The following is a 57,391-nucleotide window of genomic DNA, read 5'->3' as shown; positions in this document are numbered from 1 at the left end:
GTGCTTGGACTGCGCAAGCTCAACTGGGATTCGATGCGGGTCAATTTCTTTGTCCTGACTCCCCCCGCCGTTCTGGAAGCGTATCCGGCGAGCTGGATCACCAGCTTTTACCTGGCGCCCAACCAGGCCGACTTCGTCAATCGGCTGATTCGCGAGTTTCCAAACCTGACGGTCGTCGATGTGGCGGCGATAGTGCGGCAATTGCAGGCGATCATGGATCAGGTTGCGCAGGCGGTTCAGTTCGTTTTTCTATTTACTCTGGCGGCCGGAATCATCGTGCTCTACGCGGCGCTGGCCTCGGCTGCCGAAGAGCGGCACTACGAGCTGGCAGTGATGCGCGCGCTGGGCGCTCGCCGCGAGCAACTACGCCGTGTCCTGCTGGCCGAATTTGCGGCGATTGGTGGTCTGGCTGGGTTGATTGCGGCGTTTGGGGCGATTACCGTGGGCCAGTTTTTGGCGCGCCGGGTGTTTCAGTTCGAGGTAGAGATCGATTTTTGGCTGCCGCCTGCTGCGTTGCTCGGTGGCGCAGCGCTGGTAACCGCCGCCGGCTGGTTTGCCGCAGCACGCCTTCTGGGTGCGCCGCCGCTGGAAGCCTTGCGCGCTGGTAGATGATACTGGCGAAGCTTAAAGCAAATTCTAAACCATCAGACCTTGAACTGGGCCGCTGCCGTTTGCAGCCGTCCAGCCTGTTCGGCCAGATTCCGGGAGTCTTCGACGGCACGTTCGATGGCGTGATTGTTCTCATCTACCATGTGCACGATCTGTTCAATATTTTGAGTAACGCTATTGTTTGCTTGACTCTGCTCAGCGACTGCTACCGCGATTTCATCCATGCGCCGCGTGGATTGCTCGACCGCGATGCTTGCTTTCGACAAGGTGTTTTTAACAGAAGACATATGGGATTTGCTGCTTTTCAGAGCCGAGGCGCCTTGCTGTAGCGATTTGGAGACTCCTCCAGACTGCTGACCAAGGGAGAGCGTCACTGCGTCAATATCGTGCGCAGCCGAAGAGGAGCGTTCGGCAAGTTTTCTAACTTCGTCGGCCACTACAGCGAATCCTCGCCCCTGTTCTCCGGCACGCGCGGCCTCGATGGCAGCATTTAACGCGAGCAGATTGGTCTGCTCGGCCAAGTCTTGAATCTGCTTGGTCAGATTGACGATGCTCTCCGTACTCGTGACGAACTGACCGACAGAATTGTTGATGGCATTTACGGCCTGGTCGACGGAATCAAGTTCAGTGGAAAGTTCTTCCATTGCGGCAACCCCGGCTTTGGTGTGATCAAGACTTTGCCTCGCAGTTTCCTTGGCCCCTTGCGCATTGTCAGAGATCAAGGCGATTGCCACGGCGAGTTCCTGCATGCACGCAGCCACAGCCTGAGCCGCTTCTGATTGACGGCTGGACCCCTGCGCCACTGCGCTTGTAATTTCCGACAGCGACTGATTGGTATTGGACACGGCCTCGGCGCTGGTGACAACTCCGCGCAGCACCTTCTGGAAGGTTTCTATCAAGCTATTGAACGCTCCTGCGGTCTCACCGAGCTCATCCTTGCTGGGCACGACAACACGGTAGGTGAGATCGCCGTCGGTCAATTTGGTAGAGCCAAACCGAACGACCTCTACTTCTCCGAGAATGTTTTTGTGGACTAAAACCAAAACCAGCCCGGATAACACGAGGGAAATGGCGCTGATCGCTATGAGCAGTGTATTTGCCGCATTAGCGGATGCCTTTGCTTCTTCATAGGCCGCTTGTGACAGGCGGCTCTCTAACTCCACGAGGTCTGCAAACTGCTTCTGAAGCTTCTCGAATTCCGTGGTCGCGAGACTGACCATGGTGACACCCGCGGCGTAGTCGATTACCGCCATTTCAACCGCTTCCTTTGTCGTGCGTTTAAAAACAGCCAGGCGCTCCGGAATGCCTTTCAGCAGTTCACGCTCTTCAATGCTGAGCTTGTCAGATTTTCCCAGACGTTCAATTTCCTCGCCTGCGCTTCCAAGCATCTCTGAATGCTCGGCAAGCAGCCGTTTCTGGATTCTTTCCGGAACATCAGACGCACTAGAAGAGAGAATTTCGAACGTTCTTGCTTGAATGCGCTGAATTTCCGCTCCTGCCTGCATGGAGATCCGGCTATGGACCGCACGACGTATCACCATGTCTTCAAGCGTACTCGCTGCTTGCCGCAAACTGATATAAGAGGTGATTGCCACCAGAAGCAGGCAAAGCAAGGCAATGGCCGGCGAAAGAACCAGCTTGGTCCCAATTCGGAGATTCAAACTCATGATCTGTCCTGGCTATTCGGGTTACTTTTATTTGTAGATGCCTACGGCTACATATGCGTCTTGACCCGGAATAGCAGTTACGTAGGTCGACTTGGGCTCAACCTTCTTGGTCGTCGGATTCGACCAATAATAATCAACCCACCCCTTCTGTTTCGTCTTGGCAACCTCCGCCATCTCCCGAACGAAGGTCTTGCCATCGGCATCCTTCAACTCGTTAAGGTTCTTTCCGATTAGCCCTGCATTGGCTCCGTGGGCGATGATAGTCCCGTCGAATTTGCCAACAAACACATATAAATCGCGGTCACGCCACTTTGGGTCGCTAAAGGTTTTCGTCGAACTTTCAATGCCATTGGCTTTTACTTCGGCTAGTGCCTTGGCAACCATCGCCTCAGCTTCCTTCGCCGTTCCCTTGTCCGAAGCTAGGGCGCTCGTTGCGATACTGACAGCGATACCAAGTACCAGAAAAAATTTACCAAGATAAGACATATCTTCCTCCGCTATATTAAAGTTGATCACCAAATACGCAGGCCGCAAAATTAACACCATCAAGCACCACGCACCATGCGCAGAATACCGTGTTGATAAAAAAAATCAAACTGTCTGTCAGTCTTTCAGTCTTTTCCATATCGTGGTCCGTGCGCCTTTATGTTTCACTCACAAAGTCTCTGTTTTTCGTTGTGCTCGTCGTGTTCGTTGTGGTTATTTTTTTCGTATTTTCAAACCAGATCTTCGCGGCGCAGCATGAAGACATATTGGTCGCCAGCGCTGGTGTCGAGCCAGGTGAACGAGGTTTCCGGGAACGCCAGTTCCAGTTCGTTCTGATTGTTCCCGATTTCGACAATCAGTATGCCGTTCGGATTGAGGTGGCCGGGCGCTTCCCTCAGAATGATGCGCACGAAATCGAGACCATCTTCGCCGCTGGCCAGTGCGAGCCTCGGCTCGCGTCGATATTCCTCGGGCAGGGCAGCCATTGACTCGGCATTGACGTAGGGCGGATTGGAAATGATAAGGTCGTAGCGTTGCCCTGTTATTCCGCTAAAGGCGTCACACTCGATGAGCCGCAGGCGTGAGCCAAGCCGGTAGTCATCAACATTACGCTGGGCCACGGCGAGCGCGCCAGGCGAAAGGTCGACCGCATCGACCCTGGCTTCAGGGAAAGCGTTGGCGGCAAGAATGGCCAGGCAACCGGAGCCGGTGCAAAGATCCAGTACGCTGCCTACCGCCCAGGGGTCGTCAATCCATGGGCTGAGTTGTTCGCGCAACAGTTCGGCGATATGCGAGCGGGGAACAATGACCCGTTCATCGACATAGAAACGGCAATCGCCGAGCCAGGCCTCGTGGGTCAGGTAAGCCGCAGGTAGACGTTCGCTGATGCGTCGTTCGATCATTCTGAGTGCAGCAGCCCGCTCGTCGCTGGTCAGGCGAGCGTCCATGAAGGGCTCCAGACGATCGAGTGGCAAGTGCAGGGTGTGCAGCAGAAGATAGGCTGACTCGTCCCAGGCGTTGTCGGTGCCGTGGCCGAAGAACAGCCCGGCTTCGCAAAACCGGCTGACCGAAAACCGCATCAGATCGCGCAGCGTGGAGAGTTCGTTTTGGGCTTGTTCAAACATGTCAGGGCAAAAGCTTCTCAAGAATCCGGCGATAGACGGCGCAAAGCTTCGCCAGGGCAGCAATTTCAATGCATTCGTCGATCTTGTGGATGGTCGCGTTGACTGGGCCAATTTCAATGAGTTGTGGGCAAATGTCGGCGATGAAGCGGCCATCGGAGGTGCCGCCGCTGGTCGACAGTTCGGCCAGCAGCCCCGTTTCTTCGCGGATTGCCGCGCGCGAGGCATCAACCAGTGCACCACGGCCGGTCAGGAAAGGTTTGGCGCCCAGTGTCCACACCAGGTCGTAATCGAGTTCATGGCGCAGCAGGATTGCATTGACTTTGGCCTGTAAATCTTCAGGCGTGCTGGATGTGGCAAAGCGGAAGTTGAAGTGGATGTCCACCTGGCCCGGAATGACGTTGCCGGCGCCGGTGCCGCCGTGGATATTGGAAATCTGCCAGCTTGTTGGCGGGAAAAATTCGTTGCCCTGGTCCCATACGCAGTTGGCGAGTTCGGCAATGGCCGGCGCCGCCAGGTGAATCGGGTTCTTCGCCAGTTGCGGATAGGCAATGTGACCCTGAATGCCTTTGACGGTCAACTTGCCGGATAGCGAGCCGCGTCGGCCATTCTTGATGGTGTCGCCGAACTGACTGACTGCCGTGGGCTCGCCAATGATGCAGTAGTCGATGGTTTGGCCGCGCGCGGCAAGCGCCTCGATGACGGCAACGGTGCCGTCCACCGCGTCGCCTTCCTCATCGGAGGTGAGTAGGAAGGCAATTGATCCACTGTGTTGCGGATGATCAGCAACGAAGGCTTCACTAGCGGTAACAAAGGCCGCCAGCGAGCCTTTCATATCTGCCGCGCCGCGTCCGTAGAGCAGGCCGTCGCGCCGCGTCGGCTGGAAAGGGGCGCTCTGCCACTGTGCGGGCGGTCCAGCTGGCACCACGTCGGTATGTCCGGCAAAGCAGAAGAGCGGGCTCGCCGAACCGCGGCGCGCCCACAGGTTGGTGACGCCGGAACGATTGAAATACTCGCACTCGAAGCCCAGGCGCTGCAGACGGGCGCTGATGATGGTCATGCATCCATCATCGTCCGGAGTGAGCGAACGACAGGCCATCAACTGCTCGGTGAGGCTCAGTGTGGCGTCACTTGGCATAGTCGTCATCGAGGTTGAGCGTGAACTCCTTGAAGGAGGTTCCGCCGTAACTGGTTTCCCCGAAATCGATGGGGGTTTCATTATGCTCATCTTCTCGCTGTGAGCTGCTGGTGATTTCGGAATTGTTGATCAGCCAGGAGAGATTGGTTGGCGAGTCGGCATTGCTTAATGCTTCGTCAAGCGAGATGGTGTCTTCCCTATACAGGCGGAAAAGATCCTGCTCGAAGGTCTGCGATCCCGGGGCCAGACTTTGTTCCATGGCCTCCTTGACGGCCAGAATTTCGCCGCGCTCGATCAACTCCTGAATGTGACGGGTATTAAGCAAAACTTCAGTGGCCGGCGTTCGTTTGCCGTCATGTTTTCTGACCAGACGCTGCGAGATGACGGCTTTCAGGCTGGCTGAAAGATCGAGATAAAGCGAGGTTCGACTATCCAGCGGGAAGAAATTGATGATGCGGTTGAGCGCGTGATAGCTGTTGTTGGCGTGCAGCGTGGCCAGGCATAGATGGCCGGTCTGGGCATAGGCAATGGCCGCCTGCATGGTTTCCTTGTCGCGGATTTCACCGATCAGGATGCAGTCGGGTGCTTGACGCATGGCGTTTTTCAGCGCGGGTTCCCAGCCTAGGGTATCCATGCCCAGTTCGCGCTGGTTGACGATTGATTTTTTGTGTTTGAAGAGAAACTCGATGGGGTCTTCAATGGTCAGGATGTGGCCGCTGCGGTTGGCGTTGCGGTGATCGAGCATGGACGCAATGGTGGTCGATTTTCCCGAGCCGGTCGAACCCACAATCAGAATCAGACCGCGCTTTTCCATGATCAGACCAGCCAGCACCGGCGGCAGGTTAAGCGTCTCAAGTTCCGGGATATTGCCGAGGATATAGCGCACCACGATCGAGATTGACGAACGCTGGCGAAAGATGTTGACGCGGAAATTGCCGACGTTGGGAACGCTGAAGGAGAGGTTCATCTCCTTCGTCGCTTCAAAGATCGCGATCTGTTCAGGCGACATCATTTCGAAGGCAATTTTTTCGACCATCGCCGGATCCATCTTCTGCTGATTGACGGGAACCGTATTGCCCTGGATTTTGATGTTGATCGCTACGCCGGCGGAGATGAAAATGTCCGAAGCCTGTTTTTCTGCCATCAACAGGAAAAGTTTGTCCAGAATCATGTGGCCTCCGCCGGGGTCGGGAAGATGAGGAAAAAATCAGTCGCCGCGCAGCAGGTCGTTGATGCTGGTCTTGGCGCGCGTCTTGGCATCGACCTTCTTGACGATTACGGCACAATAGAGACTGTGACTGCCGTCTTGCGTCGGCAGATTGCCAGAAACAACGACCGAGCCTGGCGGGATGCGGCCATAGCTGACTTCGCCGGTTTGTCGGTCGTAGATTTTGGTCGATTGGCCGATATAGACGCCCATCGAAATCACCGAGCCTTCACCGACAATCACCCCTTCGACGACTTCCGAGCGGGCGCCGACGAAGCAGTTGTCTTCAATGATTGTTGGATTGGCCTGCAGGGGCTCGAGTACGCCACCGATGCCGACGCCGCCGGAAAGGTGAACGTTTTTTCCGATCTGGGCGCAGGAGCCGACGGTGGACCAGGTGTCAACCATCGTGCCTTCATCGACATAGGCGCCGATGTTGACGTAGGAGGGCATCAATACCACGTTCCTGGCGATGAAGGAGCCGCGTCGAACAGTGGCCGGCGGAACGACACGGAAGCCACCGCGAATGAATTTCTCGCTGTCGTAGTTGGCGAACTTGGTTGGCACCTTGTCGAAGAAGCGCATCGGGCCGCCGTCGAGCAACTGGTTGTCTTCAAGGCGGAAGGAAAGCAGAACGGCCTTCTTGAGCCACTGATGGGTGATCCATTCGCCGTTTATTTTTTCGGCGACACGCAACCGCCCTTCGTCAAGCTCGGCAAGAACGGTGCTGACGGCTTCACCCACTTTGGCGGGGGCGCTGCCAGCTTGCAACGAAGCACGGTTTTCCCAGGCTTCTTCGATGATCTGCTGGAATTGCTGCATAGTGTATTTCCTAGAGTTTTGAAACAAACTGATGAATTCGGTCCGCTGCGGCAAGGCATTGGGCAAGCGGCGGGACCAGCGCAATGCGCACGAAACCGGCGCCCGGGTTGATCCCTCTTGCCTCGCGTGCGAGAAAGCTGCCCGGCAGAACGACCACATTATAGTCGGCAGCCAGGGCACGGGCGAAATTGGTGTCGGACTGCGGCGTATCGGTCCCCGGAACTTTTGCCCACAGGTAGAAACTGGCATCGGGCATCGCCGTGCCCAGCACTGCAGACACCAGCGGCTCGACAGCGGCAAATTTTTCCTGATACTGGCGGCGGTTGGCGACGACGTGCGCTTCGTCCTTCCAGGCGGCGATGCTGGCGGCCTGCAAGGCCGGACTCATGGCGTTTCCGTGATAGGTGCGGTAGAGCAGAAAGGGCTTCATGATGGCCGCATCGCCGGCGACAAAACCGGAACGCATGCCCGGCACGTTGGAACGTTTCGACAGGCTGGAGAGCATGACCAGACGGTCAAAACTGCGGCCGAGCAGCTTCGCCGCCTGCATGCCGCCAAGCGGCGGTTTATCTTCGTCAAAGAAGATTTCCGAGTAGCACTCGTCGGAGGCGATGATGAAACCATATTTGTCCGAGAGCGCGAAAAGATTTTTCCAGTCGTCAAGATCAAGCACCTTGCCTGTCGGGTTGCCGGGTGAGCAGACGAAAAAGAGTTGAACCCGTCGCCATTCCTCGTCGGAGAGGCTGTCATAGTCAAAAGCAAAGTCGTTTTCAGGCAGCGTATTGAGAAAACGTAGATCGGCTCCGGCGAGATAGGCCGCGCCCTCGTAGATCTGGTAGAAGGGATTGGGGCTGACGACCAGCGGCTGGTAACCTCGTGACGGGTCGATCACCGCCTGCGTCAGGGCGAACAGGGCTTCGCGCGAGCCGTTGACCGGAATGATCTGTGTTTCCTGGTCGATTCCGGCCAGGTCGTAGCGTCGTGCCATCCAGTCAGCGATAGCGTGGCGCAGGGCGGGCACCCCCAGCGTGGTAGGATAGTTCGCTAGGCCGGGCAGGCCGGCGATCAGTGCCTCCTTGATGAACCCCGGCGTGGCGTGTTGCGGTTCGCCGATCGATAACTTGATCTCGGGCAGATTCGGATTCGGCGTGATGCCGATAAAAAGCTGGCGCAGTTTTTCGAATGGGTAGGGATGCAGTTTGCTGAGGGAGGGATTCACGATGTGCACACGAATTGAGATTGAACGGCCGATTATACGGGGCATCGCCTGATGGCGGAAAGTCAAGCAAGCCGCGCCAGCAGGCGAGAGACGCGTGCTGCCGTTTTTTCACTCCTTGTCGGTGCGCTGGTCTGGGGGCTGATCTGGTATCCCTACCGGATTTTGCGCGATGCCGGAGTCGACGGCGTTCTCGCTTCGACGGTGACCTACGCCGTGGCTTTTGTTCTCGGACTCTGGTTTTTTCGCCGTTCGCTTGCTGCATTTTCGTTGTCGTGGGGACTCCTTTGGCTGGGGCTGGCCTCGGCCGGCTGTAACCTCGGCTATGTCCTGGCGACCTTGAATGGCGAAGTGGTTCGCGTACTGCTGCTGTTCTATCTGGCGCCACTGTGGACCGTACTGCTCTCGCGGCTGCTGCTCGGTGAGCGGCTCAACCGGTTTGGCATTTTCGTCATTGCCCTGTCATTGGCCGGTGCGGCGACCATGCTCTGGCAGCCGCGGATCGGTCTGCCAGTGCCAAGGGATGTTGCCGACTGGTTCGGGCTGGGCGCCGGGTTCTCCTTTGCCCTGCTCAATGTGCTTTCCCGCCAGGCGCGGGGGGTAAGCATCGAAATCAAGGCGATGGTGGCTTTTGCCGGGGTGGTGCTGGTCGGCGGGGTGCTGCTGTTGAGTGGGATCGGGGATCCACAGATTCCAGCCGCACCCTCGGCCTGGCTGCTGATCGCCATGATCGGTGGTGTGCTGGTGGTAGTCAATCTTTTCGTCCAGTATGGCCTTGCCAGGATTGCCGCCAATCGGGCGATTGTCATCATGCTTTCCGAAGTCGGTTTTGCCGCCCTCTCGTCGTGGTTACTCGCCGACGAAGCACCGGGATTGCGCGAATGGGTGGGTGGCGCGATGATTGTCGCGGCCAGCGTGTTTTCAGCGAGGATGGAGATTGATGGCTAGTCAGAACCCGGGGGCAGGGCGGCCAGAGGGAAAATGGCATGACAATGCAGCCCCCTTTGAAAGTGATAAATTGGGACAGTCTCTATGTTCAGCATGTACAGTTCACATCGCACTGTTGCACTCGTTCCGCTCAGCGGGAAGGCCATGAAGTCTCATCGGAGCACGTAAGTTACCATTAACGGCGAGATGATTTTAATGAGCTGTACTGTTTTTCCGTGGCGCTCACTCAAGACGCGAGTGACTCTTTTCACGCTGCTCATCTTCATGGGGAGCTTGTGGGCGCTCTCGTATTATGCCAGCCAGGTTATGCGCAGGGCCGTGGAGTACCAGTTGGGCGAGCAACAGTTCTCGACGGTGACGATGGTGGCCGCTCAGCTGAATCGCGAGCTTGTGAGCCGGCTCGAGGCCCTGGCAACGGTTGCCGACCTATCTGCGAGCACACTTCAGCAAGGGCCGGCGGCCATGCAGGCACTGCTTGAGCAGCGGCTGGATCTGCATGTTCTGTTCAATGCAGGTGTTTATGCCGCCCGGCTCGATGGTATAGCCATTGCCGATTTTCCCCTGTCAGCAGGGCGGCTCGGTATCAATTATAGCGACAGGGATTACATCATCACTGCGCTTAAGGCGGGTAAGCCAGCAATTAGCCGACCGGTCATTGGCAGGCAATCGAAGGCCCCGGTTTTTGTCATGGCAGTTCCGATACGCAATGCGGCTGGCAAGGTGGTCGGTGCCTTGGCAGGAATAACCATTCTGAGTACGGCCAATTTCCTCGATCAAATCACCGAAGTCCGCTTCGGTATAACCGATGGGTATACGCTGATAGCCCCGCAGTACCGATTGATAGTTACCTCTTCAAATCGTAGTCGAATCATGAGAACGCTCCCCGAGCCTGGAGTTGTTCCGGCCATCGACCGCTTTGTCGAGGGCTATGAAGGTTCCGCCGTCTACGTCAATCAATATGGTGTTGAGGTCCTTGCCTCGGTCAAAGCCGTACCCGTGTCAGGTTGGTTAGTGTCAAGCTCGATGCATACCGACGATGCCTTTGCTCCGATCCAAGAGATGCGCCAACGCATGCTGATGGCCACGATCATGTTGACTCTGCTGGCAGGCATCCTGAGCTGGTGGATGTTGCGGCGACAGCTTTCCCCGATGCTTGCTGCGGTGAAAACGCTGGCCGCACTATCAGATACCAAGCAGCCCCTGCAACTCCTGCCCGTTGTCCGGAAGGATGAAATCGGCGAACTGATCGGTGGTTTCAATCGTTTGCTGGAAACCCTGGCACAACGGGAAGCTTTACTTAATCAAATCCTTGATACATCAAGCGTGGCCATTTTTTTGGTCGACCTGAACGGTCGCATCACTCAAGCCAACCAGCGCATGGCCGAGATGTTTGGATTGTCGGTCGACGCACTGGTGGGAGAAGAATACGTCGCTCTTATACACCCATCGGAGCGTGAACTCGGGCGCAAGAAAATGCAAGCCTTGATTGCTAGCGCAGTCCAATCGGTCGATCTGCATCGGCTGTACTGGCGCGCTGACCGGAGTGCGTTCTGGGGGCATCTGACGGGAAAGCGTTTCCATGACGCCAACGGTGAAAACCGTGGCCTGGTTGGTGTGATTGCTGACATCAACGAGCGCAAGTTGACTGAGCAGGCCTTGCTTGAAAGCGAGAGTCGTTTTCGCGAGATATTCAATACCGTCAACGATGCTATTATCATACACGATGCCGAAACCGGACATATCATCGATGTTAATCTGCGTATGTGCGAGATGTACGGATTTTCCCGTGCACAGGCTCTGGCCGTCGATGTTGGTGATCTGAGCCAGGGCTCGCCTCCCTATTCCTTAGCCGAAGCCAACGAAAAAATGCGCCTGGCGCGCAGCGAGGGGCCACAGATTTTTGACTGGCAGGCGCGCTCTAGCGACGGGCGCGTTTTTTGGGTCGAGGTCAGTCTTCGCTTCGCACAAATCGGCAGCCAGCAGTGGATTCTGTCCGTCGTGCGCGACATCGCCGAGCGCAAGCGGGCTGAGGACGAGATCAAGCAACTGGCTTTTTATGACCAGTTGACTGGTCTGCCCAACCGGCGGCTACTCATTGACCGGCTCGGGCAGGCGCTGGTCAGCCGCTCGCGTCATCCACGGCAAGGGGCGTTGCTGTTCATCGATCTTGATAACTTCAAGACGCTCAACGATACCCATGGTCATGACCAGGGTGACCTGCTCCTGCAACAGGTCGCCCAGCGTCTGACCGCTTGTGTCCGTGAGGGCGACACCGTGGCCCGCCTGGGCGGTGATGAATTCGTGGTGATGCTTGAGGACCTGAGTGAGCGCGCGCAGGAAGCCGCTAAGCAGGCTGAAATGGTTGGCGAAAAAATTCTCGCTACGCTCAGCCAGAGTGTTCAGCTCACCAGTTGTGCCTATCAAAGTACGGCGAGCATCGGCATTACCCTGTTTTCCGACAGTCAGGCGCTTGTTGAAGAACTGTTGCAGCGGGCAGATCTGGCGATGTACCAGGCCAAGTCAGCAGGGCGCAACGCTTTGCGATTCTTCGCCCCGAAAATGCAGAGCGTGGTCACGGCGCGCGCCGTGCTGGAAACCGGTTTGCGTGAAGCGGTTTTGAAAAACCAGTTTCACCTTTATTACCAGGCACAGCTTGATTCAGGTGGCCGTGTGATCGGTGCCGAAGCACTGATTCGCTGGCAGCATAAGGAACGCGGCCTGGTTTTACCCGACGAATTTATTCCCTTGAGCGAAGAAACCGGGCTGATTCTTCCCGTCGGTCAATGGGTTTTGCAAGCCGCCTGTGCTCAACTGGCAGCCTGGGCCACACGACCGGAGAAGGCCCATCTGACGTTGGCGGTGAATGTCAGCGCCCGCCAGCTCCACCAGATTGATTTTGTCGACCAGGTTCTGGCGGTGCTCGAACAGACTGGAGCTCCACCACAACGGCTCAAGCTCGAATTGACCGAGAGTATGCTGGTCGATGGCAAGGACGAGATCATCGCCAGAATGAACGCACTCAAAGCCAGGGGGGTCGGTTTCTCGCTCGATGATTTTGGTACGGGTTACTCCTCGCTTTCGTACTTGAAACGCATTCCACTCGATCAATTGAAAATCGACCGCAGTTTCGTTAAGGAGATACTCACCGACCCCAATGATGCCGCGATTGCAAAAATGGTCATTGTTCTCGCTGGGAGCCTGGGGCTTACAGTGATCGCCGAGGGGGTGGAAAGCGAGGCGCAAAGCGACTTTCTGGCGCGACAGGGTTGCCACGCCTATCAGGGGTATCTGTTCAGCCGGCCCTTGCCGCTGGACGAGTTCGAGGCTTTTATCGAGCGCGAATAAGCTGAAAACATCAGAGGGTCGCTAACTCGCCCCGCAGCACAGCTTGAACTTCTTGCCGCTGCCACAGGGGCAGGGGTCGTTGCGGCCGACCTTGGGTTCGTCGCGACGGATGGTCTGGGTGCCGCGCTTGGCCAGCCAGAAGCGATAAATGTCGGTCACCGCCTGCGGCAATTCTTCCTCGCAGTCGTTTTCCACCTGCTCGAGTTCCTTGCCTTCAGGCCATTCCTCGCCGTGCTCGCGGGCGGCGCCTTCGGCTTCGCCGGTGAGCACCATCAACGGAAAGAGGCGTTCATCCAGGTAACTGATTTCTTCGCGGATATCTTCACTTTCTTCGTCGCCGCCGTTTTCGGTTTCGCCAAGAAACTCAAACCAGTCGTCTTCGGCGGCGTCGACGCCAGCCAGATAGGCCTGGCACCAGGGGAGGTAGTCGCTGGGACCGTTTTCATCGCCTTCCTTGGCGTAAAGCAGGAGTACTGGCGGCTTACCCGCAGCCAGTTCGTCTTCCAGAGCGTTGGCAAAGGCGCGCAGCAGTTCGGCGGCTTCGCGTCCGGCATCGCTGGCGAGAGCTTCTTCGCTGCCCAGGGCATCGGCCAGCCAGTCTTCTTCGGGGATCGGCTGCGGACCGGAGAGGGCGGCGCACAGATAGCCCTGAATTTCGTCGAGGCGCATGGCGTCCTGCAAAGCCGGGTCGTCGAGCAGAGTCTCCAGGCGGTCTAGCTGGTGGTCATCGAGTTGGGCCTGCAATGGGGTAGTCATGGTTTCAGCCTCGGCTGTTGGATTGGGTGGAAAATTCTGCCAGTTCGACCTTGGCCGCCGGTTTCCATCCCTTGCTGCGGTGTTCGGCGACGACATTGGTGAAGATCCCGCCGCGCACAAAGAACTTGGCGGTCAGGCGCATGAAGCGCGGTTTGGTGGCTTTGACCAGATCGTCAAGAATGCGATTGGTCACTGCCTCATGGAAGCAGCCCTGGTCGCGGAAAGACCAGATGTAAAGCTTGAGGCTCTTGAGTTCGACGCAGGTTTTTTCCGGAATATAGTCGAGAATCAGCGTGGCGAAGTCCGGCTGGCCGGTCTTCGGGCACAGGCAGGTGAATTCCGGGATCTCCATGTGGATCTGGAAGTCGCGCTGCGGCGCCGGGTTGGGGAAAGTTTCGAGGGTCTTGGCGGGCTGGGTGGTCATCAATGGTCCGGGTTCAAACGAATAGGGCTGGCAAAATGTTATTATAAGCGCCGAATGCAGCCAGTGCGGCGTCATGCAATGCTTCCGGGAACCCCTATCCACGCAGCCACCCAGGCTGCGTTCCATTAAATGCGTCTGACAAAACTCAAACTTGCCGGTTTCAAGTCCTTCGTCGATCCAACTACGATTTCCTTGCCCGGGCAACTCGTTGGTGTGGTCGGCCCGAATGGCTGCGGCAAATCCAACGTCATTGACGCCGTGCGCTGGGTGCTTGGCGAGTCGAAAGCTTCGGAGTTGCGCGGCGAGTCGATGCAGGACGTGATCTTCAACGGGTCCGGTGGGCGCAAGCCGGTGTCGCGGGCGGCGGTTGAACTGGTTTTTGACAACTCGCTCGGTCGAATCGCGGGACAGTGGTCGCAATACGCCGAGCTGTCGGTCAAACGGCTGCTGACGCGCAGCGGGCAGTCCGAGTACTACATCAATAACCTGCACGTTCGGCGCAAAGACATCACCGACCTGTTTCTCGGTACCGGTCTCGGGCCACGCGCCTACGCCATCATTGGACAGGGAACGATCTCGCGCATCATCGAGGCCCGGCCTGATGAACTGCGTGTTTTTCTCGAAGAGGCCGCCGGTGTCACCAAATACAAGGAACGGCGCAAGGAAACCGAAAACCGGATCGCCGATACGCGCGACAACCTGACACGTGTCGAGGATATCCGGCTCGAACTTGGCGTTCAGATGGAGCGCCTGGAAGGGCAGGCGGCAGTGGCCCGGCAGTATCGTGACTACAACGGCGAGCTGACGCGCAAGCAGCAAGTGCTATGCCTGCTGCGGCGCAATGAGGCGCTGGCCGAACGCGAACGTCTGGGACGAGAGTTCGAGCGGGCGCTGATCGAACTCGAGGCGCAAAATGCGGCTCTGCGTGAAACGGAAGCACGGCTTGAAGAAGCGCGAGAAAGCCATTTTGCCGCCAGCGACGGCGTGCATGGCGCGCAAAGCGAACTGTTTACGGCCAATGCCGAAGTGGCGCGGCTTGAAGCCGAAATTCGTCATCGCCGTGAATCGCAGCGCGAGTATGAATCCCGACTGGCGCAACTTACCGATGACCAGTTGCACTGGCAAGGGCAACTCGAAAAACTCGAGGCGGACCACGCGCGTTGGGTGGATTTGTCGGCGCTTGCCGATGAGCGCGTTGAGCAAGGAGAAATGCGTCTGGCCGCCCAGCAGGAACGCCTGCCGCTGGCCGAGGAAGCACACGCCAGCGCCCAGGACGCAGTCAATCGCCAGCGTGCCGTTCTTGCCCAGACCGAACAGCGTTTGCAGGTCGAGCAGGCCAATCGCGGCCATGCCCAGCGTTCGCTGCAAATCATTGCCGGTCGTCGCCAGCGCTTGGCACAGGAACGTGAGGCGTTGCCGGCGCCCGACGGTAGCGAGTTCGAGCTCAAGCAGGAAGCACTGGCGCAATTGCGCGAACGCATCGTCGACGCCCAGGAGGCGCTGGTCAGCAAGCAGCAAGAGCTGCCCCAGCTTGAACAACAGCGCCGTGAAGTGCTGGCCGAAGTACAGCATGTCCAGAAGGAACGCGCCGAAGCCCATGCCCGTCGCGCTGCGCTCGAGCAATTGCAAAAGCGGGTGCAGGGCGATGGCAAACTGGCAGACTGGTTGCATCGGCACCGGCTCGACAAGGGACAGCCGCTGTGGAAGGCACTGCATGTCGAGGTCGGCTGGGAGGATGCCGTCGAGGCCGTGCTGCGCGAGCGGATTAGCGCCCTCGCCGCTGAAGTGGCCGACCCGGCCTGGAGCCGCGATCGTCCGGGCAGCAAACTGACTCTGCTCTTGCCGGTCGACGGCGCGACGGCGAACTTTGCTGCCGATCGATTGCTGGCGCGCATTCGTTGTGACGACCCGAAACTCGTCGCCATTCTTGCTGATTGGCTTGGCGAGGTATTCACCGCGCCTGATCTGGCCGCCGCGTTGGCACGCCGCGCTGATCTGTCCAGCAGCGCCTGCTGTGTCACGCCGGGGGGCGATGTGGTCAGCCGGCAGAGTGTCACGCTGTTTGCCCCGGACGCCGCAGAGCATGGCCTGCTGGAACGGCAGCGCGAAATCGAGGAACTCGGCGGGGCCATTGCCCAGCGCGAAGAGCGGGTTGCGCAGGAACAGGCCAGGCTGGCCGAAATCGAAATGCGCATGGTCGACGTGCAGAACGTAGTCCACGAGTCACGCCAGGAAATCGAGGCACTGCAAGAGCGGGCTCACGCCATCCAGGTTGAAACTCTCAAACTGGCGCAGGCGCTCGATCGCTTCCGTGAACGGCAGGCGCAGATCGACGAGAGCCTGGCCGAGATGGCCAGCGAGGAAGAGGGCGAAAACGAGCGCCTGTTCGTTGCTGACGAGGCCATTGCAGTTCAGGGCGAGCAGATACATCAGCTGCAGCTAGTCATGGGGACGGCCAGAGCTGCTTTCGAGCAGGCCGAACGGGCGCTGCGCGACGAGCGCGAACAGGTCAATGCGGTCGAACGCGAACTGCGCGAAGCCCAGTTCGCACAACGCGAGTGTCGCAGCAAGATCGAGGAAATCAGCCGCAGCCGCGATTTGGCGCGCCAGCAGATTTTACGCATCGTTGACGAGTTGGCGCGCTGCACCGAAAACGCGCAAGCCATGCACGCCGAAGATATTGAACCGAAACTTCAGGACGCGCTTGAACAGCGGGTTTTCCGCGAACAGGCGCTGGCGGCGGTGCGCGATGCCCTGGAAGCGGCAACGGCCGGGTTGCGCGGTCTGGAAGAGCAGCGCATGAAGCTTGAGCACAGTCTCGACCCTTGGCGCGAGCGGATCAGCGAAATCAAGTTGAAGGAGCAGGCCGCCAGCCTTAGCTATGATCAGCTTGCAGCGCAATTGCTCGAAGCCAAGGCCGATGAGCAGAGCCTGCTCAGCGATTTGCCCGGTGCCCGCCCCATCCCGCTGCAAAATGCCATTGCCGCGTTGCAACGATCGATCGAAACGCTCGGCGCGGTTAACCTCGCTGCACTCGACGAGCTTGAATCGGCTCGCGAGCGCAAGGGCTACCTTGACGCACAGTCGGAAGACTTGACGCAGGCCATGGAAACGCTGGAAAACGCTATTCGCCGCATTGACCGTGAAACGCGTGCACTGCTGCAGACGACTTTTGACTCGGTCAACAGCAGCTTCGGTGAGCTGTTCCCGATCCTCTTTGGCGGCGGTGAAGCCAAACTGATCATGACCGGCGAGGAAATTCTCGACGCCGGCCTGCAAGTCATGGCGCAACCGCCGGGCAAGAAGAATTCGACGATTCACCTCTTGTCCGGGGGTGAAAAAGCACTGACCGCGATTGCCCTGGTATTCTCGATGTTTCAACTCAATCCGGCGCCATTCTGCCTTCTTGACGAAGTGGACGCTCCGCTGGACGATACCAATACCGAACGTTTTTGCGCGATGGTGCAACGCATGTCGATCAATACCCAGTTTCTATTCATCAGCCACAACAAGATCGCCATGGAAATGGCGCAGCAACTCGTTGGCGTGACGATGCAGGAGTCCGGGGTTTCGCGCATCGTTGAGGTGGATATGGACGAAGCGTTGCGCATGCGAGAGCAGATCGTTTAGGAAAAATAATGACCGAACTGCAAATTGGATTGATTGGCTTGGGAGCCACCGCCGTTGTTGCTGTGCTGGCCTATAACAAATGGCAGGAATACCGGCACAGCAAGTTTGCGGAACAACTGTTGAACGTACGGCACGCCGATGTTTTGCTCGACGAAATGGAACCCGCCTTGGCACCGGCAGTCGACGCGCAAGCGAACACGACTATGGCGGCAACCATCGTTTCACCGCCACTGGTCGCTCATGCCAGAGGCATGATGGCTCCCTTCAGTGAACGTATCGAGCCCGTGTTTAGCGTTGATCAGCCGCCGCAGGAGCCTGACCTTCTTCCGGCGATGCGGGCTGCTGCGCCCGAACCGCTTGTTGTTCCTGCTGCGCAGCCGACCGTTAGCACGCCTGGGATGCGCCTCCCTGACGAAGCAAAGGATAGTGTCGAGCCGCTTCATTTGCTTTCTCCACTGATCGATTATGTCGCTGCGTTTGAAGCCGTAGAGCCGGCACCGTCCTTCCACATCCTCGAAGCGCAGCGCGCCGCCCTGGCGCGCATCCGCAAACCCGTGCACTGGATTGCTTATAACGAGCTTGCTCGCGAGTGGGAACCAATCATCGATGATGACCGGAGTGAATACCGCCGCTTCCGGGTCGGCCTGCAATTGGTAGACCGTCGGGGCCCGCTGGGCGACAACGATCTGTCGGTTTTTCACATTGCCATGCAGGATCTGGCTGATGAGCTGATGGCCATTGCCGATCTGCCAACACGTCAACCGGCGCTGGATAAGGCAGCGAAACTCGACGCTTTTTGTGCCAGTGTCGACATCCAGATCGGTATCAATGTGATCAGTCAGGCACAGGTTTTTCCCGGAACCAAGCTGCGCGCGCTGGCCGAGGCGGCGGGCATGGTGATTGATGCCGATGGACGTTTTGTGCGCTGTGATGACGACGGCAACGTGCTTTACGTGCTGATCAACCAGGAAGTGTCAGGTTTTTCAGTTGATTCAATGAAGACCATGAGTACCCACGGCATCACCTTCCTGCTTGATGTGCCGCGCGTTGCTCACGGCGAACGGGTGTTCAACCAGATGGTCGATCTGGCGCGACGTTTCGCCGATGTCTTGCGCGGCGCATTGGTTGATGACAATCGGCGTCCGCTTTCCGAAGGTGCGCTGGAGCCGATCCGGCGTCAGGTCGGGCAGTATCAGTTGATGATGGCGGCACAAGGCCTGCCGGCTGGCGGCCCGCTGACGCGGCGCCTGTTTTCCTGAGCCTGGATTTTTGCGCATGAGCGATGGCGAACGTGTCCTTCAATTGCGGACCCAGATCGAGAGGCATAATCATCGCTATTACGTCCTCGATGCGCCGCTGATTGCCGACGCTGACTACGATTCCCTGTTTCGCGAATTGCAGGCGCTTGAAGCGGCGCATCCTGAACTGGTCAGCGTTGATTCGCCAACGCAACGGGTCGGTGCCGCACCTCTGCCCGAGTTTAAGTCACTGGCCCATCGCACGCCGATGCTTTCGCTGAACAACGCTTTTACTGACGACGAGATACGGGCCTTTGACCGTCGGGTCAGGGAAGGGCTGGGGATGGTTGGCGAGGTGGCCTATTCGGCGGAACCCAAGTTCGATGGCCTGGCCGTCGCGCTGACCTATGAAGAAGGCATTTTTACCTGCGGTGCGACGCGCGGTGACGGCAGTACTGGCGAGGACGTTACGCTCAATCTGCGCACTGTCGGCAACCTGCCGTTACGGCTGCAGGGCAATCGCTGGCCGCGCCTGCTGGAAGTGCGCGGCGAGGTGCTGATGTTGCGCAGCGATTTTGATCGCCTCAACGCCCGCCAGCGAGACCAAGGCGAGAAGGAATTCGTCAATCCGCGCAACGCCGCTGCCGGCAGCCTACGCCAGCTCGATTCGCGTATTACCGCCAGGCGTTCGCTGCGTTTTTTTGCCTATGGGATTGGCGCGCTTGATCGGGGCGAAGGGGCCGTTCTGCCGCCTACTCATTCGGCGCTGCTCGACCAACTGGCTGGCTGGGGTTTCCCTGTCGCGGCAGAGCGGCGCTGCGTTTGCGGTGTTACGGGGCTGCTTGACTATTACGCCAGCGTCGGTGCCCAGCGGGCAACGCTGCCCTACGCTATTGATGGCGTGGTCTATAAGCTCGATGATCTGGCCGGGCAGGAGCGTCTCGGTTTTGTTTCGCGGGCGCCGCGTTTTGCCATCGCGCACAAGTTCCCGGCCGAGGAAGCGAGCACCCAGGTGCTGGCGATCGATGTTCAGCTTGGCCGTACCGGCGCGCTGACGCCCGTGGCCAGGCTGGCGCCGGTTTTCGTCGGTGGCGTGACGGTGACCAATGCCACCTTGCACAACGAGGACGAGGTACGGCGTAAGGATGTTCGTGTTGGTGACACCGTCATTGTGCGGCGGGCTGGCGATGTGATTCCGGAAGTGCTTCGGGTACTGCCCGAGCAGCGACCGCTATTGGCGACCGAGTTCATTATGCCGAAGTCCTGTCCGGTCTGCGGGTCGAAGGTGGTGCGCGCCGAGGATGAAGCGGTGGCGCGTTGCAGCGGCGGCCTGTTTTGTCCGGCACAGCGCAAGCAGGCGCTGATCCACTTTGCCTCGCGTCGAGCCATGGATATCGAGGGGTTGGGTGATAAGCTCGTCGAACAACTGGTCGATCACGCTATCGTGCAAACCCCCGCCGATCTTTACAAAATGGGGCTGCTGGCCCTGGTCAGTCTCGAACGCATGGCTGAAAAATCGGCCAGCAATCTGCTCGCCGCCATCGAGAAAAGCAAGCAGACGACATTGGCGCGCTTCATTTATGCGTTGGGCATTCGAAATGTCGGCGAAACAACCGCCCGCGATTTGGCGCGTCACTTTGGCACCCTTGACCGGGTTCTCGCAGCTGATGAAAACCAGTTGTTGCAGGTCAATGATATCGGCCCGGTGGTGGCGCAGTGTCTGCGCCAATTCTGCGCTGAGCCGCATAATCTTGAGGTCATCGCGCAACTGCGTGCGGCGGGTGTCACTTGGAGCGAAAGTGAAGTTCTGCTGTCTGCCGCTGGAGCTCTTGCCGGCAAGGTGTTCGTACTCACCGGAACGCTGCCGTCGCTGGCGCGGGAGGATGCCAAAGCCTTGATCGAAGCGGCCGGTGGCAAGGTCAGCGGATCGGTTTCGAAGAAGACGGATTTTGTTCTTGCCGGAGCGGAAGCGGGTTCCAAGCTTGAAAAAGCGCAGGAATTGGGCGTGACGGTGATCAATGAGGCACAATTGCAAACCCTGTTAGCGCATGAGACTCCAGTCCAATGAAAAAAGTAACTAAAGCAGTGTTCCCGGTTGCCGGTCTCGGTACACGCTTTCTGCCGGCCACCAAGGCCAGTCCGAAGGAAATGATGCCGATCGTTGACAAGCCACTGATTCAATACGCGGTTGAGGAAGCGGTTGCGGCCGGCATCAGCGAAATGGTTTTTGTTACTGGACGCACGAAGCGGGCCATCGAGGATCATTTTGACAAGGCCTATGAACTCGAAAGTGAGCTGGCACTCAAGAACAAGACCGAAATGCTTAGGTTTGTCCAGAATCTTTTACCAAGACACATCAACTGCATCTATATCCGCCAGTCGGAAGCCCTTGGCCTCGGTCACGCCGTGCTTTGCGCCAGGCCGGTGATCGGTGACGAGCCTTTTGCCGTATTGTTGGCCGATGATCTGCTCGACGGCGATCCGCCCGTCATGAAGCAGATGACCGATATTTACGACGACTACCGCTGCTCGGTGCTGGGTGTTCTGGATGTGCCGCGTGCCGAGACCGGGAGCTATGGCATCGTCAAGTCGAGCTTTGTCGCCGATCGCGTCGAACGCATCGACGCAATCGTCGAAAAGCCGACTCCCGACCTTGCGCCGTCGACTCTGGCGGTGGTCGGTCGCTACATTCTGACGCCACGTATTTTTCACCATCTGGAGAATGTCAAACAGGGTTCCGGCGGCGAGATTCAGCTTACCGACGGCATCGCCTCGCTGCTTCTCGAAGAACAGGTTCTTGCCTATCGCTATCAGGGAGCGCGCTTTGACTGTGGTTCCAAGCTGGGCTACCTGCAAGCAACCGTAGATTTTGGTCGGCGCCATCCGGAAGTCGGCGCCGCGTTTTCAAACTATCTAACTAAGCTGAAATGAGCATGACAGAAACTCAGCGGGCGAAGGATCTTCTCGCTGCGGCAGATTTGATTCACTCGGCAGAGACGGTCGCAGCGGCAGTTGGCCGGGTCGCCGGCGAAATCAGCGAGAAGCTGGGCGACACCCATCCCTTGCTGCTGTGCGTCATGAGCGGAGGCGTTCCTTTTGCCGGACAGCTGATGACACAGTTGCATTTCCCGCTCGATTTCGACTACATGCACGTTACCCGCTACGGTCAGGATACCGCCGGTGGGGCACTGTCTTGGCGTTCGGCGCCGTGGACCCCGGTCAAGGGGCGAACAGTTCTTGTTCTTGATGATATTCTCGATGAAGGCTTGACCTTGGCCGCCATTGTCGAGCGCATGATGCAACTTGGGGCCAAAGCCTGTTACACCGCCGTAGCGACTGACAAGTTGAACGGCAAGGATAAACCGATAAAGGCCGATTTTGTCGCGCTGAACGTACCTGATCGTTTTGTTTTCGGTTATGGCATGGACGTTCGCGGCCAGTGGCGAAATCTCCCGGCAATCTACGCCATGAAGGAGGAATGAGATGCTGGCAGTTATTGGCGGCAGTGGTCTGTCGCAACTGGCCAATCTTGATGTGTCACATCGCGAGGTGCTGCGTACTCCGTATGGCGAGCCATCAGGTGCCGTGACTTTTGGCCAGATTTGTGGTCGTCCGGTCGCTTTTCTGGCCCGTCATGGTTATGGTCACACGATCCCGCCGCATGAGGTTAACTACCGGGCAAATGTCTGGGCGCTGTGTAAGCGAGGCGCCGTTGGTATCATTTCGGTGGCTTCGGTCGGCTGCATCAGGGCTGATCTGAAGCCCGGTGATCTGGTTATTCCGCACCAGATCATCGACTATACCTGGGGACGAAAATCCACCTACCACGAAGGGCCGGAGGGCACACTTGCACATATCGATTTCACCGAGCCCTATGATCGTGCCTTGCGTGAGCAACTGATCCTGGCGGCCGATGCTATAGGCATACCGGTGAGCAAGGCCGCCGTTTACGCCACGACGCAGGGGCCGCGTCTTGAAACCGCAGCCGAGATCAACCGTTTTGAACGCGATGGTGCTGACGTGGTGGGCATGACGGGAATGCCTGAGGCTGCCTTGGCGCGTGAATTGGCGGTGCCCTATGCGGCCATCAGTGTGGTGGCCAATTACGCGGCAGGCCGGGCAGACAGTCTCGAAGGCATCAGTTTTGAATCGATTCAGGGGGTCTTGCACGAGTCAATGGGGCAGGTGCGTTTGCTCATCGAGAAAATGGTCGATCGTGGCGATTAGACCGGTCCTCAAGATGGGCGATCCGCGCCTCTTTGAACTGGCGCGACCGGTTGGCGCTTTCAATACGCCCGAACTGCACGCGTTAATCGCTGATATGGAAGAAACAATGCATCGCCTCGACGGCGCCGGTCTTGCTGCGCCACAGATCGGTGTTGGTCTGCGCGTGGTCATTTTCGGTTTTGACGACAATTCGCGCTATCCGGACGCTGACAGTATCCCCTACACCGTATTGATTAATCCCGTGCTGACGCCGCTTTCGGAGGTGGTCGAGGAAGATTGGGAAGGCTGTCTTTCGCTGCCTGGACTGCGTGGTTCGGTGCCGCGCTGGCGCCATCTGCACTACGTCGGTTTTGACCCTCTCGGACAGCCGATCGAACGCTCGGTCGAGGGGTTTCATGCCCGGGTTGTGCAGCACGAGTGTGACCATCTCGATGGCATCTTATACCCGATGCGAATCAAGGATTTTACACGTTTCGGATTTGTCGACGCCTTGTCATCCGAGGCCGACGATCTGCCCGCAGACTGAATCGCATCAACACTTCAATTGATCGAGCAGTTCCGTTTCCAGCTTGATGCGGCCTGCACTATTGCCCAGATCACCACCGCTGATCAGAAAGGTGTCCTCAACCCGTTCACCGAGGGTGACGATTTTTGCGGTGTGCAGATTGGCGCCATGTCCCGCCAGTGCCATGGCAACGGTATAAAGCAGGCCGGGACGATCGGATGCGCTGACCGAGAGGACGAAGAGGTCGCCCTTTTCATCTGGCTGGATGGTCACCTGTGGCTGGATCGGGAAGTGCTTGACCTGTCTCGAGATACGTCCGCCAGCAGGCGCTTCGGGTGGAGTCTGATGAGACAGCCGGCCGGTCAGTTCGTGTTCGACATAGCTGATCATGCTGCGGTCGCTGTCACGGCTACTCTCGCGGCCACTGACATCGAGCAGCATGAAGCTGTCGAGGGCATATCCATGGCGCGTTGTGTGAATTTTGGCATCCATGATGCTGTAACCGGCCCGGCTGAAGAAGCCGACCAGTCGGGCAAACAGATAGCGCTGGTCGAGCGTGTAGGCCATCACTTCAATTCCGTCACCGTGTGGGTTGATGCGGGCCTTGACGACTGGTTTCTGGCTGTCGATTCGGTAGTGCAGCGCGCGTGTGTGCCAGGCGATTTCTTCTGCTGAATGACGCAGGAAGTAAACGGTATCGAGCTGATTCCACAAGCTTTCATGTGCTGTTTCCGGAATCGCAAAATAGCGCAGTAAACGCAGGGCTTCTTCTTGCCGCTCCTGAATAATGCCTTGTGTTACGGGCACCTGGCCATCGGAAAGCAGGAGGCGGTGGGTCTGCTTGAATAGTTGTTCGAGCAACTGGCCTTTCCAGCTATTCCAGACCTTCGGGCTGGTGCCGCGAATATCGGCGACAGAAAACAGGTAGAGGGCAGTCAAGTGGCGTTCGTCGCCAACTGTCGCGGCAAAAGCGCCAAGCACATCCGGGTTGGAAATGTCCTGTTTCTGCGCGACGTTCGACATCAGCAGGTGATTGCGTACGAGCCAGACAACCAGCTCGACATCTTCGTTGCACAGACCATGACTGGCACAAAACTCCCGGGCATCGACCGCCCCAAGCTCGGAGTGACCGCCGCCACGTCCTTTGGCGATATCGTGAAACAGGGCAGCAATATAAAGCAGCCACGGTCGATCGAAGCCACAGATCAACTGGCTGCAGAAAGGATATTCGTGTCCAAATTCACTTTCGGAGAATCGGCGCAGGTTGCCCAGTACTTTTAGGGTGTGCTGGTCAACAGTGTAGGCGTGGAACAGGTCGTGTTGCATCTGACCAACGATGGCGCCGAATGTGGGCAGGTAGCGGCCGAGGATGTCAAATTGGTTCATGCGCCGCAGTTCGTGCAATACACCTTTCGCTTGCTTGAAGATGTCGACGAAACGCGCCTTGTTTTCCGGGTTCTGACGAAAATTATCGTCGATTAGGCGACGTGCCCGCCACAGCGCGCGAATCGTTCGTGCTGTCATGCCTTTCAGCTCGGAGTGCTGCTGCATGAGCAGAAAGGCTTCGAGAATTGCACCTGGTGTTTCCTGGAAAACATTTTCATGGACGACGTCAAGCAACTGATGCGTATTCTGGAAACGCTCATTGATTCCCTGCGGCGTTTGTTCCGGCGGCGGGAAAATTGCGGCGCCCATGTTTTGCAGCAGGATGGTATTAAGCTGGGTCACCGTTTTTGCGGTCTGGAAGTACTCCTGCATCAACTGTTCGCTGGCGCGCCGGGTGAGCGTTGTCGTATAACCGAGCTGTTCAGCGATTGCGGTTTGGTAGTCAAACAGGAGGCGATCTTCACGGCGACCGACATGCAGGTGTAATTGGATTCGCAAACGCTGTAAAAACAGTTCGCGCCGCTCCAGCCCCTGTTCTTCCTGATGGGTTATGAAGCCGTGACGTTCCAGATCCTGCCAATTGTTGCCGTAGCCTGCCGCCTGCGCGATCCACAGGATGCTTTGCAGGTCGCGCAGGCCGCCTGGACTTTCCTTGCAGTTCGGTTCGAGACTGTAGGGCGATTCCTGAAAACGCAGATAACGCTCGTCCTGCTCCATCCGTTTGGCGTGGAAAAAAGCTTGCGGATCGAGAATGTTCTTGAATTCTGAAGTGAATCTTGCGAAAAGCGCGTTGTTACCGATGAGCTGGCGGGCTTCGACCAATGCCGTCTGAACCGTCAGATCGTTTGCCGCTTCTTCGAGGCACTCTTCGACGGTGCGTACGCTATGGCCGATTTCCAGTCCGATATCCCAGAACACCCCGACCAGTTGTTCAAGCAGTTCAGCAAGTGCCTCATCCGGACGCTCCGGAAGCAGCAGCAGCAAATCAACATCAGATGCTGGCCACAACTGGCCGCGCCCATAGCCACCGACCGCCACCAGGGCAAGCGAATCTGGAAGCTTCAATTCGGTCCACAATGTGCGCAGAACGTCGTCAATCAGTTGGCTTCGTTCCTGGAGTAGGCGGACCGCATCACCTCCAGCGAGATAGCGCTCTCGAATGGTGGCCTGAGCGGACTGAAGACGCGATTTGTAACGGGTTAGAAGGCTGATTCGCTCGGCGGAACCAAGTTTCATAAGGACTAGCCGATCCATTCCGGAGGCTTGCGCGTGCCGTCGGAGAGGGTCAGGACCTCAAATCCCGTGTCGGTGACCAGGATGGTGTGTTCCCATTGCGCTGACAGACTATGGTCCTTGGTAACAATCGTCCAGCCGTCAGCTAGTTCACGGATCGCCGCCTTGCCGGCGTTGATCATTGGCTCAATAGTGAAAATCATGTTGGCTTTCAGCTCGATACCGGTGCCGGCCTTGCCGTAGTGCACGACCTGAGGATCTTCGTGGAAACGGGCACCGATGCCATGGCCGCAAAATTCACGAACCACCGAGAAACCGGATTTTTCAGCATAGCTTTGTATGGCCTGTCCAATGTCACCGAGATGAGCGCCGGCCCTGACCTGTGCGATGCCGAGCCAGAGGCATTCAAAAGTAACTTCACATAGCCGTTTGGCTTGAATCGAAATCTCGCCGACATGAAACATGCGACTGGTATCACCGTGATAGCCTTCCTTAATGGTGGTGATGTCAAGGTTGACAATGTCACCGTTCTTCAACTGCTTGTCGCCTGGAACTCCGTGACAGACCTGGTGGTTGACCGAGGCGCAGATTGATTTCGGATAGGGTTTGTAACCGGGGGGAGCGTAGTTGAGCGGGGCCGGGATGCAGCCCTGAACATCAACCATATAGTCGTGGCATAGCTTGTCCACCTCGCCGGTGGTGACCCCCGGTTTGATGAACGGCGTAATGAAATCGAGCACTTCGGCCGCCAGACGGCCAGCGACCCGCATTTTTTCGATTTCGTCAGGAGATTTGAGTGTGATGCTCATTTTTCGTCGGAGCCGGGCAGGTTGAGTGAGGTCGCGAAGGATAAGGTAAGACGCGTAGCAAGGCAATTAAGGCAATTTGGCGCTTGAAAGGTTCAGGTATGCGGGAATCGGCCGCTCTCCGTTCTCCCATTGACTTGTCTCTGGCTATAGAATGCGGATGGTTATGGTGTATTCTGGCGTCTCTGGACAGAAATAAACATGCAGTCAGTTTTTTGGAGCGTTTCCAGATGTTTGAGTACGCCATGGTCATGGTCAAAAATGCAAAAAGCCTCGCAAGTAGCAAAACCTGCGGGGCTTTAAATTGCTTGGCTCCTCGACCTGGGCTCGAACCAGGGACCTACGGATTAACAGTCCGGCGCTCTACCAACTGAGCTATCGAGGAACAACGAAGCGCGCATTCTAGTCACTCACGAATCTTTCGTCAAGGCAAATGGATCACGATCTCATCTATACCAAAACAGCCGCCGGTGAAGGGGCAATGCTTCAGCGGACACGGGTCATGCAGAGAAATGTGCGCATGGTTCTGATTCTTGTCGACAGCCATTCAACAGTGGCCGATTTATGCCTGAAAACAGGCAATCCACAGCTTACTGAAAACGCTTTGCGCGAGCTCGAAAAAGGGGGCTTCATCGAGCCTCAGGGCGAACCGGATTCCCTGTGGGCCGAAAGTAAAAAGGTTGCCCAGGAAGTGCGGGCCGCGGCGATCCTCAATAAGAAGAAACCCCCGATTGCCCCCGCAGTAACCAAGGATATTGTGGAGTCATCAGTACCCGAGATTCCGATGGTTAGCCATTCGGTTATTAAGACTCCACCATCAAACGACTCACCAAAACCATTATTCTCCGTTGCTTCAATGCAATCTGAGAAAGTGTCTGTTCCTCAGCCACCTCGGGTCTTTGCCGAAGAAGGGGCGAAAAAATTCACTGAGCAGCAATCAGAACTTCCCAAGGCGTCAAAGCCCTCGTTCGTTCAACGCGTCAAGGCGTTTTTCCAAAGACCAGGCTGGAGCGAATCAGAGCCGATTTTTGTTGAAAGCCTCAGGCCGGTTCCGCTTGCTGAAGGTCGGCGTGAAGAAGAATTAAAACGTTTGTTTGTTGAGCGCGTTAAGGCGCTTCACCCGAGCGCGCGCGAAGAGGCTTTCTTGCTCAAGCCAATACGGCGTGGTCAGGATGATTCGATGGGCTGGCCGGTGATTGTCATTTTGAGCATTGCCGGTGTGCTTGCTCTGGCGTTTTTGGTCGTTCTTTTCTTTCCCTACGATAGCTATTTGCCTAAGGTTGAAGTTGCTTTTGCCAGCGCCAGTGGCCGTCCTGTACACGTGGGGAGCATGCGGGTAAATGTCTATCCCAAACCGGCTTTACTTCTCGGCGATGTGCGCATCGGTTCGGAAAAAAATGCAATACGCATCACTGAAATTCGTCTGCAACCAGTGCTAGACACACTGTTCTCCGCGAAAATTGTTTTTCGCGAGGTGGTCGTGAGTGGCGTGTCGCTTCCTGCTGAAATGATTGCCGGTCTGCCCAGTGTTTTTGTTGCATTGTCCAGTCCCACAGCCAGAGCCGGTATGCATCACCTCAGCCTTGAAAAAGCAGAAGTTTCATTCGGGGGGCTTGGTATTTCCGGCATGAATGGCGAGGCCAAGCAGTCTGCTGACGGTCAGTTTCAATCCTTATTGCTGCGCTCTGCAGATCACAGCCTGAGCCTTGTGGCCACTCCTCTGGAGCAAGGGCTGGATGTTGTTTTGGAAGGCCTCGGCTGGCGACCTACTCCAGGTTCTCCTTTTCTTTTTGATTCGGTTAATCTGAAAGGGACTTTCGAGCATGAGGCGTTCACGATAAAGAGCATGGAGTTACGCCTCTTTGAGGGAGTGATAGAAGGTGATGCTGTTCTACGCGCTGATAATAAGCCGAGCATCACTGGCGATATATTATTCAAACGGGTTAATGCCACTCGGTTTGCTGACGCGTTGGGGCTCGGACAACAATTCTTCGGAGAAACCGCTGGAAAAATGCGGTTTTTGACAACATCCGATTCGTGGGCATCGATTTTTTCAGCGATTGATGCCGACGGTGAGTTCACCGTGCAGCGAGGAGGTATTCGCGGAATTGACCTGGCCGAGGCGGCGCGGAGCGTTTCTAAAACTCCAGTACAGGGGGGCTCAACGCAATTTGAAAATCTGTCGGGGAAAATCAAGCTGACGCCAACGGGCTATAAGTTTTCAGGACTGGTCTTGAATTCAGGGCTGATGCAATCGACGGGGTTTATCGATGTTGGCAATGAGCTCAATGTAAGTGGCAAGATGGAACTGAAAATGCGGGGTACAGCGAATCAGACGCGCGTCACCATTTCCATTAGCGGGCCGCTTAAGTCGCCTACCCTTCAGGTCGGTGGAGGCGGATAGCTAAAGAATGGCGGCGATGGCGTCGGCTACGTAGTCGATGTTCTTTGTATTCAACGCGGCCAGACAAATGCGGCCGGTACTGACGGCATAAATCCCGTATTCCTTCTGCATGCGCGCAACCTGCTCAGCGGAAAGGCCGGTGTAGGAAAACATGCCGCGCTGCTTGATGACGAAGGAAAAGTCTCGGGCTGTACTCCTGACCTTCAATTTTTCAACCAGGCTGCTGCGCATGGCACGGATTCGCAAGCGCATGCCGGCCAGGTCGTCTTCCCACATCTGGCGCAGCTCAGGATTCGATAATACTGCGGCGACTACTGCACCCCCATGGTTCGGCGGGTTGGAATAATTGGCCCGGATGACGCGCTTGATTTGCGACATGACCCGTGCTGACTCATCTTTTGCTGCGGTAACAACCGACAGTGCGCCAACGCGTTCGCCGTAAAGCGAAAAAGACTTGGAAAATGAACTCGAGAGGAAGAATTGCAGGCCAGATGCGGCAAATAGATTAAGTGCCAGCGCATCTTCAGCGATGCTATCAGCAAACCCCTGATAGGCCATATCGACAAAAGCCACCAGTCCGCGCGCGCTGATGGTTTCAATGGTTTCGCGCCACTGGGCTTCGCTCAGGTCGGCGCCGGTCGGGTTATGGCAGCAGGCGTGCAGCACGATGATCGCCCCGGCAGGCAGGGTGTTCAGCTTGGCTTTCATTCCGTCGAAATTCACGCCACGGGTCGCGGCGTCGTAGTAGGGGTAGGACTCGACCGTGAAGCCGGATGATTCGAAAATGGCGCGGTGGTTTTCCCAGCTCGGATCGCTGATATAGACCGTGCTATCCGGCAGCAGGCGCTTGAGGTAGTCGGAGCCGACCTTGAGCGCACCGGTACCGCCCAGGGTTTGAGCAGTGACCACGCGGCCCTCGGCAAGCAAGGCAGAATCTTTGCCGAAAAGCAAGGTTTGCACGGCCTGATTGTAGGCAGCCAGGCCGTCGATCGGCAGGTAACCGCGCGCCGGCAGGCTTTCAATACGTGTTTTTTCGGCGACCTTGACGGCGCTGAGCAGCGGAATCTTGCCGTTATCGTCGAAATAGACACCGACACCGAGGTTAACCTTGGTGGCGCGTGAGTCAAGGTTGAATGATTCGTTCAGTCCGAGAATTGGATCGCGAGGAGCCATCTCAACAGCGGCGAAAATTGAGGGGGTCATGGTCAAGGCACTCTGTTCCGGTCAGCGTGGCACAACTTGCTTGGCAGCGATTAAATTTGCGTCACATGTTAATCAATGGATAGGATTTTCTTCTGGTGCGCCAATTGTGCGCGAAGCGGTGATCAGTACAAAATCCACGTAGAATTCTATCATGCCGAACTCACTAAAATCTCCCGAAAATACCCCGTTTATTACCTTTGAGGGCAGCCCTTTCCGCCTGCACCAGCCCTTCCGGCCCGCCGGTGATCAACCGGAGGCGATCGCCAGTCTGGTCGAGGGGCTTGAAGATGGCTTGTCCTTCCAGACCCTGCTGGGGGTCACGGGGTCGGGAAAAACCTACACCATGGCCAACGTCATTGCCCGTACTGGACGTCCGGCACTGGTGCTGGCGCCGAACAAGACGCTGGCCGCGCAGCTTTATTCAGAGTTTCGCGAGTTTTTTCCGGAAAACGCCGTCGAGTATTTCGTTTCCTATTACGACTACTATCAGCCCGAAGCCTACGTTCCGGCGCGTGACCTGTTTATCGAGAAAGATTCATCGATCAATGAGCACATTGAGCAGATGCGGCTTTCGGCGACCAAGAGTCTGCTCGAACGACGTGATTGCGTGATTGTCGCAACAGTTTCCTGCATCTATGGTATCGGCGACCGTGACGAGTATCACAAGATGATTCTCACCATGCGTGTCGGTGACCGTATGGGACAGCGCGAGGTCATCAAACGCCTCTCCGAAATGCAATACGAACGCAACGAGATTGACTTTCATCGTGGTACATTCCGCGTTCGTGGTGACATCATCGACATTTTTCCCGCCGAACATGCTGAGCACGCCATAAGACTTTCGCTGTTCGACGACGAGATTGAAAACTTGCAGTTGTTCGACCCGTTGACCGGGCATCTGCAGACCAGGCTGGCTCGCTTTACCGTTTTCCCCTCGTCGCATTACGTTACCCCGCGGGCCACCGTGCTGCGTGCCCTGGAGGCGATCAAGGCCGAGTTGCGGGAGCGCATTGAGTTCTTCAACAAGGAGAATCGTTTGGTCGAAGCGCAGCGCATCGAACAGCGGACCCGTTTCGATCTGGAGATGCTGGACCAAGTGGGGTTCTGCAAAGGCATCGAAAACTACTCGCGCTACCTGTCCGGCCGCCAGGCGGGCGAGCCGCCGCCAACGCTGATTGATTACCTGTCGGCAGATGCCTTGATGTTCATCGACGAATCGCACGTCACTATTCCGCAAGTCGGCGCGATGTTCAAAGGCGACCGTTCACGCAAGGAAAATCTGGTCAATTACGGATTCCGCCTACCCTCTGCGCTGGATAACCGCCCGCTGAAATTCGAAGAATATGAGGCTTTGCTGCGGCAGACCATTTTTGTTTCGGCGACTCCGTCCGAATATGAAAGAGCACACCAGGGACAGGTCGTTGAGCAGCTCGTTCGCCCGACGGGCTTGATCGATCCAGTTATCATCGTTCGCCCGGCGAACACTCAGATTGACGATCTGCTGTCCGAAATCAGGTTACGGGTGGGGCAGGATGAGCGGATTCTGGTGACGACGTTGACCAAGCGGATGTCCGAAGAATTGACCGATTATCTCGGCGAGAACGGGATTCGCGTGCGTTATCTGCACTCGGATATTGATACTGTAGAACGCGTTGAAATTATTCGCGATTTGCGTCTAGGCGAGTTTGACGTGCTCGTTGGCATTAATTTGTTGCGCGAAGGACTCGATATTCCCGAAGTTTCGCTGGTTGCGATTCTTGATGCCGACAAGGAAGGTTTTTTACGTTCCGAACGCTCGCTGATCCAAACCATCGGTCGCGCGGCTCGTCACCTCAACGGTACGGCCATTCTGTACGCCGATCGCGTTACCGAGTCGATGCGGCGCGCCATCAGCGAAACCGAACGAAGACGTAAAAAACAGATTCGTTACAATGACGAGCATGGCATCATCCCGAAAGGGGTAACCAAGCGTATCAAAGACATTATTGACGGAGTCTATGATTCCGGGAGTGCTCACCGTGAGCTTAAGGTCGCTCAACAGCAGGCACACTATGAGGCCATGGGCGAGAAGCAATTGACTCGTGAACTAAAGCGTCTGGAAAAAGAAATGACCAATTACGCGAGAAATCTTGAGTTTGAAAAAGCGGCCGCAGCGCGCGACGAGTTATTCCGTATAAAGGCACAATTGTTTGGTGCTGCAGTGCACGACAGCGATGTTTGAACTGAGTTAATGCCAGATTGTCTTCGGCTTGTGAATATTCCTTTGTATTCAGAAAGAAGGCAATATTCAGTCGGTGGCCAAGCGCTTCGAGTATATTGTGTAAATGCACGTTTTACACGGCCTCGAATGAGCTTAGTGGAGGTGGCCAAATGATTAAAGTGTTGTTTGTATGCATGGGTAATATCTGCCGCTCGCCGACGGCTGAAGGCGTTTTCCGCCGCAAGTTGCAGGAGAAGAAACTCGAGGACAAGGTTGACGTTGCCTCTGCGGGCACTCATGGATATCACGTTGGAGAAGCCCCGGATCAGCGCACGCAGCGGGCCGCTGCCAGACGTGGTTACGATTTATCCGGGATACGTGCGCGCAAGATTGCGCCACAGGACATCGACTATTTCGATTTAATCCTCGCCATGGATCGGAACAGCCTCGAAGCGCTTCGTCTCGTTTGCCCTTCTGAGCGTTCCGATCGCCTGGGCCTGTTCATGGATTACTCAAAAAACTTTGACGACGACGAGGTGCCCGATCCTTATTACGGATTGGGCCAAGGCTTCGACTTGGTCCTGGACATGGTCGAAGATGCGACCGATGGACTGGTAGAGCTGGTGGAGGAACGTTCTTCTTTGACGGTTGAAAAGAAGAAAAATCATCTCCGGCGCCAGAACGAATAGTGGAAGTGTACAGCGAACGGGGCGCTTAGGCGCCCAGTTCGCTATGTCATGCGGTAGAGTTCAAGCTACCTGTTCGTTTCTACCATCACCAGAGGTTCATCCTGAGTTGCAACGGCGAGCGCGCGCTTGCGGCGCGGACGTGGTGCAACTTCACTGCTTGCTTCTTCTGGTTGCCAGGATCTGATTTTATCCCCGTTCGTTTCAACCATGATCAGGCCGCTTGTTTCGAGAACCTTCTCAATGTCGACAGCCGGTTCGATGGCAACAATTGCCGGAACTGTGAGTGGTTCGGCGGTAGCTTTTTCAACGAACGCAAGCGGTTCCGGAAGGGCTTCTGTTTCAGCGCTTAGGGCTTCAAAAGACTCAGGCTTTGCTTGTGGTGCGGGCGCCGGGATCGCTATCTCGGCAGAGACTGGGAGTTCAACAAGTGTCGTTGTCGGCTCGCCTGCTGCCTCAACTGCGAGTGGCTCAGCAGCAGGTAAAGTCAACATTTCAACGATCGCATCGGTGCTCGCAGCAACGGGCAGTGCGGCATCGCTGGTCTGAACTTCAGCCGGATTTTCGGTTCGTTCGCCGCGATCCCGACGACCACCCCGACGACCTCGACGGCGGGAGCCGCCGCTGCTTCCCTCTTCAGTAACTTTCTCAACGTTTTCGGGAATGTTTTTTTCTTCAACAACAACCGGTGCGATTGCCGCTTGTTCCTTCCGCTCCGGGCGCGGTTCTCCACGTTGGCGACGGGGCTGGGGCTCACGTGTTTCCTTGGCTTCGCGCGGTTTCTGGTTTACATCACGTGCAGTTTGAGTCTGGCGCGGTTCGCGGGCGGGATCACGGCTGGCGCGCGGCTCGCGGCCATCTGCTTCTTCGTCGCGCCGATTGTTGCGTCCACCTCGCCGTCCGTCACGTTGCCCATCACGCTGTGGGTTGTTGCGCGGTTTTCTTTCAGGTTTTGGCGGAGAAACGGGTTCAGGTTTTCTGCTGAACCAAGCAAGAATCCTGGCAATCAAGCCAGTTTCCGCTTTTACATCGGGGCTTTTTATTTTTTCGGCAATAATCGGGGCCGGCTGGTCCGAAGTAATGCCCTTGATCGCCGCTTCCTGACGCGGCGCCTTGGCTTCTGCGGCAGCCGCCTGCTTGGTGGCTTCCTCGGACGGCACATCAACTCTCCTGTAAGAGGGTTGTTGCAGATCGTCCAGATTCAATTCGTCATGACGCAAACGAATAATGCTGTGCTGCGGTGTTTCCAGATGAACGTTCGGGATCAGCAGGATGTTAACCTTGTGCCGTAATTCGATGGCTTGGATATCCGCGCGTTTTTCGTTGAGCAGGAAGGTGGCGACATCAACGGGAACCTGCGTATGCACGGCGGCCGTGTTGTCTTTCATGGCCTCCTCTTCGAGGATGCGCAGAATGTGCAGCGCAGCTGATTCTGCGCTGCGGATATGGCCGGTGCCAGAACAACGCGGGCAGGGGATGTAACTGGTTTCAGCAAGTGCCGGACGTAGTCGCTGACGCGACAGTTCCATCAAGCCGAAGCGGCTGATCTTACCCGTCTGTACGCGCGCACGATCGAGGCGCAGACCATCGCGCAGGCGGTTTTCAACTTCGCGTTGATTACGCTGACTCTCCATGTCGATGAAGTCAATGATGATCAGACCACCAAGATCGCGCAAGCGCAATTGACGCGAGACTTCCTCAGCCGCCTCCAGATTGGTCTTGAATGCGGTTTCTTCAATGTCCGCGCCGCGCGTCGAGCGGCCTGAATTGACGTCCACCGAAACCAGCGCCTCAGTATGGTCGATGACGATGGCGCCGCCCGAGGGCAGGGTAACCTGACGGGAGTAAGCCGATTCGATCTGGTGCTCGATCTGGAAGCGCGAAAAGAGCGGAACATCATCACGATAGCGCTTGATGCGGTTGACGGTCCCGGGCATGACGTGGGCCATGAACTGGCGTGCCTGCTCATAAACCTCGTCGGTATCGATCAGTATTTCACCGATGTCGGGCTGGAAGTAGTCACGAATGGCACGAATGACCAGACTGCCTTCCTGATAGATCAGGAAGGCGCCCTTTTGCTGATTGGCGGCGCCGTCGATGGCTTTCCACAACTGCATCAGATAATTCAGATCCCACTGCAATTCTTCGGCATTGCGGCCGATGGCTGCCGTGCGGGCAATCAGGCTCATGCCCTGCGGTACCTGCAATTGATCCATTACATCACGAAGTTCGGCGCGCTCATCGCCCTCGACGCGGCGGGAAACGCCACCACCCCTCGGGTTGTTGGGCATCAGAACAAGATAACGGCCGGCTAGACTGACAAACGTTGTCAGCGCCGCGCCCTTGTTTCCGCGTTCATCCTTGTCGACCTGAACAATCAGTTCCTGGCCTTCGCGCAGTGCTTCCTTGATGGTCGCGCGATTGGCCTCGACCCCGGGTTGGAAATAGGCACGAGAGATCTCCTTGAAAGGAAGAAAACCGTGACGTTCGGCTCCGTAATCGACAAAAGCTGCTTCGAGACTGGGCTCGATGCGGGTGATGACAGCCTTGTAAATATTGCTTTTTTTCTGTTCCTTGGCGGCCGATTCAATGTCGAGGTCGACGAGTTTCTGACCATCAACAATGGCGACACGGAGTTCTTCGGCCTGTGTCGCGTTAAAAAGCATGCGTTTCATAAAATGGGCTCCCACGCGCAAATACGGGGGGAGCGCCTTTTGCAGGCAGCGACGGATTAGTTGTGGATGGGTCGCTTCATGGGCTTTCCGGTGTGGCAACTAATAAGAATCATTCGCTGAATCTATTCTTGTGCAAACCCTGAAAAATCAAGGTTCGTGAATCTGCTTGGGGCGATCCGTACGTGCTAGGCGCGCGCAAATCAAGTAGTATCGCTACTTTTGGTGAGCGTACTTAACCAGGTGATTTGCGCTGTTTGATCTTGCACAAGTTGGTGCAAGCGAGGCAACTGATGCCTGCCGGAAAGTGCGTCGCAATTACAAATGAATCGGCGCCGCTCGACGGTCTCACGGGTCAGTGCCTCTTTCAATCCGAGACGCAAATCAGGTCCAGTATATTCAAAATGGCCAAGGTAAGCAAAAATTCTGTAACACAGGCCATTATTACCGAGGACGAGCAAGGACAGCGCCTCGATAATTTCCTTCTGAAGATCTGCAAGGGCGTACCGAAAAGCCACGTGTATCGGATAGTCCGAAGTGGCGAAGTCCGGGCAAATAGCAAGCGGATCGATGTCTCCTACCGTCTCCAGATTGGCGATGTCTTGCGTATCCCGCCGATTCGTATCGCTCAGCGTGAGGAAGAGATTGTTGCCGGTGCGGAAATCAAGGCCGAACTCCCAATTGCCTATGAGGACGAAGCCATTCTGGTGGTGGATAAACCGTCGGGAATCGCGGTGCATGGGGGCAGTGGCGTCAGCTTCGGGGTGATCGAAGCGCTACGCCGGCAGCGACCACGTGCGAATTTTCTTGAACTGGCCCACCGGCTTGATCGCGAGACCTCCGGATTATTGCTGATTGGCAAGAAGCGTTCGGCACTTGTCGCGCTGCACGACATGTTTCGTGGAAACGGAAAGGGGGCAGACAAACGCTATCTGGTGTTGGTCAAGGGGCGCTGGATGGACCCACTGCGCAGCGTCAAGTTGCCACTGCTGAAGTATCTGCAAGAGTCCGGGGAACGGCGGGTTCGTGTTGCGGATGAAGGCAAGGCGGCGCATACCGTCTTCCGGCTGGTTTCACGCTGGGAAAATTACAGCCTGCTGGAAGCCGAACTCAAATCCGGACGCACCCACCAGATTCGCGTGCATTGCGCACACCTGGGCTACCCGATTGTCGGCGATGAGAAGTACGGCGATTTTGCGCTGAACAGATCGCTGCCCAAGGAAGGGTTGAAACGCATGTTCCTGCATGCCTGGAAAATACAGTTTCCACATCCGGTCAGCGGAAAAATCATGGTGCTGGAGTCTCCTTTGCCAGACGTGCTTGACGCATTCATACATCAGCTTTCAGCAAGGCAAAAACAGGATTATGTTCAAAAATTTTGACCTTCTGGTTTTCGACTGGGACGGCACCCTGCTCGATTCGACTGGAGCCATCGTCGCTGCAGTCCAGGCTGCTTGCCGCGATCTTGACCAGCCCGAGCCGTCAGACGAGCACGCCCGCCAGGTGATCGGCCTCGGACTCGCCGACGCTTTGCGGCATTCGGTGCCTGGTCTGTCCGCGGATCGATTTCCGCAAATGGTCGAGCGCTACAGGCAGCATTATCTATTGCGTGATCATGCGTTGCATCTGTTTGACGGCGCTTCCGAACTGATCGCCCAGCTGCATGCTTCAGGCTTCCTCTTGGCGGTGGCGACCGGGAAAAGTCGCCAAGGTCTTGATCGGGCTATGTCGTATTGCGGATTAAGTGTTTATTTTTCGGCATCGCGCTGCGCCGACGAGTGTTTTTCAAAGCCACATCCGCAGATGTTGAACGAGTTGATGGTCGAATTCGCGGTGCCGCCAGAGCGGACACTGATGATTGGCGACACCACGCACGACCTGCAGATGGCGATCAACGCAGGGGTTTCAGGTCTGGCCGTCGACTATGGTGCGCATTCGGGAAAAGTGCTTGATGCCTTGAATCCGCTGGCATGTTTGCACACGATCGTGGAGTTGGGGGAATGGCTGGAAACGAACGCCTGACGTCTTGATTTGCCGCTATACTTGACCCGCATGATTACCAATGCATGGCAATCCCCGTTGAAAGTCATGTCTTGACGACGCTGTTTATTACATACCAACCGAGTAAATATTGTGGAAACACCGAGTAACGATCCGCAGTGGGAACGGCAATTGCTTGAAAAAATAGCGTTTGCATCGCTAATGGAACAAAAGGCAAAACGTCGCTGGGGTGTTTTTTTCAAACTTGCCGTCCTGTCTTATCTGATTGCAGTGCTGGTTCTCGTTGTTGATTGGGAGGGATCCGAAAAGCTGGTAGACGGCAAGCACACGGCATTGATCAATGTGCGCGGAACGATTGAAGCAACCGGCGACGCCAGTGCGGAAAAAATCAATGGTGCACTTCAGTCAGCGTTTGAAGACAAGGGCACGGCGGGAATTATCATGCGGATCAACAGTCCCGGCGGCAGTCCGGTGCAATCCGGAATTGTCTATGACGAAATTCGTCGGCAGCGAAACAAGCATCCGGAGATCCCGCTTTATGTTGTGGTCGAGGATTTGTGCGCTTCCGGTGGGTATTATATTGCGTCCGCTGCAGACAAGATTTTCGTCGACAAGGCCAGCATCGTCGGCTCCATTGGTGTGTTGATGGACAGTTTCGGTTTTACAGGAACTATGAACAAACTCGGGGTCGAACGGCGTTTGCTAACGGCTGGAGTGAACAAGGGCTTCCTGGACCCCTTCTCGCCGCAGGACGAAAAGCAGAAAGAACATGCGCAGATCCTGCTTGGCGAAATACACAAGCAGTTTATTGAAGTCGTCCGCCAGGGGCGTGGAAAACGGCTCAAGGAAACCCCCGAAATGTTCTCAGGATTGATGTGGACCGGTAGCCAAAGTATTGGAATGGGGCTTGCCGATGGTTTCGGTACGGTCGATTCGGTAGCGAGGGACCTGATCAAGGCGGATACCATTCTCGACTATTCGGTCAAGGAAAATATCGCCGAACGCTTTGCCAAACGCCTGGGGGCGGAAATGGGGCAAAGCATGGCCTTTCGTTTATTTGGTAGCGACCGGGCAGTGCTGCGTTAGTGTCTTGTCGATGGTCGCGTCAGGCCTGCAGTAAAAATACCGTCGGGCGACGGTCGATGTTCGGCAACTCCTGACGGCGCCAGTGGGCCGGTGTGCGTGTCATGATGCACTCGCTGCTCAAGGTAAGATCGGTGGCGGTACAGATTTTCGTATCTTGGGAGCAGACTTCGATCAGGGTTTCCAGCATCTTCCGGTTTCGGTAGGGCGTTTCAATGAAAATCTGTGCCCTCTTTTCCTGGCGTGAGTTTTTCTCGAGATCGCGAACCCTTTTTTTTCTTAGCTCATCCTTTGCCGGAAGGTAGCCGTGGAAAGCGAAGTTCTGGCCGGACAGGCCTGAACCCATCAAGGCGAGCAGTATGGACGAAGGCCCGACCAGCGGAAAAACCTGGATGCCTTCAGCGTGCGCCAAAGCGACCAGATTGGATCCGGGATCAGCCACTGCCGGGCAGCCAGCCTCGGAAATCAAGCCGACATCGATCCCCGCAAGGAGCGGCGCCAGCAATTCAGGCAGCGCATTAGGGTGGGTATGTTCGTTAAGTTCCAGGATCTTGATCTGTTGCAATGGCGTAGCGGATTGGAGTGCCTTGAGAAAGGCTCGGGCCGACTTGGCATTCTCGGCAATGAAGTGCGTTAGTTGCCTGGCACAGTCGCTCACCGCATGCGGCAAGACAGCGTCGAACGGCGTCTGACCGAGCGGGACAGGAATTAGAAAAAGCCTTCCTTTTGTCATAATAATTTTTATATTACTGAAATATTTTCATTGTTAAGAAAATCGCAGAGCGCAATCAGCGGCAGGCCGATGAGCGCGTTAGGATCCTCTCCTTCCATCCTGGCGATCGCGGCAATTCCCAATCCTTCGGATTTGGCGCTGCCAGCGCAGTTATACGGTTGTTCTTTGCGCAGGTAGTTTTCGATCTGATCATCCGACAGATTCCTGAAAGTAACCAGCGTTGGCACCCCACGCAGGTGAACTTTTCCGGTTTTGGCGTTAAGCAGGCACAAACCCGTGAAGAAGTTGACGGTACGGCCGCGCATCGTTTTTAACTGTTTTACCGCTTTGTCATGGCTTCCCGGTTTGCCAAAGACCTGGCCATCGAGGCAGGCAATCTGGTCGCTACCAATAATTAACGCCTCAGGATACTGTGCGGCGACTGCGCGCGCCTTGGCTTCGGAAAGTCGTAGCGCGGTTGCCTCGGGCGCCTCGCCGTCCTCGGCAGTTTCATCGGTGGCGGGGTTGGCTGTTACAAACGTTAAGCCAAGCCGGGCGAGTAGTTCACGGCGGAACGGAGAGGTCGAGGCAAGAACAATTTGTACGCTGGTCATAGAGAGTAAAAAAATTATGAAATTTTCATGGGGAAGTTGAACAAACAGAAAAAATCAAATAGTCGCGTCGCCGCTTTGACTTCGAAAGCCAAAAATAATATCATGCGCCCCTTATGTCGAAAGGGATCGTTATCAGCAGTTTGGCTTTTGCACGGGATGCAAACTCGCTGCAAGGTGAATTGCCGATCGCCGGCCTGACTCGTTTGCACGATAAACTTGTCGATTTGGCAGGTTTTTTGAACTACCGGGTTGTTGGCAAGCTTGGTCCGCGTAACAGGACGCAGGTGCTGCTGCAACTGGACGGAATGTTATCCGTTTGCTGCCAGCGCTGCCTTGAAGGGATAGATTATCCGGTCGAGCTACGTAGCGTGCTGGAATTCGTCGATGACGAAGAAGATTTGACGCAGGAGGAAATTGAAGATGATTCAAGGGATTTCCTACCGGCGCAAAGTGAACTTGATGTTGTTGCCTTGATCGAAGACGAGATTATTCTCAATCTGCCCTCGGCGCCACGTCACGAAAGTTGTGCTTTGCCTGACACGGGGCAGGGAACGGGAAAAATATCTCCCTTTTCCGTGCTGCAAAGTCTTAAAGGTAAAGCATAGTGAATTTGATCAATGGAGTAATTTATGGCCGTTCAACAGAACAAGAAATCCACCTCCAAGCGCGGCATGCATCGCGCTCACGATTTTTTGACCAACCCGCCGCTGGCTGTTGAGCCAACGACCGGTGAAGTTCATCTGCGTCACCACATCAGCCCATCCGGCTATTATCGTGGCAAGAAGGTTACCAAAGGTACAGGCGAATAGGGTTTAAGGATTAGGCAGGCGGATTCCCGTGATGGGGAAATGTCTGCCTTTTCTTTTGGCTGTTACCGGATGACTGTTACTGTCGCCATAGACTGCATGGGCGGGGATCATGGCCCCGAGGTTACTGTGCGTGCCGCGCTCGACTTCGTGCGAAAGCGCGAGGATGTTCGTGTTATTCTCGTCGGCCTTGAGGACAAGATCCGACCATTTCTGATGCATGTCGAAGGTGAACGAATTTCAGTTCGTCATGCCAGCGAAGTCGTCGCGATGGATGAATCTCCGGCTCTGGCCATACGCAACAAAAAAAATTCATCAATGCGCGTAGCCATTGATCTGGTCAAACTTGGCGAGGCCGATGCTTGCGTCTCCGCCGGTAATACTGGCGCCTTGATGGCTATTTCCCGCTTCGTCCTCAAGATGCTTCCTGGCATTGACCGCCCGGCGATTTGTGCCATGCTTCCAACAGTGACCGGTCATGCTCATGTGCTCGATCTGGGTGCCAATGTGGATTGCACTCCCGAGCATCTGCTGCAGTTTGGCATCATGGGCGCTTCGCTGGTTTCTGCGATCGAACACAAGGATCGGCCGACGGTTGGCATCCTCAATATCGGCTCGGAAGATATCAAGGGCAATGAGGTTGTCAAGCGAGCGGCGGAACTTCTCAAAGAATCAGGCCTGAATTTTGTAGGCAATGTCGAAGGGGATGGCATCTACAAAGGAAAGGCCGAAGTAGTCGTTTGCGACGGTTTCGTCGGCAATGTCGCCCTCAAGGCATCGGAAGGGCTGGCACAGATGCTGGCCACTTTCCTGCGCCAGGAATTCAGGCGCAATTTTCTGACCAAACTCGTGGCTTTGATTGCCTTGCCAGTATTGAAAAAATTCATAATGCATGTTGACCACAGGCGTTATAACGGCGCCACCCTGTTGGGCTTGAAGGGAATAGTCGTCAAGAGTCATGGTTCAGCTGACGTGTTTTCTTTTACCAACGCCATCGATCGTGCCGCAGAAGAAGCGAGGACCGGGGTGCTGGCGCGCATCACCGAACGCGTCGTATTGCAACAACCCTTGCTGGAGAGTGCTTAACATGTTTTCCCGCATCGCAGGCGTTGGCAGTTATCTGCCTGGGCTGCCGATTAGCAACGCCGATCTCGTTCAACGCGGGGTCGAAACCAATGACGACTGGATCGTTACCCGGACGGGCATCAAGGCCCGTCATCTCGCCGATGCCAACTGCACGTCAAGTGATCTGGCGCACGAAGCAAGTTGCCGAGCACTAAAATCGGCAGGCGTTGATGCCAGTGAACTCGATCTGATTATCGTCGCGACCTCGACCCCCGACTTCATCTTTCCGAGCACCGCCTGTCTCTTGCAAAGCAAGCTCGGCAATCATGGCGCCATGGCTTTTGATGTGCAAGCGGTCTGTGCCGGGTTTGTCTATGCACTGAGCATTGCTGATAAATTCATTCGCAGCGGCAGCCACAAAAAGGTGCTGGTGGTCGGCGCTGAAGTGTTTTCACGCATCCTAGACTGGGATGATCGTAGCACCTGTGTGCTTTTCGGTGATGGCTCCGGCGCGGTCGTTCTGGAAGCTTCTGAAAGCCCCGGGATTCTGGCGACTGCTGCACACGCAGATGGCTCGCATCATGGCATCCTGTCGGTGCCAGGCAGCGTGTGTGGCGGAAAAGTCACCGGCGACCCCTTTTTGCGCATGGATGGGCAGTCCGTATTCAAACTTGCCGTCCGGGTACTTGCTGACGTTGCGAAGGAATGCTGCGATTTCGTCGGCGTTTCTCCGGCGCAGATTGACTGGCTGATTCCACACCAGGCCAACATCCGCATCATCGAATCGACCGCTAAGAAACTTGGGCTTGGCATGGACAAGGTCATTGTGACGGTTGATCGCCATGGCAACACTTCGGCGGCATCCATTCCGCTGGCGCTCGATGTGGCGGTGCGTGACGGGCGTATTGAGCGGGGACAGAAAGTGTTGCTCGAGGGCGTCGGTGGTGGTTTTACCTGGGGCGCTGTTTTGCTCGAATTCTAATTGGAAGGATCTATGGCATACGCTTTTGTTTTCCCCGGTCAGGGATCCCAATCGGTTGGCATGATGGCTGCCTATGGCGATTCGGCAGTGGTTCGTTCGACCTTCGATGAGGCGTCGGCGACGCTTGGAGAAGATCTTTGGCAGTTGCTCTCTGACGGTCCGGCCGAAGCGCTGACGCGAACGGTAAACACGCAGCCGGTCATGCTCACGGCCGGGGTTGCAACTTATCGCTTATGGCTGGACAAAGGCGGCAAGCTTCCGGCCATTGTCGCCGGGCATAGTCTCGGCGAATATTCGGCGCTGGTCGCCGCCGGTGTTGTTGACTTCAAGGATGCCGTTCCACTCGTTCGTCTGCGCGCCACGGCGATGCAAGAGGCGGTCCCGGTTGGCAGCGGAGCCATGGCCGCCATCATGAACCTTGATGACGACAAGATTCGCGAAGCCTGTGCTGCGGCGGCTCTCGAAATTGGCAATGGCGAAGTCGTAGAGCTGGTCAATTTCAACGCGCCAGGACAAACCGTGATTGCCGGCAACAAGGCGGCGGTTGAACGTGCTTGCGAAGGCTGCAAGGCGCGCGGTGCCAAACGTGCCCTGATTCTGCCTGTTTCTGCGCCCTTCCACTCCTCGTTGATTCGACCGGCTGCGGACAAGTTAGGCGAACGTCTGAGTAAACTTGTTTTTTCCGCGCCAAAAATCCCGGTGATCAATAATGTGGATGTTGCTATTGAATCTGACCCGGAAAAAATCAAGGCGGCATTGATTCGGCAGGCTTATTCGCCGGTTCGCTGGGTAGAGTCGGTACAGAAAATAGCAACAATGGGCGTGACAACAATTGCCGAGTGCGGTCCGGGCAAAGTATTGGCCGGCCTCACCAAGCGCTGTAGCGATGGATTGCTTGGTATTGCATTGTCAGACTTGGCAGCGATTGAAGCAGCCATCAAAGCGCAGGGGTAGGAGAAAAATGCTCAACGGACAAGTTGCCCTGGTTACCGGCGCCTCGCGTGGCATAGGCCAGGCCATCGCTCTCGAACTGGGTCGGTTGGGCGCGACCGTGATTGGCACGGCAACCAGCGAAGAGGGCGCGACCAAAATCTCCGGCTATCTTTCGCTTGCAAGCGTCAAGGGGGAAGGTGCCGTCCTTGAGGTGCGAGAGCAGGCACAGGTTGATGCACTGATTACGTATGTTGAAAAGACGTATGGCGCGATAGTCATTCTGGTTAATAACGCCGGGATCACACGCGACAACCTCGCCATGCGCATGAAAGAAGACGAGTGGGATGCGGTGCTTGACACCAATCTGAAAGCTGTTTTCCGTCTGTCCAAGGCAGTCATGCGCGGTATGATGAAGGTGCGTCAGGGGCGTATTATTAATGTAACCTCGGTCGTAGGACATGCAGGCAATCCTGGGCAGGCCAACTATTGTGCGGCCAAGGCGGGAGTCGCCGGCATGACACGCTCACTGGCGCGTGAACTGGGAAGCCGTAATATCACGGTCAACTGTGTCGCTCCAGGTCTCATCGATACCGACATGACCAAGACCCTAGATGAAAAGCAGCGCGAGGCGTTAATCGCCAATATTCCGCTGGGTCGCCTTGGGCTACCTGAAGACGTTGCAGCGGCGGTTGGTTTTCTGGTTTCGCCTGGCGCTGCGTATGTTACTGGCACGACAATTCACGTCAATGGTGGTATGTATTTGGACTAACCGTCCGCAAGGGCAAGCAGGTAGCACGGACCAGTTTTCCTGCGTATTTGGTAAGTACTGGTCGTTTTGGTAGAATAGCGCCGTTTTGTTTCACACACGAACTTTTAGAAGGAGCCTCTTGATGGAAAATATCGAACAACGCGTCAGAAAAATTGTTGCAGAACAACTCGGCGTCAATGAAGCAGACATAAAGAACGAATCGTCGTTCGTTGACGACCTCGGCGCGGATTCGTTGGATACGGTTGAACTGGTGATGGCACTCGAAGAGGAATTCGAGTGCGAGATTCCGGATGATGAAGCTGAGAAGATCACCAACGTTCAGCAGTCCATTGATTACGTCGTCAATCACAAGAAGTAATCCTTCAGTGGGACGCGTCTGCGGGTGGTCCTGGGACTGCCCGTAGCGCGCTGTTCCGAACTGCTTCCCCTCTCAGTACTGTCCCTTCCCCAGGAGAAGAAATTGACACGTCGCAGAGTCGTCATTACCGGCCTCGGAATCGTTTCTCCGGTCGGCAATACCGTTGGACAAGCCTGGCAGAACATTATTGCCGGACGCTCCGGAATCGACCGGATTACGCGTTTCGATGTTTCCGCATTCCCCGTGCAGATTGCCGGCGAAGTTAGGGATTTCGACGTGACCAAGTTCCTGCCGGCAAAAGATGCGCGTCGCATGGATACCTTTATCCATTACGGCATGGCCGCGGGTATTCAGGCGATCCAGGACGCAGGGCTTGAGGCGAATCCGGCCAATGCTGAGCGTATTGGCGTCTCGATTGGTTCGGGTATTGGTGGATTGCCCTTGATCGAAAATACGCGCGATGAGTTCATCGCTTCCGGTGTGCGAAAAATCTCCCCTTTCTTTATTCCTGGGGCGATTATCAATATGATTTCGGGCAATCTGTCGATACTGTACGGCTACAAGGGACCAAACATTGCCCTGGTCAGCGCTTGCTCGACGGGAACGCACAGCATTGGCGATGCGGGACGGCTTATCGAATACGGTGATGCCGACATCATGATTGCAGGTGGGTCCGAGAGCTGCGTTTCTCCTCTCGGACTCGGTGGGTTCTGCGCTGCACGCGCGCTTTCGACGCGTAATGATGATCCAGGCACGGCAAGCCGCCCATGGGACAAGGATCGCGATGGGTTTGTCCTTAGCGAAGGCGCCGGCGTTGTAGTGCTCGAAGAGTACGAGCATGCCAAGGCCCGCGGCGCACGGATTTATTGCGAATTGAGTGGATTTGGCATGAGTGCCGACGCCAATCACATGACGGCTCCCTGCGAAGACGGCGAAGGTGCTGCGCGCTGCATGAGCAATGCGCTGCGCAATGCCCAGACCAACCCGCAAGAGGTACAGTACCTCAATGCGCACGGAACCTCGACCCCGCTCGGCGACAAGGCGGAAACAGTCGCCGTCAAGCGCGCCTTTGGTGATCACGCCAGGCGCCTGGTGGTCAATTCGACCAAGTCGATGACTGGTCACCTGCTCGGTGCAGCAGGCGGTATTGAGGCGATCTTTTCGGCGCTGGCAATCTACCATCAGGTTTCGCCGCCGACCATCAATATCTTCAACCAGGATGAGTTGTGCGATCTTGATTACTGCGCCAATGAAGCGCGGGAAATGAAGATTGACGTCGCCATTTCCAACTCATTCGGCTTTGGCGGAACCAACGCAACCGTCGTCTTAAAACGGGTCTGACCGACCCGCTTCGAGCCGTGCAGTTCCCAATTATCATTGGACTGCACCGCTCGTCTCTTCTTGTTTTTCTGCTCGTCCTAATGCACACCGTTGCGGCGTGCAGTCTCATCGTGCTGCCATGGTCGTTGATTCTGCGTTTGCTTCTTATAGCGCTTGTCGGCCTATCGCTGGGCTACTCAGTGCGTCCGCCCAGAGTCATTGGTTTGCGACTTGCAGGGCGGGACCGGCTGGAATGTCTGCTGGCTGACGGCGATCGCGTTGCCGCCAAGTTGCTTCCGGACAGCACGGTGTTTACCTGGCTGATCGTATTACGGCTGTGCATTGGTGAAGAAGAACGGGTAAGCAGCCTGGTCTTGCTGACCGACCAGATGTTGGCAGAACAGTTTCGGCTACTACGCCTATGGTTGCGCTGGCACGCAGAGCCTAAGGAAGACGACGGGGCTGCCTTCTAAGCAGTGTGTTCCTGGCTTTCGGGAGCATTTCCGGGTAATCGCGGCTGAAGTGCAGACCGCGGCTTTCATGGCGCTTCAAGGCACAACGAACAATCAGGTCTGCCGTCATGACAAGATTGCGTAACTCGATCAGATCGTGGCTGACCCGAAAGTTTGAATAAAACTCTTCGATTTCCCTTGTCAGAAGACGGATACGGTGTTGAGCGCGTTGCAGGCGTTTGGTCGTACGCACAATGCCTACATAACCCCACATGAAGCGGCGCAGTTCATCCCAGTTATGCGAAATGACGATTTCCTCGTCCGGATCGGATACCCGACTGGCATCCCATTCAGGGAGGTCGGGCAGCTTTGCTGCGGGCTGCGCAAGGATGTCATTGGCCGCCGCTTCGGAAAACACCAGACATTCCAGCAACGAATTGCTGGCCAGACGGTTGGCGCCGTGCAGACCTGAGCAGGTGGCTTCTCCAGCCGCGTAAAGCCCTGGAATACTGGTGCGGGCTTGCAGGTCAGTGACAATGCCGCCACAGGTGTAATGCGCCGCGGGCACCACCGGAATTGGCTCACGGCTAATATCGATGCCCAGTTCAAGGCAGCGTGCCATGATGTTCGGGAAATGTTCGCCAAGAAAACTGGCTGGCTTGTGTGAAATATCGAGATAGACGCAGTCAAGACCGCGTTTCTTCATTTCAAAGTCGATGGCCTGGGCGACAACATCGCGCGGTGCGAGTTCGGCGCGTGCATCGTGCTCGGGCATGAAACGTGTTCCGTCGGGCAGCAGCAGGAGGCCACCTTCACCGCGTACCGCTTCGGAAATCAGGAAGGATTTGGCCTGTGGGTGATAAAGGCAGGTTGGATGAAACTGGATGAACTCCATATTTGCCACAGTACATCCAGCGCGCCAGGCCATGGCAATGCCGTCACCAGTGGAGGTGTCCGGATTTGTCGTGTACAGATAAACCTTGCCTGCCCCGCCAGTGGCAACCAGCGTGTTGGGGGCGCCCATCGTGATTACTTCACCGCTGTCCCGATCGAGCGCATAGGCGCCATAGCAACGATTGTCGGCCAACCCAAGTTTTTGCCCGGTAATCAGATCAATGGCGATGTGACGCTCAAAAACAGTGATGTTCGGATGCTGGCGCACCTTGTGCGTCAGGATGTCCTGTACTGCGAGACCCGTTGCGTCGGCGACATGGATGACGCGGCGCGCACTGTGACCGCCTTCGCGAGTTAAGTGATAGCCCGCCTTGTCACGGGTAAAGTGAACACCTTGTTCGATCAGCCAGTCAATCGCATGGCGACCATTTTCGATGACGAAACGGGTGACTTTTGGATCATTGAGAAAGGCGCCCGCGATGATCGTGTCGCGAATATGCGCTTCAATCGAATCCTGGTTGTCCAGCACGGCGGCAATTCCACCCTGTGCCCAACTGGAGGCGCTGTCTTCGAGTGTTCGTTTGCTGATCAGGGCGACACGGTGTGTATTTGCGAGGCGGAGTGCTGCCGATTGGCCGGCAAGACCACTACCAATAATGAGAACATCGAAGCGAGGGGACACGGTACGAACCCTGATACAAAGGGGGCACTATAGCACGCGTACTTCCAGGCCCCAGTGCCAATGGGCGATGAAATCAGGCGGTCGAAAATTAATGCAATATTTGGCTAGGTAAGCCATTCCTTCTCCTTGTATTCGCACAGATCAGCGATGTCGCAACGCCAGCATTCCGGCTTACGCGCCTTACAGACGTAGCGCCCGTGCAGGATCAACCAGTGGTGGGCATCCCGCTTGTATTCATCCGGGACCGCTTTGAGCAGCTTGAGCTCGACGGCGAGCGGTGTCTTGCCCGGGGCGAGTCTGGTACGGTTGGCGATGCGGAAAATGTGTGTATCGACGGCGATGGTCGCCTCGCCGAAGGCGGTGTTGAGCACCACATTGGCGGTTTTTCGACCGACGCCGGGTAGTGCTTCGAGGGCATCGCGCTGGCGCGGCACTTCGCCGTCATAACCGTCGATGAGCTGGCGGCAGGTGGCGATGATGTTTTTCGCCTTGGTCGGGTAGAGGCCGATGCGCTTGATGTAGTCGGCCAGAGCGTCTTCGCCGAGCGCGAGCATGGCCTGCGCTGTTGGCGCATCGGCAAAGAGCTTGCGCGTTGCGAGGTTGACACTCTTGTCGGTGGCTTGCGCCGAGAGAATGACGGCGATTAGTAGCTGGAAGGTCGTTGCGTACTCAAGTTCGGTCGTCGGTGCCGGATTGGCCGCGCGTAAACGCTTGAAGATTTCGGCGCGACGCGCGACGTTCATGGCGCTCAGTGGCAGCCGGCCACCGACGCCGGTTGCGGCGAAGGTCGTTGCTGACGCGCCGTAGCGCGCGCCTCGATCCAGTTTTTCCAGGCGATCATGCAGCCGAGCAGGATGAAAGCGCCGGGTGGCAACATGGCCAGCAGCAGGCCAGGATAGTCTTTCGGCAACAGTTGCAGGGCGTGAAGTCCGGGGAAGACCATGTCGATTCCAGAGAGCAGGGTGCCGCCACCGATCAGTTCTCGCAGGCCGCCGAGCAGCGACAGTGTCCACAGCATGCCAAGGCCCATGAAAATGCCGTCGAACATCGACTGCAGCGGTGGGTTTTTGTTGGCATAGGCCTCGACGCGCGCCAGCACGATGCAGTTGGTGACGATCAGCGGGATGAAGATGCCGAGCACGAGGTACAACTCATGTAGGTTGGCATTGAACAGCAAGTCGACCACGGTGACCAGCGCGGCGACGATCAGAATGAAGACCGGGATGCGGATTTCGTGTGGGATCAGGTAGCGCAGGCTGGCAACGGCGGCACCGGAAATGGCCATGACCAGGATGGTGGCCAGCGAAAGCATGGCGCCATTGACCAGATTGGTAGTGACCGCCAGCAGCGGGCACAGGCCGAGAATCTGGACAATGCTGGTGTTCTGTTTCCAGACACCGTTGGCGGCGATCTGGCGGAATTCATCATGGGTCATCATGGCAGGTCCTATCTTCCCGAAAAACTGTTGACCTCTTTCAACGCAGAGATCGCAGAGCCGCAGAGGGCGCAGAGAGAAATTCGATATTCATCCTTCGCGCTCTCGGAGTTTTTCTCTGCGTCAAATGTGGTTTACTTATCATCGTTTCTCCGTCGCGAAAAGTTGTTCGTGGTTCTCGGCGACGTACAGGGCTGCTTTGCGCACTGCCTTGATTACGGCGCGCGGGGTGACCGTGGCGCCGGCTACTGAGTCGAAGCGGCCACCGTCTTTTTTTACTTTCCATTCGCGCACGTCGATCGCGACCGGTACCAGCCCGTCGAACTGGGTGATCCACGGACGTTCCTTGTTCTTGTCTTTTTTAGGCTCGATGTAATCGCCCAGTCCCGGCGTTTCCTTATGCTGTGTCACGCGCACACCGATCAGCGTGCCGTCGGCGCCGAGGGCGATGAGCAAGTAAATCTTTCCGGCATAGCCATCGGGGGCGATGGCTTCGAAAACCAGCGCACTGGCCTGGCCATTCCGGCGTGCGCGATAGACCGTCGAGGCGTCATCCTGGCCGAGCGCAGCGGTCGGCATCAGCGGCAGGGTGTCCTTGAGCAGGTCATTGTCATAACTGCTGCGCGGTAGAACCTCGTTGATCAGTTTCATTTTCTCTTCGGCTGCGGCGGCCTCGATGGTCGGCAGGGTCCATAGGTAGGCGCCCGAGAGCAGTCCGGTAAAAATGACGACGAAGAGGAACAGGATGATCGCCGTGCGCGCGGCCATTTTCATTGCGCTTGGCGATTTTGCAAGTTTCGTCATTGCTTGCTCTTCATGCCAAAAATGGGTGGCTGGGTGTACAGGTCGATCAGTGGTACGCAGATATTGAGCAGTAATACGGCAAAAGCCACACCATCCGGATAGCCGCCGAAAACGCGAATGACATAGGCCAGAGCGCCTGCCGAAAAGCCAAAGATCAGCTTGCCCCTGGGCGTCGTGCAGCCGGAAACCGGGTCGGTGACGATGAAGAAGGCGCCGAGCATGGCCCCTCCTGAAAAAAGATGGAAGAGTGGGTTGGCAAACTGGCCGGGGTTCCACAGCCAGAGCGCGCCAGCGAGCAGCGCGATGCCAGTGATAAAGCCGAGCGGGGCGTGCCAGCTGATGATCTTGCGTTGCCAGAGCCACAGGCCGCCGAGCAGATAGGCGGTAGCGACCCATTCCCAGCCCTTGCCGGCAAAATAGCCAAAGGTGCTGGCATCGGCCACAACCGAAGCTACCGAGGCGCTGCCTTCGCCGAGTTTGAGCGCGGTTTTCAGCGCGTCAAGCGGCGTCGCGCCGCTCATTGCGTCAAGGCGGGGGGAGCTGCCGAAAACAAGGGCCAGTTGTTCGGCAAAGCCGGTGTTCAGATCGACCGGCGGCCACTGCGACATCAGTGCGGGGAAGGAAACGATGCACACGGCAAAGGCGATCATCGCCGGATTGAACGGGTTCTGACCAAGACCGCCGTACAGGTGTTTGGCGACGATGATGGCGAACAGTGCGCCGACGACGATCAGCCACCAGGGAGCGAGTGGCGGGAAGGCCAGGGCAATCAGCCAAGCGGTGACAATGGCGCTGCCATCGCCGAGAAAGAGGCCGAGCGGCTTGCTTAGCAGCTTGAGCATAAACGCTTCAGCGAACAGCGCAGCAGTGGTGGCGATACCGATCTGCAACAGTACAGCCGGGCCGAGCAGCCAGACGTAAACAGCGATACCCGGCAGCAGCGCAGCCAACACCTGCAGCATGACACGCTGAACGCTGACGTTCTGCGAGAGATAGGGAGGGGTAGTGAAGACCATGTTTTTAAACCTCTTTAAACGCAGAGAGCGCAGAGGCGCAGAGAACGCAGAGAACAGAAAAATTCATTGTTTTTCTCTCTGCGAACTCTGCGCCTCTGCGCTCTCTGCGTTGAGAGCGGTTTGCTCTTGCAGAGGCGCCCGGCGCGCTTCGATTTCGGCGATTTCCTTGCGCTGGGCGATTGTTAGTCCGTCAGTATTTCTTGGCTGGACGTTTTCGCGTTGCTGGCGGGCGCGCTCGATGGCGGCGGCGATGGCGGCCTTCTTGGCGGCATCGGCGTTGACAGGAGCCTCGCTGGCGGCAGTTTCGTTGCCAGCCTCTGGCGTTGCTTTTTTCTCGGCCGCCTTGGCTGCCGCTGCCTTGGCCAGGCGCGCCGCTTTTTCGGTCTTCTCGCGTTCGTCGCGTTCGTTGCGCAGTTCAAAGCGCGCCTTGGCGGCATCGGCCATGGCCTTTTCGCGCTCGCGTGACCAGATCTCGCTCTTGGCAAAGCGGAAGTACTGCACCAGCGGGATATGCGATGGGCATACATAGCTGCAACAGCCACACTCGATGCAGTCGAAGATATTGTATTCCTGCGTCTTGCCGAAATTCTTGGCGCGCGAGAACCAGTACATCTCGAACGGTTGCAGTTCGTGCGGGCAGACCTCGGCGCAGGCACCGCAGCGGATGCATGGCATTTCGGGTGGAGCCGGCGGGAACAATGTTGGCGATGCAGCGATGATGCAGTTGGTGGCCTTGACCAGCGGTGCTTCCAGGCTGGGCATTTCAAAGCCCATCATCGGGCCACCCATCAGGTAGCCGCTGGTATCGGTCTTGGGTTTGCCGAGCGTGACAAAGTCCTTGAGCGGTGTGCCGAGCAGTGCTTCCCAGTTGCGCGGCTCATCGACGTTGCCAGTCAAGGTGACGATGCGTGAGAGCACCGGTTCGCCATGCGCGAGGGCGCGCCAGGCGGTGTAGGCGGTGGCTACGTTGAAGCACTGCACGCCCATTTCTGGCGAACGCATGCTGGCCGGAACTTCCTTGCCGGTTAGCACGCGGATTAACTGCTTGGCGCCGCCTGCCGGGTAACGCGTTGGCACGGCGATGACTGCGAAATTTTCACCGAGCTTTTGTACCGCCGCTTGCATGGCGGCAACGGCTTCGGGCTTATTGTCCTCAATGCCGATCAGCACCCGTTTCGGTTCGAGCAGGTCGCGGAAGATACCCGCACCGCGCACGATGTCCTCGGCGCGCTCGCGCATCAACAGGTCGTCGCAGGTCATGAAGGGCTCACATTCGGCGCCGTTGATGACCAGCTCTTCCATCGCCACCGACTTGGTGGCGGTAAGTTTGACATGACTTGGGAAGACGGCGCCACCGAGGCCGACGACGCCCGAGTCACGCAGGATTTCGCGCACGCGTTCCGGGGCAAGTGCTTGGTAATCGACCGGGTGGCGTTCAATCCACTCGTCGCGGCCATCCGTTTCGATCACCACCGAGAGTGTCGGCAGGCCGGAGGGGTGTGCCGCGACGCGCTCCTCGACAGCCAGTACGGTGCCGGAGGAGGGGGCATGAACTGCCGACGAAAGCCACTTGTCGGCGCTGCCGATCAACTGGCCTTTGCCGACGCGTTGCCCAGCTTCAACCAGTGGGTTGGGGATACCGCCGATGCTTTGATGCAGGGGAACGACCAAGAGCGGCGGCAGCGGCGCACGACCGATCGGCGCTTGCACCGAAGATGTCTTGTTGGTGTCGGGCTTGACACCCCCTTTGAATTGGAAGAGTTGGAGCATTCGAATAATCTGTTTTTTGCTGACGTTCAGGCGATACGCTGGAAGGGTTTGATCTCGATCACCGGATATTTCCACTTCCAGTTGTCGATGTTTTCAACCAGGGTCTCCATGCGAATGCATTCCACCGGACAGGGTTTGATGCACAGCTCGCAACCGGTGCACAGCGCCTCGACGATGGTGTGCATCTGCTTGGCGGCGCCGACGATGGCATCAACCGGGCAGGCCTGGATACAGAGCGTGCAGCCGATGCAAGTCTGCTCGTCGATGATCGCGATCTGCTTGGGTTTTTCCTCGACGTCGAGCGGCTTGACTTCGCGTCCGAGCAGGTCGGCGAGTTTGCGCACACCTTCGAGGCCGCCGGGCGGACATAGATTTATCTCGGCCTCGCCTTCGGCGATGGCTTCGGCATAGGGCTTGCATCCCGGGTAGCCACACTGACCACATTGTGTCTGCGGCAAAATGGCCTCGATCTTCTCGACCAGCGGATTGCCTTCGACCTTGAACTTGATCGAGGCGTACCCCAGCGCTGCGCCGAGAACGACGGCTCCGAGCGCCATGATGAGGACGGCGGTGAGCATTACTGGTATTTGTCCAGGCCCGCGAAGCCCATGAAGGCCAGACTCATCAAGCCAGCCGTCACCATGGAGATAGCTACACCTCGGAAATGAACGGGGACGTCAGCGCCTTCAACGCGTTCGCGAATTCCGGCAAAGAGCACCAGCACCAGCGAAAAGCCAATGGCGCTGCCGGCGCCAAAGAGCAGGGATTCGACAAAATTGTATTTGTGCGCGACGTTGAGCAACGGTACGCCGAGAACTGCGCAGTTGGTGGTGATCAGCGGCAGGTAGATGCCCAGCACCTGATGCAGCACCGGGCTCGTTTTCTGGATCACCATCTCGGTCAACTGGACGATGGCGGCAATGGTTACGATGAACGACAGGGTGCGCAGGTATTCAAGCCCGAAGGGCATGAGCAGGAAATGGTCGATGACATAGCTGGCGCCAGTGGCCACGGTAAGCACGAAAGTGGTCGCCGAACCCATGCCAAAGGCCGTTTCCACTTTCTTAGAAACACCCATGAAGGGGCACAGGCCGAGGATTCTCACCAGAACAACGTTGTTGACAAGGACAGCGCCGACGATGATGAACAGATAATGGGTCATGGGTGGCCAGGCAGGAAAAGTCGGCAAGGGCGGAAAAACGCTGGAATTATCCCCTTTTGGCGGGGACCATTCAACCTTGTTGGCAGTAGCGCTATGTCTTTGCCGGTGAATGGCGCGCTTTGTTCGACTTGGCGATGGCAGTGACCGCCTCAGCGATCAGCTCGGGGCCGCGATAAATGAAGCCTGAATAGATCTGCACCAGACTGGCGCCAGCTTCGATCTTGGCCAGCGCATCGGCGCCGCTCAGGATGCCGCCGACGCCGATGATCGGCACCTCACCAGCCAGCGCGCCGGCGAGTTTTTTCAACACCATCGTCGATCTTGCGAACATAGGGGCGCCCGAGAGGCCGCCGCTTTCGTCAGCGTGCGGCAAGCCCTCGACACCCTCGCGCGCGAGGGTCGTGTTAGTCGCGATGACGCCGTCCATTCGATGCTGGCGCAGCAGATCGGCAATCGACTGGATCTGCGTGTCTTCCAGATCCGGAGCAATTTTCAGCGCCAGCGGCACGTAGCGACCGTATTTTTCAGCAAGTCGCGTCTGTTCGGCCTTCAGGCTGCCGAGCAGTGCATCCAGGGCGTCATCCTTTTGCAGTTCGCGAAGATTCTTGGTGTTCGGGCTGGAAATGTTGACAGTGACATAACTTGCTGCGTTATAAACCCGCTCCAGACAGATCAGGTAGTCGTCAGCCGCCTTCTCGATCGGGGTGTCGAAGTTCTTGCCGATATTGATGCCGAGGATGCCGCCGCGGCGGGCGAATTGCGCATTGGCGATGTTGGCAAGCAACAAGTCGACGCCACGGTTGTTAAAGCCCATGCGATTGATGATGGCCTGCTTTTCCGGGATGCGGAACATGCGTGGCCTGGGGTTGCCCGGTTGTGGGCGCGGAGTGACGGTGCCGATCTCGATAAAGCCGAAGCCGAGAGAGGCCAGCGCATCGACGTGTTCGCCATTCTTATCCAGCCCGGCCGCCAGGCCGACCGGATTGGGAAAGTGCACGCCCATCACCGTGACCGGGTCGGGCGGCAGCGGCTTGGCCAGCAGGCAGGCGATTCCGGCCCGGTTGAGGAAATCGACACCAGTCATCCCAAGGCCATGGGCAATTTCGGGGTCGAGCGAGAAGAAGATTTTTCGGATCAGTGAGTAGAGCATCAGCGGATTTTACCGGATAGTGTCAATGGCGGGATGGACAGTGCAACAGGGCAATTGCATGAATCTTATACAAGGCCGCGTAATGGGGGACCACGGTTTTTCGCGACCGAGATGGGATTTACCCCGGCGTCTCGCTCGCGCATCACGCTGCCGATGCAAGTAGCAGACGATCTGGATCCCTGGTCAGAGATTGCGGGGTGACATCAGGCTTTCACGCTGCTCAAGCGCAGCATCAGCGTCATCGGATGTGCGGGCGAGACCTGAAAACCATAGTGTTCGTAGAATTGCCTGGCTCGGTCATTGATTGCATGCACCAGCAGGGCTCGGACACCGGCGTTATGCGACACGGCCACCGCCCGGTTGACCGCGTCCTGCAATAGCGATGCGCCGAGCTTGATTCCTTGGGCTTGGCTGTCGACCGCGAGACGGGCCAATACCATGACCGGCACCGGGTCCGGCATGTTGCGCCGAATACTAGTTGTTGCCGTTTGATGGGAGACCGCACCCGCCGCCATGGCGTAGTAACCATAGATGCGATGGTCCTGGTCGGCCACGACAAATGTTCGGCTGGCCCCGCTGAGTTGATTGGCCATCGCCCGCCGCTTGAGCCACTCGTCAAGCACGGCCTCGCCGCACTCGAATTCGTCGGCACGATGGGTCGGTGACAGGGGCGCTGGCGCGCTGAGTTGCAAACTCACGCCTTGCTGTCCCAAGGCAGCGTGACGGCCATGAGGCGCTCAAGTCCCGGATTGCGGGCGGGAGGCGTGTCGAGCATTTTGGTGAACTGCCGAAACCGCTCGGTATCCAGACTGAAAAATACCTGGTCAAGCACCACCGACTGCGCCTTGTCGCAGGCTGCTTCAAGCATGAAGTCAGAACGGTTCTTGCCCAGCAGAGTTGCGGCGTGGTCAATCAAGTCCCGCTGCTCGGGGAATGCCCGCAGATTGATGGCGGCGTCACGCATGAGTTTCTCCTTGAGCGCATACACAACAGATACACGAACGGTACGCCGGCGTGTATCTGTTGTCAATACGCAGCCTTATCCAACGAATGAGCCTGAACGGGGCGCGTATTTCCACCCAGGGGCGGTCTGGTCGGCCACGTAAGAAGATAGAACCGATGTCGGGAGCGTTGTTCGCTTTGCCTTCAATATGCTGGCCGGCCGGGTGGCGACCCCGGTCATGCGCCTGGCGCAACTGTGGACGGATTTCCAGCAGACCGGCATTTCGGTACAAAGGCTGGGCGATATTCTTAACGCCCGCAGCGAAGTGGCCACTGCGCACCGCAGCACCCTGCCGCCTTTGGTCGGGCATATCGAGTTCGACCAGGTCGTGTTTCGCTACCGGCCCGACGCCCCGGAAGTCCTGCGCGGCATCAATCTGGTCGTCCAGCCGGGTGAAGTGATCGGCATTGTCGGCCGTTCCGGCTCCGGCAAGAGCACCCTGACCAAGCTG

The 57,391-nt window shown here is 56.8% G+C and carries 52 protein-coding genes and 1 tRNA gene (1 of these 53 cut by a window edge); 26 read left to right on the top strand and 27 right to left on the bottom strand.

Annotated features, from left to right (window positions below; translation table 11 throughout):
• A protein-coding gene (locus Q1J43_RS06435) for an FtsX-like permease family protein (protein ID WP_301101589.1) crosses the window boundary here: on the top strand, positions 1-612 show its 3' portion. It extends 1,920 nt beyond the left edge of the window; 612 of the gene's 2,532 nt are visible here — the last part of the coding sequence; its start codon lies beyond the left edge, outside the window; the stop codon is at positions 610-612.
• A gap of 32 nt (positions 613-644) precedes the next feature.
• Here Q1J43_RS06435 and Q1J43_RS06430 read toward each other — a convergent pair whose 3' ends face one another.
• The 7 genes from Q1J43_RS06430 to dapC form a co-directional block, all read right to left on the bottom strand.
• Positions 645-2,276, bottom strand: coding sequence for a methyl-accepting chemotaxis protein (locus Q1J43_RS06430; protein WP_301101588.1), 1,632 nt, complete (start codon positions 2,274-2,276; stop codon positions 645-647).
• Positions 2,277-2,303: 27 nt separating this feature from the next.
• A complete protein-coding gene (locus Q1J43_RS06425) occupies positions 2,304-2,762 on the bottom strand; it encodes a cache domain-containing protein (RefSeq protein WP_301101587.1) in 459 nt (152 codons plus the stop codon).
• A gap of 230 nt (positions 2,763-2,992) precedes the next feature.
• Positions 2,993-3,886, bottom strand: a complete 894-nt coding sequence (gene prmB / locus Q1J43_RS06420; protein ID WP_301101586.1) for a 50S ribosomal protein L3 N(5)-glutamine methyltransferase — start codon at positions 3,884-3,886, stop codon at positions 2,993-2,995.
• Between the two features lies 1 nt (position 3,887).
• Entirely contained in the window at positions 3,888-5,030 is a 1,143-nt protein-coding gene (gene dapE / locus Q1J43_RS06415) for a succinyl-diaminopimelate desuccinylase (RefSeq protein WP_301101585.1), read from the bottom strand.
• Complete coding sequence (locus tag Q1J43_RS06410; protein ID WP_301101584.1) at positions 5,011-6,192, bottom strand: PilT/PilU family type 4a pilus ATPase; 1,182 nt, start codon at positions 6,190-6,192, stop codon at positions 5,011-5,013. Before Q1J43_RS06410 ends, dapE begins: the two co-directional genes overlap by 20 nt.
• Before the next feature lie 36 nt (positions 6,193-6,228).
• Positions 6,229-7,050, bottom strand: coding sequence for a 2,3,4,5-tetrahydropyridine-2,6-dicarboxylate N-succinyltransferase (dapD, locus tag Q1J43_RS06405; RefSeq protein ID WP_301101583.1), 822 nt, complete (start codon positions 7,048-7,050; stop codon positions 6,229-6,231).
• Between the two features lie 10 nt (positions 7,051-7,060).
• The gene (dapC, locus tag Q1J43_RS06400; RefSeq protein ID WP_301101582.1) at positions 7,061-8,269 is read right to left on the bottom strand and encodes a succinyldiaminopimelate transaminase; all 1,209 of its coding nucleotides are present in this window, start codon (positions 8,267-8,269) and stop codon (positions 7,061-7,063) included.
• Between the two features lie 51 nt (positions 8,270-8,320).
• Between dapC and Q1J43_RS06395 the strand changes: the two genes are divergently transcribed.
• Complete coding sequence (locus Q1J43_RS06395) at positions 8,321-9,214, top strand: DMT family transporter (RefSeq protein WP_301101581.1); 894 nt, start codon at positions 8,321-8,323, stop codon at positions 9,212-9,214.
• A gap of 195 nt (positions 9,215-9,409) precedes the next feature.
• Positions 9,410-12,559, top strand: a complete 3,150-nt coding sequence (locus tag Q1J43_RS06390) for an EAL domain-containing protein (protein WP_301101580.1) — start codon at positions 9,410-9,412, stop codon at positions 12,557-12,559.
• Positions 12,560-12,580: 21 nt separating this feature from the next.
• Here the strand turns inward: Q1J43_RS06390 and Q1J43_RS06385 are convergent, their stop codons facing one another.
• Together Q1J43_RS06385 and queF are read right to left on the bottom strand one after the other, a co-directional pair.
• The gene (locus Q1J43_RS06385) at positions 12,581-13,315 is read right to left on the bottom strand and encodes a UPF0149 family protein (protein WP_301101578.1); all 735 of its coding nucleotides are present in this window, start codon (positions 13,313-13,315) and stop codon (positions 12,581-12,583) included.
• A 4-nt stretch (positions 13,316-13,319) separates the two neighbouring features.
• Entirely contained in the window at positions 13,320-13,739 is a 420-nt protein-coding gene (gene queF, locus Q1J43_RS06380; protein WP_301101577.1) for a preQ(1) synthase, read from the bottom strand.
• 129 nt (positions 13,740-13,868) lie between these two features.
• Between queF and smc the strand changes: the two genes are divergently transcribed.
• Genes smc through Q1J43_RS06345 form a run of 7 tightly spaced genes read left to right on the top strand, consistent with a single transcriptional unit; the run spans position 13,869 to position 23,360 of the window.
• On the top strand, positions 13,869-17,369 hold the full coding sequence (smc, locus tag Q1J43_RS06375; protein WP_301101575.1) for a chromosome segregation protein SMC: 3,501 nt from the start codon (positions 13,869-13,871) through the stop codon (positions 17,367-17,369).
• 8 nt (positions 17,370-17,377) lie between these two features.
• On the top strand, positions 17,378-18,628 hold the full coding sequence (locus tag Q1J43_RS06370) for a cell division protein ZipA C-terminal FtsZ-binding domain-containing protein (RefSeq protein ID WP_301101574.1): 1,251 nt from the start codon (positions 17,378-17,380) through the stop codon (positions 18,626-18,628).
• A gap of 16 nt (positions 18,629-18,644) precedes the next feature.
• Positions 18,645-20,675, top strand: coding sequence for an NAD-dependent DNA ligase LigA (ligA, locus tag Q1J43_RS06365; RefSeq protein WP_301101573.1), 2,031 nt, complete (start codon positions 18,645-18,647; stop codon positions 20,673-20,675).
• On the top strand, positions 20,672-21,538 hold the full coding sequence (gene galU, locus Q1J43_RS06360) for a UTP--glucose-1-phosphate uridylyltransferase GalU (RefSeq protein ID WP_301101572.1): 867 nt from the start codon (positions 20,672-20,674) through the stop codon (positions 21,536-21,538). The genes ligA and galU overlap by 4 nt, the downstream gene beginning before the upstream one ends.
• Positions 21,539-21,540: 2 nt before the next feature.
• Positions 21,541-22,089 (top strand): hypoxanthine-guanine phosphoribosyltransferase, encoded by a 549-nt coding sequence (locus Q1J43_RS06355; protein ID WP_301101571.1) that lies wholly within the window; start codon positions 21,541-21,543, stop codon positions 22,087-22,089.
• Position 22,090: 1 nt separating this feature from the next.
• Positions 22,091-22,834, top strand: coding sequence for an S-methyl-5'-thioinosine phosphorylase (locus tag Q1J43_RS06350; RefSeq protein WP_301101570.1), 744 nt, complete (start codon positions 22,091-22,093; stop codon positions 22,832-22,834).
• Positions 22,835-22,847: 13 nt separating this feature from the next.
• Positions 22,848-23,360: a peptide deformylase gene (locus Q1J43_RS06345; protein ID WP_366141853.1), complete on the top strand. Its 513-nt coding sequence runs from the start codon at positions 22,848-22,850 to the stop codon at positions 23,358-23,360.
• Positions 23,361-23,366: 6 nt separating this feature from the next.
• Here the strand turns inward: Q1J43_RS06345 and Q1J43_RS06340 are convergent, their stop codons facing one another.
• From Q1J43_RS06340 to Q1J43_RS06330, 3 genes are all read right to left on the bottom strand, one after another.
• Positions 23,367-25,961 carry a [protein-PII] uridylyltransferase gene (locus Q1J43_RS06340; protein WP_301101568.1) on the bottom strand — a complete coding sequence of 865 codons (2,595 nt, stop codon included), beginning with the start codon at positions 25,959-25,961 and terminating at the stop codon, positions 23,367-23,369.
• Positions 25,962-25,966: 5 nt separating this feature from the next.
• The gene (map, locus tag Q1J43_RS06335) at positions 25,967-26,767 is read right to left on the bottom strand and encodes a type I methionyl aminopeptidase (protein ID WP_301101566.1); all 801 of its coding nucleotides are present in this window, start codon (positions 26,765-26,767) and stop codon (positions 25,967-25,969) included.
• A gap of 306 nt (positions 26,768-27,073) precedes the next feature.
• Positions 27,074-27,149: transfer RNA gene (locus Q1J43_RS06330), tRNA-Asn, on the bottom strand.
• Between the two features lie 48 nt (positions 27,150-27,197).
• Between Q1J43_RS06330 and Q1J43_RS06325 the strand changes: the two genes are divergently transcribed.
• Positions 27,198-29,168, top strand: a complete 1,971-nt coding sequence (locus Q1J43_RS06325) for an AsmA-like C-terminal region-containing protein (RefSeq protein WP_301101565.1) — start codon at positions 27,198-27,200, stop codon at positions 29,166-29,168.
• On the opposite strand, the gene Q1J43_RS06320 is transcribed toward Q1J43_RS06325, so the two are convergent.
• Positions 29,169-30,371 carry an amino acid aminotransferase gene (locus Q1J43_RS06320; RefSeq protein ID WP_301101564.1) on the bottom strand — a complete coding sequence of 401 codons (1,203 nt, stop codon included), beginning with the start codon at positions 30,369-30,371 and terminating at the stop codon, positions 29,169-29,171. It abuts the gene before it with no gap.
• Between the two features lie 151 nt (positions 30,372-30,522).
• Between Q1J43_RS06320 and uvrB the strand changes: the two genes are divergently transcribed.
• Together uvrB and Q1J43_RS06310 are read left to right on the top strand one after the other, a co-directional pair.
• Entirely contained in the window at positions 30,523-32,592 is a 2,070-nt protein-coding gene (gene uvrB, locus Q1J43_RS06315) for an excinuclease ABC subunit UvrB (protein WP_301101563.1), read from the top strand.
• 149 nt (positions 32,593-32,741) lie between these two features.
• On the top strand, positions 32,742-33,260 hold the full coding sequence (locus Q1J43_RS06310; protein WP_301101562.1) for a low molecular weight protein-tyrosine-phosphatase: 519 nt from the start codon (positions 32,742-32,744) through the stop codon (positions 33,258-33,260).
• Between the two features lie 65 nt (positions 33,261-33,325).
• Here Q1J43_RS06310 and Q1J43_RS06305 read toward each other — a convergent pair whose 3' ends face one another.
• The gene (locus Q1J43_RS06305; RefSeq protein ID WP_301101561.1) at positions 33,326-35,932 is read right to left on the bottom strand and encodes an Rne/Rng family ribonuclease; all 2,607 of its coding nucleotides are present in this window, start codon (positions 35,930-35,932) and stop codon (positions 33,326-33,328) included.
• 401 nt (positions 35,933-36,333) lie between these two features.
• Here Q1J43_RS06305 and Q1J43_RS06300 point away from each other — a divergent pair, with 401 nt between their 5' ends.
• From Q1J43_RS06300 to Q1J43_RS06290, 3 genes are all read left to right on the top strand, one after another.
• Positions 36,334-37,311 (top strand): RluA family pseudouridine synthase, encoded by a 978-nt coding sequence (locus Q1J43_RS06300; RefSeq protein ID WP_301101560.1) that lies wholly within the window; start codon positions 36,334-36,336, stop codon positions 37,309-37,311.
• The gene (locus Q1J43_RS06295; RefSeq protein WP_301101559.1) at positions 37,295-37,951 is read left to right on the top strand and encodes an HAD-IA family hydrolase; all 657 of its coding nucleotides are present in this window, start codon (positions 37,295-37,297) and stop codon (positions 37,949-37,951) included. Before Q1J43_RS06300 ends, Q1J43_RS06295 begins: the two co-directional genes overlap by 17 nt.
• A gap of 111 nt (positions 37,952-38,062) precedes the next feature.
• Positions 38,063-39,016 (top strand): S49 family peptidase, encoded by a 954-nt coding sequence (locus tag Q1J43_RS06290; protein WP_301101558.1) that lies wholly within the window; start codon positions 38,063-38,065, stop codon positions 39,014-39,016.
• A 19-nt stretch (positions 39,017-39,035) separates the two neighbouring features.
• On the opposite strand, the gene Q1J43_RS06285 is transcribed toward Q1J43_RS06290, so the two are convergent.
• Complete coding sequence (locus Q1J43_RS06285; protein ID WP_301101557.1) at positions 39,036-39,746, bottom strand: SAM-dependent methyltransferase; 711 nt, start codon at positions 39,744-39,746, stop codon at positions 39,036-39,038.
• Positions 39,747-39,754: 8 nt separating this feature from the next.
• Positions 39,755-40,339, bottom strand: a complete 585-nt coding sequence (locus Q1J43_RS06280) for a Maf family nucleotide pyrophosphatase (protein ID WP_301101556.1) — start codon at positions 40,337-40,339, stop codon at positions 39,755-39,757.
• A gap of 113 nt (positions 40,340-40,452) precedes the next feature.
• Here Q1J43_RS06280 and Q1J43_RS06275 point away from each other — a divergent pair, with 113 nt between their 5' ends.
• From Q1J43_RS06275 to Q1J43_RS06235, 9 genes are all read left to right on the top strand, one after another.
• Positions 40,453-40,944, top strand: coding sequence for a DUF177 domain-containing protein (locus tag Q1J43_RS06275; protein WP_301101555.1), 492 nt, complete (start codon positions 40,453-40,455; stop codon positions 40,942-40,944).
• A gap of 24 nt (positions 40,945-40,968) precedes the next feature.
• Positions 40,969-41,148 carry a 50S ribosomal protein L32 gene (rpmF, locus tag Q1J43_RS06270; protein WP_301101554.1) on the top strand — a complete coding sequence of 60 codons (180 nt, stop codon included), beginning with the start codon at positions 40,969-40,971 and terminating at the stop codon, positions 41,146-41,148.
• Between the two features lie 69 nt (positions 41,149-41,217).
• Positions 41,218-42,231, top strand: a complete 1,014-nt coding sequence (plsX, locus tag Q1J43_RS06265; RefSeq protein ID WP_301101552.1) for a phosphate acyltransferase PlsX — start codon at positions 41,218-41,220, stop codon at positions 42,229-42,231.
• A gap of 1 nt (position 42,232) precedes the next feature.
• Positions 42,233-43,192, top strand: coding sequence for a beta-ketoacyl-ACP synthase III (locus Q1J43_RS06260; protein ID WP_301101551.1), 960 nt, complete (start codon positions 42,233-42,235; stop codon positions 43,190-43,192).
• A gap of 12 nt (positions 43,193-43,204) precedes the next feature.
• Positions 43,205-44,146, top strand: coding sequence for an ACP S-malonyltransferase (gene fabD / locus Q1J43_RS06255; RefSeq protein WP_301101549.1), 942 nt, complete (start codon positions 43,205-43,207; stop codon positions 44,144-44,146).
• 7 nt (positions 44,147-44,153) lie between these two features.
• Entirely contained in the window at positions 44,154-44,894 is a 741-nt protein-coding gene (fabG, locus tag Q1J43_RS06250; RefSeq protein ID WP_301101548.1) for a 3-oxoacyl-ACP reductase FabG, read from the top strand.
• Positions 44,895-45,015: 121 nt separating this feature from the next.
• On the top strand, positions 45,016-45,252 hold the full coding sequence (gene acpP / locus Q1J43_RS06245; protein WP_301101547.1) for an acyl carrier protein: 237 nt from the start codon (positions 45,016-45,018) through the stop codon (positions 45,250-45,252).
• A 102-nt stretch (positions 45,253-45,354) separates the two neighbouring features.
• Entirely contained in the window at positions 45,355-46,593 is a 1,239-nt protein-coding gene (gene fabF, locus Q1J43_RS06240; protein WP_301101546.1) for a beta-ketoacyl-ACP synthase II, read from the top strand.
• A 17-nt stretch (positions 46,594-46,610) separates the two neighbouring features.
• Complete coding sequence (locus tag Q1J43_RS06235; protein ID WP_366141852.1) at positions 46,611-47,045, top strand: protein YgfX; 435 nt, start codon at positions 46,611-46,613, stop codon at positions 47,043-47,045.
• Here Q1J43_RS06235 and nadB read toward each other — a convergent pair.
• From nadB to Q1J43_RS06180, 11 genes are all read right to left on the bottom strand, one after another.
• The gene (gene nadB, locus Q1J43_RS06230) at positions 47,017-48,600 is read right to left on the bottom strand and encodes an L-aspartate oxidase (protein WP_301101544.1); all 1,584 of its coding nucleotides are present in this window, start codon (positions 48,598-48,600) and stop codon (positions 47,017-47,019) included. The genes Q1J43_RS06235 and nadB overlap by 29 nt on opposite strands.
• A 104-nt stretch (positions 48,601-48,704) precedes the next feature.
• On the bottom strand, positions 48,705-49,343 hold the full coding sequence (gene nth, locus Q1J43_RS06225; RefSeq protein ID WP_301101543.1) for an endonuclease III: 639 nt from the start codon (positions 49,341-49,343) through the stop codon (positions 48,705-48,707).
• Positions 49,344-49,348: 5 nt separating this feature from the next.
• Positions 49,349-50,035, bottom strand: coding sequence for an electron transport complex subunit E (locus tag Q1J43_RS06220; RefSeq protein WP_301101595.1), 687 nt, complete (start codon positions 50,033-50,035; stop codon positions 49,349-49,351).
• Between the two features lie 141 nt (positions 50,036-50,176).
• Positions 50,177-50,839: an electron transport complex subunit RsxG gene (gene rsxG, locus Q1J43_RS06215; RefSeq protein WP_301101542.1), complete on the bottom strand. Its 663-nt coding sequence runs from the start codon at positions 50,837-50,839 to the stop codon at positions 50,177-50,179.
• On the bottom strand, positions 50,836-51,855 hold the full coding sequence (locus Q1J43_RS06210) for an RnfABCDGE type electron transport complex subunit D (protein WP_301101541.1): 1,020 nt from the start codon (positions 51,853-51,855) through the stop codon (positions 50,836-50,838). Before Q1J43_RS06210 ends, rsxG begins: the two co-directional genes overlap by 4 nt.
• 63 nt (positions 51,856-51,918) lie before the next feature.
• Positions 51,919-53,625 carry an electron transport complex subunit RsxC gene (rsxC, locus tag Q1J43_RS06205; protein WP_301101540.1) on the bottom strand — a complete coding sequence of 569 codons (1,707 nt, stop codon included), beginning with the start codon at positions 53,623-53,625 and terminating at the stop codon, positions 51,919-51,921.
• 26 nt (positions 53,626-53,651) lie between these two features.
• Complete coding sequence (gene rsxB / locus Q1J43_RS06200) at positions 53,652-54,203, bottom strand: electron transport complex subunit RsxB (protein ID WP_301101539.1); 552 nt, start codon at positions 54,201-54,203, stop codon at positions 53,652-53,654.
• Positions 54,203-54,787 carry an electron transport complex subunit RsxA gene (rsxA, locus tag Q1J43_RS06195; protein ID WP_301101538.1) on the bottom strand — a complete coding sequence of 195 codons (585 nt, stop codon included), beginning with the start codon at positions 54,785-54,787 and terminating at the stop codon, positions 54,203-54,205. Before rsxA ends, rsxB begins: the two co-directional genes overlap by 1 nt.
• Before the next feature lie 91 nt (positions 54,788-54,878).
• A complete protein-coding gene (locus Q1J43_RS06190) occupies positions 54,879-55,937 on the bottom strand; it encodes a quinone-dependent dihydroorotate dehydrogenase (protein ID WP_301101537.1) in 1,059 nt (352 codons plus the stop codon).
• 203 nt (positions 55,938-56,140) lie between these two features.
• Positions 56,141-56,635, bottom strand: a complete 495-nt coding sequence (locus tag Q1J43_RS06185; protein WP_301101536.1) for a GNAT family N-acetyltransferase — start codon at positions 56,633-56,635, stop codon at positions 56,141-56,143.
• Entirely contained in the window at positions 56,632-56,901 is a 270-nt protein-coding gene (locus tag Q1J43_RS06180) for a DUF1778 domain-containing protein (RefSeq protein WP_301101535.1), read from the bottom strand. Before Q1J43_RS06180 ends, Q1J43_RS06185 begins: the two co-directional genes overlap by 4 nt.
• A 187-nt stretch (positions 56,902-57,088) precedes the next feature.
• Between Q1J43_RS06180 and Q1J43_RS06175 the strand changes: the two genes are divergently transcribed.
• A partial coding sequence (locus Q1J43_RS06175; RefSeq protein ID WP_301101534.1) for an ATP-binding cassette domain-containing protein occupies positions 57,089-57,391 on the top strand: 303 nt, incomplete at its 3' end.

It is taken from the genome of Propionivibrio sp. (genome assembly GCF_029255185.1).
Taxonomy (GTDB): domain Bacteria; phylum Pseudomonadota; class Gammaproteobacteria; order Burkholderiales; family Rhodocyclaceae; genus Propionivibrio.
This window is presented reverse-complemented; position numbering and strand designations above follow the sequence as displayed.

What these genes read in the sequence shown, in the direction of transcription:
- Q1J43_RS06430 (WP_301101588.1), bottom strand. Translation starts at nt 2,276, where the DNA reads ATGAGTTTGAATCTCCGAATTGGGACCAAGCTGGTTCTTTCGCCGGCC.
- Q1J43_RS06425 (WP_301101587.1), bottom strand. Translation starts at nt 2,762, where the DNA reads ATGTCTTATCTTGGTAAATTTTTTCTGGTACTTGGTATCGCTGTCAGT.
- prmB (WP_301101586.1), bottom strand. Translation starts at nt 3,886, where the DNA reads ATGTTTGAACAAGCCCAAAACGAACTCTCCACGCTGCGCGATCTGATG.
- dapE (WP_301101585.1), bottom strand. Translation starts at nt 5,030, where the DNA reads ATGACGACTATGCCAAGTGACGCCACACTGAGCCTCACCGAGCAGTTG.
- Q1J43_RS06410 (WP_301101584.1), bottom strand. Translation starts at nt 6,192, where the DNA reads ATGATTCTGGACAAACTTTTCCTGTTGATGGCAGAAAAACAGGCTTCG.
- dapD (WP_301101583.1), bottom strand. Translation starts at nt 7,050, where the DNA reads ATGCAGCAATTCCAGCAGATCATCGAAGAAGCCTGGGAAAACCGTGCT.
- Q1J43_RS06395 (WP_301101581.1), top strand. Translation starts at nt 8,321, where the DNA reads ATGGCGGAAAGTCAAGCAAGCCGCGCCAGCAGGCGAGAGACGCGTGCT.
- Q1J43_RS06390 (WP_301101580.1), top strand. Translation starts at nt 9,410, where the DNA reads ATGAGCTGTACTGTTTTTCCGTGGCGCTCACTCAAGACGCGAGTGACT.
- Q1J43_RS06385 (WP_301101578.1), bottom strand. Translation starts at nt 13,315, where the DNA reads ATGACTACCCCATTGCAGGCCCAACTCGATGACCACCAGCTAGACCGC.
- queF (WP_301101577.1), bottom strand. Translation starts at nt 13,739, where the DNA reads ATGACCACCCAGCCCGCCAAGACCCTCGAAACTTTCCCCAACCCGGCG.
- smc (WP_301101575.1), top strand. Translation starts at nt 13,869, where the DNA reads ATGCGTCTGACAAAACTCAAACTTGCCGGTTTCAAGTCCTTCGTCGAT.
- Q1J43_RS06370 (WP_301101574.1), top strand. Translation starts at nt 17,378, where the DNA reads ATGACCGAACTGCAAATTGGATTGATTGGCTTGGGAGCCACCGCCGTT.
- ligA (WP_301101573.1), top strand. Translation starts at nt 18,645, where the DNA reads ATGAGCGATGGCGAACGTGTCCTTCAATTGCGGACCCAGATCGAGAGG.
- galU (WP_301101572.1), top strand. Translation starts at nt 20,672, where the DNA reads ATGAAAAAAGTAACTAAAGCAGTGTTCCCGGTTGCCGGTCTCGGTACA.
- Q1J43_RS06355 (WP_301101571.1), top strand. Translation starts at nt 21,541, where the DNA reads ATGACAGAAACTCAGCGGGCGAAGGATCTTCTCGCTGCGGCAGATTTG.
- Q1J43_RS06350 (WP_301101570.1), top strand. Translation starts at nt 22,091, where the DNA reads ATGCTGGCAGTTATTGGCGGCAGTGGTCTGTCGCAACTGGCCAATCTT.
- Q1J43_RS06345 (WP_366141853.1), top strand. Translation starts at nt 22,848, where the DNA reads ATGGGCGATCCGCGCCTCTTTGAACTGGCGCGACCGGTTGGCGCTTTC.
- Q1J43_RS06340 (WP_301101568.1), bottom strand. Translation starts at nt 25,961, where the DNA reads ATGAAACTTGGTTCCGCCGAGCGAATCAGCCTTCTAACCCGTTACAAA.
- map (WP_301101566.1), bottom strand. Translation starts at nt 26,767, where the DNA reads ATGAGCATCACACTCAAATCTCCTGACGAAATCGAAAAAATGCGGGTC.
- Q1J43_RS06325 (WP_301101565.1), top strand. Translation starts at nt 27,198, where the DNA reads ATGGATCACGATCTCATCTATACCAAAACAGCCGCCGGTGAAGGGGCA.
- Q1J43_RS06320 (WP_301101564.1), bottom strand. Translation starts at nt 30,371, where the DNA reads ATGACCCCCTCAATTTTCGCCGCTGTTGAGATGGCTCCTCGCGATCCA.
- uvrB (WP_301101563.1), top strand. Translation starts at nt 30,523, where the DNA reads ATGCCGAACTCACTAAAATCTCCCGAAAATACCCCGTTTATTACCTTT.
- Q1J43_RS06310 (WP_301101562.1), top strand. Translation starts at nt 32,742, where the DNA reads ATGATTAAAGTGTTGTTTGTATGCATGGGTAATATCTGCCGCTCGCCG.
- Q1J43_RS06305 (WP_301101561.1), bottom strand. Translation starts at nt 35,932, where the DNA reads ATGAAACGCATGCTTTTTAACGCGACACAGGCCGAAGAACTCCGTGTC.
- Q1J43_RS06300 (WP_301101560.1), top strand. Translation starts at nt 36,334, where the DNA reads ATGGCCAAGGTAAGCAAAAATTCTGTAACACAGGCCATTATTACCGAG.
- Q1J43_RS06295 (WP_301101559.1), top strand. Translation starts at nt 37,295, where the DNA reads ATGTTCAAAAATTTTGACCTTCTGGTTTTCGACTGGGACGGCACCCTG.
- Q1J43_RS06285 (WP_301101557.1), bottom strand. Translation starts at nt 39,746, where the DNA reads ATGACAAAAGGAAGGCTTTTTCTAATTCCTGTCCCGCTCGGTCAGACG.
- Q1J43_RS06280 (WP_301101556.1), bottom strand. Translation starts at nt 40,339, where the DNA reads ATGACCAGCGTACAAATTGTTCTTGCCTCGACCTCTCCGTTCCGCCGT.
- Q1J43_RS06275 (WP_301101555.1), top strand. Translation starts at nt 40,453, where the DNA reads ATGTCGAAAGGGATCGTTATCAGCAGTTTGGCTTTTGCACGGGATGCA.
- rpmF (WP_301101554.1), top strand. Translation starts at nt 40,969, where the DNA reads ATGGCCGTTCAACAGAACAAGAAATCCACCTCCAAGCGCGGCATGCAT.
- plsX (WP_301101552.1), top strand. Translation starts at nt 41,218, where the DNA reads ATGACTGTTACTGTCGCCATAGACTGCATGGGCGGGGATCATGGCCCC.
- Q1J43_RS06260 (WP_301101551.1), top strand. Translation starts at nt 42,233, where the DNA reads ATGTTTTCCCGCATCGCAGGCGTTGGCAGTTATCTGCCTGGGCTGCCG.
- fabD (WP_301101549.1), top strand. Translation starts at nt 43,205, where the DNA reads ATGGCATACGCTTTTGTTTTCCCCGGTCAGGGATCCCAATCGGTTGGC.
- fabG (WP_301101548.1), top strand. Translation starts at nt 44,154, where the DNA reads ATGCTCAACGGACAAGTTGCCCTGGTTACCGGCGCCTCGCGTGGCATA.
- acpP (WP_301101547.1), top strand. Translation starts at nt 45,016, where the DNA reads ATGGAAAATATCGAACAACGCGTCAGAAAAATTGTTGCAGAACAACTC.
- nth (WP_301101543.1), bottom strand. Translation starts at nt 49,343, where the DNA reads ATGAACGTCGCGCGTCGCGCCGAAATCTTCAAGCGTTTACGCGCGGCC.
- Q1J43_RS06220 (WP_301101595.1), bottom strand. Translation starts at nt 50,035, where the DNA reads ATGACCCATGATGAATTCCGCCAGATCGCCGCCAACGGTGTCTGGAAA.
- rsxG (WP_301101542.1), bottom strand. Translation starts at nt 50,839, where the DNA reads ATGACGAAACTTGCAAAATCGCCAAGCGCAATGAAAATGGCCGCGCGC.
- Q1J43_RS06210 (WP_301101541.1), bottom strand. Translation starts at nt 51,855, where the DNA reads ATGGTCTTCACTACCCCTCCCTATCTCTCGCAGAACGTCAGCGTTCAG.
- rsxC (WP_301101540.1), bottom strand. Translation starts at nt 53,625, where the DNA reads ATGCTCCAACTCTTCCAATTCAAAGGGGGTGTCAAGCCCGACACCAAC.
- rsxB (WP_301101539.1), bottom strand. Translation starts at nt 54,203, where the DNA reads ATGCTCACCGCCGTCCTCATCATGGCGCTCGGAGCCGTCGTTCTCGGC.
- rsxA (WP_301101538.1), bottom strand. Translation starts at nt 54,787, where the DNA reads ATGACCCATTATCTGTTCATCATCGTCGGCGCTGTCCTTGTCAACAAC.
- Q1J43_RS06190 (WP_301101537.1), bottom strand. Translation starts at nt 55,937, where the DNA reads ATGCTCTACTCACTGATCCGAAAAATCTTCTTCTCGCTCGACCCCGAA.
- Q1J43_RS06180 (WP_301101535.1), bottom strand. Translation starts at nt 56,901, where the DNA reads ATGCGTGACGCCGCCATCAATCTGCGGGCATTCCCCGAGCAGCGGGAC.